The organism is Streptomyces sp. MH60 (assembly GCF_002939385.1).
Taxonomy (GTDB): domain Bacteria; phylum Actinomycetota; class Actinomycetes; order Streptomycetales; family Streptomycetaceae; genus Streptomyces.
In genome coordinates this window covers 115,343-171,471 of record NZ_MULI01000006.1, presented here as the reverse complement: position 1 = coordinate 171,471, position 56,129 = coordinate 115,343, and the positions used below count along the sequence as shown (strand labels likewise).

Annotated in this window: 51 protein-coding genes, 1 pseudogene and 1 riboswitch (1 of these 53 cut by a window edge); of the genes and pseudogenes, 27 read left to right on the top strand and 25 right to left on the bottom strand. The window is 72.6% G+C overall.

What is annotated here, in order from left to right; translation table 11 throughout:
- The 6 genes from argH to BZZ08_RS07115 all read right to left on the bottom strand — a co-directional run.
- Positions 1-156, bottom strand: the start of a protein-coding gene (gene argH, locus BZZ08_RS07140) for an argininosuccinate lyase (RefSeq protein ID WP_104631273.1). 1,317 nt of this gene lie to the left of the window's left edge; 156 of the gene's 1,473 nt are visible here — the first part of the coding sequence; the start codon lies at positions 154-156; its stop codon lies off the left edge, out of view.
- Positions 153-1,226 (bottom strand): cysteine synthase family protein, encoded by a 1,074-nt coding sequence (locus tag BZZ08_RS07135; protein ID WP_104631272.1) that lies wholly within the window; start codon positions 1,224-1,226, stop codon positions 153-155. Before BZZ08_RS07135 ends, argH begins: the two co-directional genes overlap by 4 nt.
- A 224-nt stretch (positions 1,227-1,450) precedes the next feature.
- Positions 1,451-2,404, bottom strand: coding sequence for an ATP-binding cassette domain-containing protein (locus BZZ08_RS07130; protein ID WP_104631271.1), 954 nt, complete (start codon positions 2,402-2,404; stop codon positions 1,451-1,453).
- A 151-nt stretch (positions 2,405-2,555) separates the two neighbouring features.
- Positions 2,556-3,302 (bottom strand): helix-turn-helix transcriptional regulator, encoded by a 747-nt coding sequence (locus BZZ08_RS07125; RefSeq protein ID WP_104631270.1) that lies wholly within the window; start codon positions 3,300-3,302, stop codon positions 2,556-2,558.
- A gap of 559 nt (positions 3,303-3,861) precedes the next feature.
- The gene (locus tag BZZ08_RS07120) at positions 3,862-4,503 is read right to left on the bottom strand and encodes an HAD family acid phosphatase (protein WP_104631269.1); all 642 of its coding nucleotides are present in this window, start codon (positions 4,501-4,503) and stop codon (positions 3,862-3,864) included.
- A 261-nt stretch (positions 4,504-4,764) separates the two neighbouring features.
- Positions 4,765-6,210 (bottom strand): endo-1,4-beta-xylanase, encoded by a 1,446-nt coding sequence (locus BZZ08_RS07115; protein ID WP_104631268.1) that lies wholly within the window; start codon positions 6,208-6,210, stop codon positions 4,765-4,767.
- A 362-nt stretch (positions 6,211-6,572) separates the two neighbouring features.
- Between BZZ08_RS07115 and BZZ08_RS07110 the strand changes: the two genes are divergently transcribed.
- The 5 genes from BZZ08_RS07110 (at position 6,573) to BZZ08_RS07090 (ending at position 12,346) form a co-directional block, all read left to right on the top strand.
- Complete coding sequence (locus BZZ08_RS07110; protein WP_104631267.1) at positions 6,573-7,997, top strand: non-reducing end alpha-L-arabinofuranosidase family hydrolase; 1,425 nt, start codon at positions 6,573-6,575, stop codon at positions 7,995-7,997.
- Positions 7,998-8,118: 121 nt separating this feature from the next.
- Entirely contained in the window at positions 8,119-8,763 is a 645-nt protein-coding gene (locus BZZ08_RS07105; protein WP_104631266.1) for an RNA polymerase sigma factor, read from the top strand.
- Positions 8,764-8,840: 77 nt separating this feature from the next.
- On the top strand, positions 8,841-9,644 hold the full coding sequence (locus tag BZZ08_RS07100; protein WP_198601332.1) for a hypothetical protein: 804 nt from the start codon (positions 8,841-8,843) through the stop codon (positions 9,642-9,644).
- A 174-nt stretch (positions 9,645-9,818) separates the two neighbouring features.
- Entirely contained in the window at positions 9,819-11,216 is a 1,398-nt protein-coding gene (locus tag BZZ08_RS07095; protein ID WP_104631264.1) for an MFS transporter, read from the top strand.
- Complete coding sequence (locus BZZ08_RS07090) at positions 11,213-12,346, top strand: FAD-dependent monooxygenase (protein WP_104631263.1); 1,134 nt, start codon at positions 11,213-11,215, stop codon at positions 12,344-12,346. The genes BZZ08_RS07095 and BZZ08_RS07090 overlap by 4 nt, the downstream gene beginning before the upstream one ends.
- Here the strand turns inward: BZZ08_RS07090 and BZZ08_RS07085 are convergent.
- Positions 12,333-12,527, bottom strand: a complete 195-nt coding sequence (locus BZZ08_RS07085) for a DUF397 domain-containing protein (protein WP_104631262.1) — start codon at positions 12,525-12,527, stop codon at positions 12,333-12,335. The genes BZZ08_RS07090 and BZZ08_RS07085 overlap by 14 nt on opposite strands.
- A complete protein-coding gene (locus tag BZZ08_RS07080) occupies positions 12,524-13,342 on the bottom strand; it encodes a helix-turn-helix domain-containing protein (protein ID WP_104631261.1) in 819 nt (272 codons plus the stop codon). Before BZZ08_RS07080 ends, BZZ08_RS07085 begins: the two co-directional genes overlap by 4 nt.
- A gap of 144 nt (positions 13,343-13,486) precedes the next feature.
- On the opposite strand from BZZ08_RS07080, the gene BZZ08_RS07075 reads away from it, so the two are divergent.
- Positions 13,487-13,942, top strand: coding sequence for an ATP-binding protein (locus BZZ08_RS07075; protein WP_241965394.1), 456 nt, complete (start codon positions 13,487-13,489; stop codon positions 13,940-13,942).
- Here the strand turns inward: BZZ08_RS07075 and BZZ08_RS07070 are convergent.
- Entirely contained in the window at positions 13,939-15,408 is a 1,470-nt protein-coding gene (locus BZZ08_RS07070) for an MFS transporter (RefSeq protein ID WP_104631259.1), read from the bottom strand. The two genes, BZZ08_RS07075 and BZZ08_RS07070, sit on opposite strands and share 4 nt — an antisense overlap.
- A 134-nt stretch (positions 15,409-15,542) precedes the next feature.
- On the opposite strand from BZZ08_RS07070, the gene BZZ08_RS07065 reads away from it, so the two are divergent.
- Entirely contained in the window at positions 15,543-16,154 is a 612-nt protein-coding gene (locus BZZ08_RS07065; protein ID WP_104631258.1) for a TetR/AcrR family transcriptional regulator, read from the top strand.
- A 73-nt stretch (positions 16,155-16,227) separates the two neighbouring features.
- Positions 16,228-17,583 carry an APC family permease gene (locus BZZ08_RS07060; protein ID WP_104631257.1) on the top strand — a complete coding sequence of 452 codons (1,356 nt, stop codon included), beginning with the start codon at positions 16,228-16,230 and terminating at the stop codon, positions 17,581-17,583.
- Between the two features lie 30 nt (positions 17,584-17,613).
- On the opposite strand, the gene BZZ08_RS07055 is transcribed toward BZZ08_RS07060, so the two are convergent.
- Positions 17,614-18,048: a hypothetical protein gene (locus BZZ08_RS07055; protein WP_104631292.1), complete on the bottom strand. Its 435-nt coding sequence runs from the start codon at positions 18,046-18,048 to the stop codon at positions 17,614-17,616.
- A 137-nt stretch (positions 18,049-18,185) separates the two neighbouring features.
- On the opposite strand from BZZ08_RS07055, the gene BZZ08_RS07050 reads away from it, so the two are divergent.
- The gene (locus BZZ08_RS07050) at positions 18,186-18,833 is read left to right on the top strand and encodes a TetR/AcrR family transcriptional regulator (protein WP_198601331.1); all 648 of its coding nucleotides are present in this window, start codon (positions 18,186-18,188) and stop codon (positions 18,831-18,833) included.
- Between the two features lie 138 nt (positions 18,834-18,971).
- Positions 18,972-20,603 carry an MFS transporter gene (locus BZZ08_RS07045; protein WP_104631256.1) on the top strand — a complete coding sequence of 544 codons (1,632 nt, stop codon included), beginning with the start codon at positions 18,972-18,974 and terminating at the stop codon, positions 20,601-20,603.
- 70 nt (positions 20,604-20,673) lie between these two features.
- On the opposite strand, the gene BZZ08_RS07040 is transcribed toward BZZ08_RS07045, so the two are convergent.
- The 6 genes from BZZ08_RS07040 to BZZ08_RS07015 all read right to left on the bottom strand — a co-directional run bounded on the left by BZZ08_RS07040 (position 20,674) and on the right by BZZ08_RS07015 (position 25,541).
- Positions 20,674-21,522 carry an ATP-binding cassette domain-containing protein gene (locus tag BZZ08_RS07040; RefSeq protein ID WP_104631255.1) on the bottom strand — a complete coding sequence of 283 codons (849 nt, stop codon included), beginning with the start codon at positions 21,520-21,522 and terminating at the stop codon, positions 20,674-20,676.
- The gene (gene cbiQ / locus BZZ08_RS07035; RefSeq protein WP_104631254.1) at positions 21,519-22,268 is read right to left on the bottom strand and encodes a cobalt ECF transporter T component CbiQ; all 750 of its coding nucleotides are present in this window, start codon (positions 22,266-22,268) and stop codon (positions 21,519-21,521) included. Before cbiQ ends, BZZ08_RS07040 begins: the two co-directional genes overlap by 4 nt.
- Complete coding sequence (locus BZZ08_RS07030; RefSeq protein WP_104631253.1) at positions 22,269-22,625, bottom strand: energy-coupling factor ABC transporter substrate-binding protein; 357 nt, start codon at positions 22,623-22,625, stop codon at positions 22,269-22,271.
- Complete coding sequence (locus tag BZZ08_RS07025; RefSeq protein WP_104631252.1) at positions 22,622-23,320, bottom strand: energy-coupling factor ABC transporter permease; 699 nt, start codon at positions 23,318-23,320, stop codon at positions 22,622-22,624. The genes BZZ08_RS07030 and BZZ08_RS07025 overlap by 4 nt, the downstream gene beginning before the upstream one ends.
- A gap of 30 nt (positions 23,321-23,350) precedes the next feature.
- Positions 23,351-23,536, bottom strand: a riboswitch (cobalamin riboswitch).
- Between the two features lie 104 nt (positions 23,537-23,640).
- On the bottom strand, positions 23,641-24,198 hold the full coding sequence (locus tag BZZ08_RS07020; RefSeq protein ID WP_104631251.1) for a potassium channel family protein: 558 nt from the start codon (positions 24,196-24,198) through the stop codon (positions 23,641-23,643).
- Positions 24,195-25,541 (bottom strand): chloride channel protein, encoded by a 1,347-nt coding sequence (locus tag BZZ08_RS07015; protein WP_104631250.1) that lies wholly within the window; start codon positions 25,539-25,541, stop codon positions 24,195-24,197. The genes BZZ08_RS07020 and BZZ08_RS07015 overlap by 4 nt, the downstream gene beginning before the upstream one ends.
- A gap of 281 nt (positions 25,542-25,822) precedes the next feature.
- On the opposite strand from BZZ08_RS07015, the gene BZZ08_RS07010 reads away from it, so the two are divergent.
- Entirely contained in the window at positions 25,823-26,287 is a 465-nt protein-coding gene (locus BZZ08_RS07010) for a DUF7144 family membrane protein (protein WP_104631249.1), read from the top strand.
- 116 nt (positions 26,288-26,403) lie between these two features.
- Here the strand turns inward: BZZ08_RS07010 and BZZ08_RS07005 are convergent, their stop codons facing one another.
- Entirely contained in the window at positions 26,404-26,937 is a 534-nt protein-coding gene (locus BZZ08_RS07005; RefSeq protein WP_104631248.1) for a GNAT family N-acetyltransferase, read from the bottom strand.
- 173 nt (positions 26,938-27,110) lie between these two features.
- On the bottom strand, positions 27,111-30,251 hold the full coding sequence (locus BZZ08_RS07000) for an FAD-binding and (Fe-S)-binding domain-containing protein (protein ID WP_104631247.1): 3,141 nt from the start codon (positions 30,249-30,251) through the stop codon (positions 27,111-27,113).
- A 208-nt stretch (positions 30,252-30,459) separates the two neighbouring features.
- Between BZZ08_RS07000 and BZZ08_RS06995 the strand changes: the two genes are divergently transcribed.
- The 7 genes from BZZ08_RS06995 to BZZ08_RS06965 all read left to right on the top strand — a co-directional run bounded on the left by BZZ08_RS06995 (position 30,460) and on the right by BZZ08_RS06965 (position 38,425).
- The gene (locus BZZ08_RS06995; RefSeq protein WP_198601330.1) at positions 30,460-30,852 is read left to right on the top strand and encodes a cell division protein SepF; all 393 of its coding nucleotides are present in this window, start codon (positions 30,460-30,462) and stop codon (positions 30,850-30,852) included.
- Positions 30,853-30,946: 94 nt separating this feature from the next.
- A complete protein-coding gene (locus BZZ08_RS06990; protein ID WP_104631245.1) occupies positions 30,947-32,164 on the top strand; it encodes an ATP-binding protein in 1,218 nt (405 codons plus the stop codon).
- Positions 32,161-32,505 carry a nucleotide pyrophosphohydrolase gene (locus tag BZZ08_RS06985; RefSeq protein WP_059298140.1) on the top strand — a complete coding sequence of 115 codons (345 nt, stop codon included), beginning with the start codon at positions 32,161-32,163 and terminating at the stop codon, positions 32,503-32,505. Before BZZ08_RS06990 ends, BZZ08_RS06985 begins: the two co-directional genes overlap by 4 nt.
- A 183-nt stretch (positions 32,506-32,688) precedes the next feature.
- Entirely contained in the window at positions 32,689-33,159 is a 471-nt protein-coding gene (locus BZZ08_RS06980; protein ID WP_104631244.1) for a DUF6099 family protein, read from the top strand.
- A 72-nt stretch (positions 33,160-33,231) separates the two neighbouring features.
- Positions 33,232-34,155, top strand: coding sequence for an LLM class F420-dependent oxidoreductase (locus BZZ08_RS06975; protein WP_104631243.1), 924 nt, complete (start codon positions 33,232-33,234; stop codon positions 34,153-34,155).
- Positions 34,156-34,322: 167 nt separating this feature from the next.
- Positions 34,323-35,822, top strand: coding sequence for a 3' terminal RNA ribose 2'-O-methyltransferase Hen1 (locus BZZ08_RS06970; protein WP_104631242.1), 1,500 nt, complete (start codon positions 34,323-34,325; stop codon positions 35,820-35,822).
- Complete coding sequence (locus BZZ08_RS06965) at positions 35,819-38,425, top strand: polynucleotide kinase-phosphatase (RefSeq protein ID WP_198601329.1); 2,607 nt, start codon at positions 35,819-35,821, stop codon at positions 38,423-38,425. The genes BZZ08_RS06970 and BZZ08_RS06965 overlap by 4 nt, the downstream gene beginning before the upstream one ends.
- A gap of 3 nt (positions 38,426-38,428) precedes the next feature.
- On the opposite strand, the gene BZZ08_RS06960 is transcribed toward BZZ08_RS06965, so the two are convergent.
- Entirely contained in the window at positions 38,429-39,754 is a 1,326-nt protein-coding gene (locus BZZ08_RS06960; protein WP_104631241.1) for a cation:proton antiporter, read from the bottom strand.
- A 294-nt stretch (positions 39,755-40,048) separates the two neighbouring features.
- Here BZZ08_RS06960 and BZZ08_RS06955 point away from each other — a divergent pair, with 294 nt between their 5' ends.
- The 3 genes and pseudogenes from BZZ08_RS06955 (at position 40,049) to BZZ08_RS06945 (ending at position 43,904) form a co-directional block, all read left to right on the top strand.
- Complete coding sequence (locus tag BZZ08_RS06955; protein ID WP_198601328.1) at positions 40,049-41,272, top strand: arginine deiminase; 1,224 nt, start codon at positions 40,049-40,051, stop codon at positions 41,270-41,272.
- 67 nt (positions 41,273-41,339) lie between these two features.
- A complete protein-coding gene (argF, locus tag BZZ08_RS06950; RefSeq protein WP_104631239.1) occupies positions 41,340-42,347 on the top strand; it encodes an ornithine carbamoyltransferase in 1,008 nt (335 codons plus the stop codon).
- Positions 42,348-42,450: 103 nt separating this feature from the next.
- Positions 42,451-43,904, top strand: a pseudogene (locus BZZ08_RS06945) (amino acid permease).
- On the opposite strand, the gene BZZ08_RS06940 reads toward BZZ08_RS06945, so the two are convergent.
- Positions 43,861-44,304 carry an ATP-binding protein gene (locus tag BZZ08_RS06940; RefSeq protein ID WP_104631238.1) on the bottom strand — a complete coding sequence of 148 codons (444 nt, stop codon included), beginning with the start codon at positions 44,302-44,304 and terminating at the stop codon, positions 43,861-43,863. The pseudogene BZZ08_RS06945 and the gene BZZ08_RS06940 overlap by 44 nt on opposite strands.
- A 173-nt stretch (positions 44,305-44,477) precedes the next feature.
- Here BZZ08_RS06940 and BZZ08_RS06935 point away from each other — a divergent pair, with 173 nt between their 5' ends.
- Positions 44,478-45,305: an enoyl-CoA hydratase family protein gene (locus BZZ08_RS06935; RefSeq protein ID WP_104631237.1), complete on the top strand. Its 828-nt coding sequence runs from the start codon at positions 44,478-44,480 to the stop codon at positions 45,303-45,305.
- A gap of 4 nt (positions 45,306-45,309) precedes the next feature.
- Complete coding sequence (locus BZZ08_RS06930) at positions 45,310-47,742, top strand: bifunctional salicylyl-CoA 5-hydroxylase/oxidoreductase (RefSeq protein ID WP_198601327.1); 2,433 nt, start codon at positions 45,310-45,312, stop codon at positions 47,740-47,742.
- Here the strand turns inward: BZZ08_RS06930 and BZZ08_RS06925 are convergent.
- The 3 genes from BZZ08_RS06925 to BZZ08_RS06915 form a co-directional block, all read right to left on the bottom strand.
- On the bottom strand, positions 47,730-48,641 hold the full coding sequence (locus tag BZZ08_RS06925; RefSeq protein WP_104631236.1) for a sulfotransferase family protein: 912 nt from the start codon (positions 48,639-48,641) through the stop codon (positions 47,730-47,732). The two genes, BZZ08_RS06930 and BZZ08_RS06925, sit on opposite strands and share 13 nt — an antisense overlap.
- Positions 48,642-48,724: 83 nt before the next feature.
- Complete coding sequence (locus BZZ08_RS06920; RefSeq protein WP_104631235.1) at positions 48,725-49,570, bottom strand: PaaX family transcriptional regulator; 846 nt, start codon at positions 49,568-49,570, stop codon at positions 48,725-48,727.
- Positions 49,571-49,585: 15 nt separating this feature from the next.
- Positions 49,586-51,268: an AMP-binding protein gene (locus BZZ08_RS06915; RefSeq protein ID WP_104631234.1), complete on the bottom strand. Its 1,683-nt coding sequence runs from the start codon at positions 51,266-51,268 to the stop codon at positions 49,586-49,588.
- 163 nt (positions 51,269-51,431) lie between these two features.
- Between BZZ08_RS06915 and BZZ08_RS06910 the strand changes: the two genes are divergently transcribed.
- From BZZ08_RS06910 to BZZ08_RS06900, 3 genes are read left to right on the top strand one after another with little or no spacing between them, the layout of a single operon-like run.
- Positions 51,432-52,730, top strand: a complete 1,299-nt coding sequence (locus tag BZZ08_RS06910; protein WP_104631233.1) for an acyl-CoA dehydrogenase family protein — start codon at positions 51,432-51,434, stop codon at positions 52,728-52,730.
- The gene (locus BZZ08_RS06905; RefSeq protein WP_104631232.1) at positions 52,727-53,125 is read left to right on the top strand and encodes a RidA family protein; all 399 of its coding nucleotides are present in this window, start codon (positions 52,727-52,729) and stop codon (positions 53,123-53,125) included. The genes BZZ08_RS06910 and BZZ08_RS06905 overlap by 4 nt, the downstream gene beginning before the upstream one ends.
- A 27-nt stretch (positions 53,126-53,152) precedes the next feature.
- Positions 53,153-53,980: an alpha/beta fold hydrolase gene (locus BZZ08_RS06900; protein ID WP_104631231.1), complete on the top strand. Its 828-nt coding sequence runs from the start codon at positions 53,153-53,155 to the stop codon at positions 53,978-53,980.
- 65 nt (positions 53,981-54,045) lie between these two features.
- On the opposite strand, the gene BZZ08_RS06895 is transcribed toward BZZ08_RS06900, so the two are convergent.
- Entirely contained in the window at positions 54,046-54,255 is a 210-nt protein-coding gene (locus BZZ08_RS06895; protein WP_104631230.1) for a DUF5999 family protein, read from the bottom strand.
- A gap of 239 nt (positions 54,256-54,494) precedes the next feature.
- Here BZZ08_RS06895 and BZZ08_RS06890 point away from each other — a divergent pair, with 239 nt between their 5' ends.
- A complete protein-coding gene (locus BZZ08_RS06890) occupies positions 54,495-54,938 on the top strand; it encodes a DUF6299 family protein (RefSeq protein WP_104631229.1) in 444 nt (147 codons plus the stop codon).
- A gap of 142 nt (positions 54,939-55,080) precedes the next feature.
- Here the strand turns inward: BZZ08_RS06890 and BZZ08_RS06885 are convergent, their stop codons facing one another.
- Positions 55,081-55,926, bottom strand: a complete 846-nt coding sequence (locus BZZ08_RS06885) for a DUF2637 domain-containing protein (RefSeq protein ID WP_104631289.1) — start codon at positions 55,924-55,926, stop codon at positions 55,081-55,083.
- Positions 55,927-56,129 lie beyond the last annotated feature (203 nt).

Below are 56,129 nucleotides of genomic sequence, written 5' to 3'. Positions count from 1 at the left end.
CAGCAGCCCGCACTCGGTGAGCATCACCACGTGCGCGAGGTCGATGACCGAGGTGTGGCCGAGTTCCCGGCGGATGTCGTCCGGGCCCGGTTCGCCGTAGACGACGCGGGCGGTGCGGGCTCCGAGCGTGCGGGTGAGCCGGCCCGTGCCGCTCATGAAAGCACCGGGTCGGGCAGGGACCCGCCGGAGCGCGGCACGGTGCCGTTCACGTCCTCGTACGTGCGACGGCCCCAGAGCATCCGGGTCCAGCCGTCGCCGGCGTCGGCCGGCGAGTCGACCAGGGCCGGCTCCGCGGGAGGGTGGGGCAGCAGGTGGCCGTTCTCGGCGAGCCAGGCGTCGTTGTACACCGTCGCCTGGTAACGGTAGCCCTCGTCGGGGAGCATCACGACGCACAGTCCGTCGGGGTTGCGGTCGGCCCACCACTTGGCGGCCAGGTAGGCGGCACCGCTGGTCGGCCCCTGGAACAGCGCGTGGGTGGCGTGCAGTCGCCTGGTGAAGGCGTACGCCTCCGGCGCCGAGCACCAGTGCACCTCGTCGAAGGTGGAGTGGTCGAGGTTGGCCGGCCACAGGCTGTTGCCGAGGCCGCGCAGGGAGCGGGGGCCGTCGGGCTGGCCGAAGAGCACGCTGCGGTGGCTGTCCACGCCGATGGCCTGTGTGTGCGGGGTCAGTTCGCGCAGCCCGCCGGCGGTGCCGCACATCGATCCCCCCGAACCGACCGGCCCGACCAGGCAGTCGACGGTGCCGAGCGAACGCGCGATCTGCTCGGCGACCACCCCGTAGGAGCGCGGGTTGTCGGGGTTGCTGTACTGCTCGGGGCAGAAGGTGGAGGGCAGTTCCGCGCGGATCTCGGCGAGTCTGCGCAGCCGTGCCTCCTGGTAGCCGCCGACCGGCGCGGGCTCCTGGCAGATCTCGATGGTGGCGCCGAGATCGGTCAGTCTTCGGTACAGGTTGGCGTCGATCGCCGGGTCACTGACGAGGATCAGCTCCCGCTCCATGAGGGCGGACTGCATCGCCAGCGCCAGGCCGAACGTCCCCGACGTGGTCTCCACGATCACCGTGCCGGTGTCCAGGTCGCCCCGGGAGTGCGCGCGCTTGAGGATGTACCGCGCGGGAAGCAGCTTCATGAGGGAGAAGACCGCGCCGTACAGGTTGGGGCCGAGCCGGACGAGACGCGGCATCATCGTCGCCTCGGTGATCGAGTGGTACGTGGGCGTGGTCGCCGTCATGAAGGGCTCCTGGGGGGTCGAGGCCGTCGATGATCGTGGGGAGTGAAGTCGCCGCGGGTGCCGCGCCGTCCGCGGAACCACCCCCGTACCCGCACGCTCCACGGCGTGGCGGTCCGGGGTGCTCCCGGCGGAGTGGCGGGGTGCGGACGGACGTCGGTCAGCCTGCTGAGGGTCCACAGATTCACGGGCGCGGCTCGGATTCGAGGTGGGGGAGGCGCGGGGCCTCAGGAAGGGACCGGAACGCCGGCGCGCTCTTCGGCGAGGGCCAGATATACCTCGTCCAGCGTCGGTTCGGACAGCGAGATGCCGGTGATCTCCACTGCGGCGGCGTCGAAGGCCCGGACCGCGGCGGCCAGTCCGATGGATCCCGCCACGGGGGCGGTGACCGTGCCCGCGGGTTCGCCCGGACAGGGGTCGAGGCCCGCCGCGCGCAGGGCGTTCAACGCGGCCGGCAGGCGGCCGGGGTCGGCGAGGGTGGCCCGGACGGTGCTGCCGCCCAGACGCTCCTTGAGCTGGGCGACCGAGCCGTCCGCGACGCTCCGGCCGCGAGCGAGCACCATGACGCGGTCCGCCAGCTGTTCGGCCTCCTCCAGGTACTGGGTGGTCAGCAGCACGGTGGTGCCGGTGCCCACCACCTCGCGGACCAGGTCCCACAGGGCGTTGCGGCTGACCGGGTCGAGCCCGGTGGTCGGTTCGTCCAGGAAGAGCACCTGGGGGTGGCCGACGAAGCTGCTGGCCAGGTCGAGGCGCCGGCGCATGCCTCCCGAGTACGTGCCCGCGGCCCGGTCGGCCGCCTCGGTCAGCGCGAACATGTCCAGCAACTGCTCGGCCCGTGCCGCGGCCTCCCGCTTGCCGGCTCCGAGGAGCCGGGCCACCAGCAACAGGTTGGCGCGTCCGGTGAGGCTCTCGTCCACCGCCGCGAACTGGCCGGTCAGTCCGATGCGGCGGCGTACGTCCCGGGCCTCTCGCACCACGTCGAATCCGGAGACCCGAGCTGTGCCTTTCGTGGGCGGCAGCAGAGTGGCGAGAATACTCACCAGCGTGCTTTTCCCCGCTCCGTTATGACCGAGCAGGCAGAGCACACGCCCTTTTTCCATCTGAAAGCTGATGCCGTCGAGTGCCGGGGTGGCACCGAACGTCCTGCCCAGCTCCATTGCTTCGATCATCACGTCACTCATCGATGCCGTTCCTCGCAGATAGCGGCCGAGACGCCTTTTGGGGAGGCAGGATGATCCTGCAATCCCGACCGTCCGCACCACAAGGAGAACTACAACAAGCTGCCAGCGACCTGAGGTTTTCCGCATTGTCAAAGCTCAGCCTGACAAGTTCTTACCCCGCCAACTGGCCGGTAGCCGCGGGCAGGAGATCGCCCGAGGGTGAAAGGAGGCCGAGTTCCACGGCGCGTGCACCCGCCTGAAATCTTGAGGTCGCCCCCAGTTCACGGGTAATTTCCGCGACGTTGCGCCGGTACGTGCGCACCGAAACGCCCAGCTCACGGGCGGCGGCCTCGTCGGTCCGCCCCGAGCTGAGGGCCTGGAGGATGCGCCGGCCGACCGCGCTGCGTGAGCGGTCGCTCAGGCGCCGGTGGTCCGCGAGGGCGGCGCTGCCGGACCAGGAGACGGCGAACAGGGTGCGCAGAGTGCGCAGGACGGCCGGGGCCCGGACGACCACCGCCTCACGGACGGCGACTCCGTTGCGGATCCACACGGCGCCGACAACGCTGTCAGCAAGGACAACCTCCTGCAACGGAGCTTTGGCCAGGCGGGTTTCGACTCCGGGCGCGTACTTGTCGAGGTGCTCGAGGAAGCGGCGGTCGCGCAGCAGGCCGACCCGGCCGAGCAGCTTGACGCCGACGCCGCGTGCGGTCGCCCGGCCCAGCTGGTCGATCAGCTGGTAGGTCTCGTCCTGGCCCTCTCCGGTGAGGACGACGGCCAGGTGGTGACGGGCGGTGGCGATCATCTGCTCGGTGGCGACCCCGACGGAATTGTCGTTCGGTTCGAGCGAGGCGACCAGTCGCTCGACGTTGCGATGGCGGTCGACGGCGATTTCGACGAGTTTCCGGGCCTGTAGCAGCACGCCCTCTATTTCGTCACTCGACGGCCGCGATTGCCGTGATTCCGTGAATTCCGCAATGGATTCGGAATCGTTGGCTATCTCGAAATTGACTGAGTTACTTGGCACAGCTCCCCCTGAAGCTTGACCAATAGGAGTTCCCGCCTGCCCTGCTCCGGCGCCTTCGTGGGGCGCGGGGATCCAGGCGCGGGGTCATACCCGTGCAAACAGCCAGAGAGATAACCTAGCGAGACGCCGTACTGGGCCCATGAAGGGCCGTACGGCCTGCAGATACAACACGGCAGACATCCCGCATTTCGAGCTCCATTCCCCCGCTAGGCAGACACAGGCGGCAAACTGGACATCCATCCGAAGGATGGTCAACAGTTGCCTGTGTCGCTCCCGTTAGTTCGAAGGTACCCAGGACAGCTTCGTAACGTCAAATACCCCTGACTGAAACGATTACGGAAAACCGCATTGTGCGGCGAGGGCATCCTTTGCATGCCGACGCGACCTCGCGTGAACGCCTCCGGCCCGCCGGGTACGGCAGGGGCCGGAGGCGCCTGGGGTCGGAGCGTCCCGGTCAGTCCAGGGCCCCGTCGTAGTCGGGCAGCTTGAAGGTCCGCTCCGCGTGGCCCCCTACCAGATCCGACGTGTTGTTCCCGATGTTGGCGACGATCGTGTACCCGTCGGCCTCGATCTGCGCCCGCTTCGATGTCTTGAACTCGGCCGTGTCGCGGAAGAGGTCACCGATGTTCCGCTGGTACAGACCGGTGATCGGGTACCCGACCGCCTCCAGGTTCGCCTCCGTGACCCACGAGATCAGGTCGGGTCGAGCGGTGACGAAGAATATGGCCGCGCCCTTGCTGTGAGCGTACTGGGCGAGTTCGAGCGTCGGCTTGACGGCCGGCGTCGGCGGAAGCACCTGGAAGTGCGTCTCCAGCGAGGTGTTGTCGATGTCGAGGACGATCGCCGGCTTCTCGCCCGCGCTGTCGGCCAGCCGCTGCTCGACGTAGGGGCGGGCCTCGTCGATCACCTCGCGCACATCGCTCTGCCAGGTGTCGTAGTCCACCTCCGCCGCCGCCGCGGCCCGGGCCTGTACGGCCGTCGTCGACCGGCTCTCGTCCGCCGGAGCGGCCACCGCCTGGGTCGCCCCAGTGGCTCCCAGAACGAGCGCGGCCGCGACGGTCGCCGCCGCGCGTCCTCGGAACGCAATCCTGGCCATTCGTCCTCCCTGGTCTTCGCTGCGCGAGGGCCGTCCGGACCCCGCCAAGCTGAACCTAAAGGCCGATTCGACCGGTTTGACGTGGGCGTGACCGCAACCGGAAGAGGAGTTCCGCACGACCGCTCCCGTGCTCACCGGCACCTGCGACATCGCGCCAAGCAGGCCGAATCGGTGGCAGGTTGCTGCCAGTCCACCACCCTCGCGAAGTCGCCCGGGTCGCCGTCGGCGCGGCGGCGACCCGGGCTCGATGGGGCTGTTCCGTCAGGTGCGGGTCCAGCGTTGGTTGCTGCCGTTGGAGCAGGTGTAGAGCTGGATCAGGGTGCCGTTGGCCGTGCCGGTCCCGACGGCGTCGAGGCAGAGGCCGGACTGGACACCGACGACGGAGCCGTCGGAGTTCAGCCGCCACTTCTGATTGTCGCCGCCCCAGCAGCTGTAGATCTGGACCTTGGCGCCGTTTCCGGTGCCGGCGGCGTCCAGGCACTTGTCGCCGTAGACCCTCAGCTCGCCGGCGTCGGTCTGCGTCCACTGCTGGTTGGTGCGGCCGTTGCAGTCGTACAGCTGGACCTGCGTGCCGTCGGTCGTGCTCGCGTTGGGCACGTCCAGGCAGCGGCCCGAGCCGACGCCCTTCAGCGCGGTGCCGTCGCCGGGCTCCTCCGGGTCCGGGCCGCCGCCGTCACCGCCGTTGAGGGCGTTCAGCACGGCGGTGTACGCCGCCTTCTTGCTGCCGTCGTTGTTGAACAGCAGCGGGGTGTCGCCCGAACGCCACGAGTCGCTGTCCCGCACGCCCCAGACGGTGATGCCGAGGCAGCGCGAGACCGCCAGGCAGTCGTTGGTCACGGCCGCGTACGTCGTCGGGGACGCGCCCTGGATGTCGAGTTCCGTGATGGCCACGTCGACCCCGAGGGCGGCGAAGTTCTGCAGGGTGGTGCGGAAGTTGCTGTTGTACGGGCTGCCGCTGTTGAAGTGCGACTGGAAGCCGACGCAGTCGATCGGCACGCCGCGCGACTTGAAGTCCTTCACCATGTTGTACATGGCCTGGGTCTTGGCCCACGTCCAGTTCTCGACGTTGTAGTCGTTGTAGCAGAGCTTGGCGGAGGGGTCGGCGGCGCGCGCGGTGCGGAAGGCGACCTCGATCCAGTCGTTGCCGGTGCGCTGGAGGTTGGAGTCCCGCCGGGCACCCGAACTGCCGTCGGCGAACGCCTCGTTCACCACGTCCCACTGAGCGATCTTGCCCTTGTAGTGGGTCATCACGCCGTTGATGTGGTTGACCATCGCCTGGCGCAGGGTGCTGCCGCTGAGGCTCTGCATCCAGCCGGGCTGCTGGGAGTGCCAGGCCAGGGTGTGGCCGCGCACCTGCTTGCCGTTCTGCACCGCCCAGTTGTAGACGCGGTCGGCGGAGGAGAAGTTGAACTGACCGCGCTGCGGTTCGGTGGCGTCGATCTTCATCTCGTTCTCGGCCGTCACCATGTTGAACTCACGGGACGCGATCGACGTGTACGCCGAGTCGCCGAGCTTGCCCGAGGCGATGGCGGTGCCGAAGTAGCGGCCGCTCTGCGCCGCCGCGGCGCCGAGCGTGCTCTCGGCGGCGTGGGCGGGTGGCGGCGCGACCAGCGCGGCGGCCGTCGCGAGGACGCCGACGACCAGCGCCGGCAGCAGGCTGCGCGCCTTCCGGCGGACATCGGGTCTGGGGAGGGCGTATGAGCCCATGGCTGTGCCTCCAAGGTGTTCGGCATATCGATCTGCGGCCGGTTTCCCAGACAGGGATGATTGAGGGTTGACGATGCCCGGTCAACAGTTTCTCCAAGAAAAGTTTCTGTCGCGCTTCGAATGTTTCGAAGCGCTCCACGGTATGGGCGGCGTCGTCTGGGGCCGCGCTACGCGTTGAGGGGGCGCGCTAGTCGCGAGGGGTGCCTGGGGCAGAGTTCGGCCAAAAGTTTCGGATCGCCGAGCGATCCGTGCGAGAGGTATTGACGGCGTTCACCGGGTCCCTAGGATGCGGACCGCTCGACACTCCGACCGATGTTCGACATGGCGAACATACGGTGCCGCTCCATTGCAAGGGAGTTCCCATGCACAGAGGAAGTCTCCGCCGCAGGCATACGTCCGCGGTGCTCGCCGCCGTCGTCGCGGCGCTGGCCGCGTTGGCGGCGATGCTCGTTGCCGCCCCGGCTCAGGCAGCGTCCAGTGGCGCCCTGCGCGGTGCCGGTTCGAACCGGTGTCTCGACGTGATCGGCGGCAGTCAGGCCGACGGCGCGCTCCTGCAGATGTACGACTGCTGGGGCGGGACCAACCAGCAGTGGACGTCGACCGACACCCGTCAGCTCACCGTGTACGGCAACAAGTGCCTGGACGTTCCGGGGCACGCCACCACGCCCGGTACACGGGTGCAGATCTGGTCCTGCTCCGGCGGCGCGAACCAGCAGTGGCGGGTGAACTCCGACGGCACGGTCGTCGGGGCGGAGTCCGGACTGTGCCTGGAGGCCGCGGGCGCCGGTACGGCCAACGGCACGGCGGTGCAGGTCGGAACGTGCAACGGCGGCAGCAACCAGAAGTGGTCCGGACTGACCGGGACGCCGCCGACGGACGGACCGTGCTCCCTTCCGTCGTCGTACCGGTGGACGTCGTCGGGCGTGCTCGCGCAGCCGGCGAACGGGTGGGCCGCGGTGAAGGACTTCACCACCGTCACGCACAACGGCAAGCACCTGGTCTACGCCTCTAACGTGTCGGGATCGTCCTACGGCTCGATGATGTTCAGCCCCTTCACGAACTGGTCGGACATGGCGTCGGCGGGCCAGACCGGGATGAGCCAGGCCGCGGTGGCCCCCACGCTGTTCTACTTCGCGCCCAAGAACATCTGGGTGCTGGCCTACCAGTGGGGTGCGTGGCCCTTCATCTACCGCACGTCCAGCGACCCCACCAACCCCAACGGCTGGTCCGCTCCGCAGCCGCTGTTCACCGGGAGCATCTCCGGTTCCGACACCGGACCGATCGACCAGACCCTGATCGCCGACGGCCAGAACATGTACCTGTTCTTCGCCGGTGACAACGGCAAGATCTACCGGGCGAGCATGCCGATCGGGAACTTCCCGGGCAACTTCGGCACGTCGTACACGACGGTCATGAGCGACACGAAGGCCAACCTGTTCGAGGGCGTACAGGTCTACAAGGTCCAGGGCCAGAACCAGTACCTCATGATCGTCGAGGCGATGGGCGCGAACGGGCGCTACTTCCGCTCCTTCACGGCCTCCAGCCTGAGCGGCTCGTGGACCCCGCAGGCCGCGAGCGAGGGCAACCCCTTCGCGGGCAAGGCCAACAGCGGTGCCACCTGGACCAACGACATCAGCCACGGTGACCTGGTCCGCGACAACCCCGACCAGACCATGACCGTCGACCCCTGCAACCTGCAGTTCCTGTACCAGGGCAAGTCCCCCACGGCGGGCGGCCCCTACGACCAGCTGCCGTGGCGGCCGGGCGTTCTCACCCTGCGGCGCTGACCCCCCGCGGGACGCGGATTCCTGGAGCGTCGTCTCCTCGCGGTCGCCTTCGCTGGGCCCGGTGCGTCGTTCGACTCGATCCCGTGGGAACCTTCGGCCGGGTGCCGGACACGGATGGGACATGGAACTGAACGACGCTGGTCCCGACGGACCGGTCGGCGGGACGTCCGACCGGGAGCTGTGGGCGAGGGCCGTCGACGGTGATCGCGAGGCGTTCGGCCGGATCTTCGACCGGCACGGGAAGGCCGTCTACAACCACCTGTTCCGGCGGACGGCCGACTGGTCCGAGGCCGAGGACCTCACGTCGACGGTCTTCCTGCACGCCTGGCGACGGCGAGCGGAGACGGTGCTCGACCGCGACTCGGCTCTGCCGTGGCTGCTGGGCATCGCCAACGGCCAGTTGTCGAACACCAGGCGGCGGCTGCGGCGGGCCGAGGCGTTGCTGCACCGGCTCGTCTCGCACGAGGAGTCGGTGGGCGACCACGCGGACCGTGTCGCCGGCCTGGTCGACGACGAGCGCCGTATGTCGGAGATCCACCGGGCGCTGGCCCGGCTGCCGCGGCACGAACGCGAGGTCGTCGAGCTCTGCGTCTGGTCGGGCCTGGACCAGCAGGCGGCCGCCGCGGTGCTGAAGGTGGCGGTCGGGACCGTGAAGTCCCGGCTGCACCGGGCGCGGCGGAGGCTGGGGGCCGACCTCGGCGGAGCCGCGGCTCCGCCGCCGTTCAGTTCCAGGAATCCCGTCAACGCGAAGGAGGTCGCACGATGAATGACACGCAGGGCGTTCCCGCGGCTCCTTCCGATCGTGATCTGCCGGACCACCGGCGGACCCGAGAGGAACTACTGATGAAGATCGGTCCGCAGAACAACGGGGCTTCGCTGCGGAGCAGGTGGGGAGTGCCGCTCGGCGTCGCCACCGGTGTGACGGCGGTGAGCCTCGCGGCCGTGGTCGTCCTGGGCGGGACGGGGGACGCCGGGCCGAGTGCCGCCGACCCCGCGCACGCCGGCCGAGGGCCGGTCGCCGCCGCCACGGCGGTACCGAGTCCCAGCGCACCGTCCTCGCCCGGCGGGGCCTCGGCCGAGGGCGGCTTCACCATCACCGACGCGACGACGACCCCGATCGACGCCGCGACCGTCACCAGGATCCTCTCCTCCTGCCTGGGGCCGGACGCGTCGCGGTACCAGCCCGTCGTCGCGGTCCGTACGCCGCTGGCCTCGGCGGACTCGGACGGTGTGGTCGTCGCCGTGAACTCCGCCGACCAGTACGTGCAGTGCCAGTCGAAGGGCGACAAGGGCACCAGCCCGGACTCCCCGCCCACCTTCATCAACGACCGCCTGTGGGGCACCGGCCGGGTCATCGAGTACTTCGACTCCATGATGGAGCCCGCCGGCGAGGGGAAGTACCTCATGCTGGGCGCCGGGCACTACTCGTCCGAGGTCGCCAAGATCACCATCAGCTACGGCGACGACCCGAAGCAGTATCCGGCCCGCATGGCGGGCGGCGCGTTCGTCTACGGGGCCGCGCTCTCCCCGGACACGCCTCCCGGCCCGCGCTACATGGGCCCGAGCCCCTACGTCCACGCCTTCGACGCGGCGGGCAAGGAGATCTACAACCAGGCCGAGGACCCGAAGTTCACCGACGACCAGTAGTCCGACGGTGGTCCGGGCCGGGCGCCCCACCCCCTACCGCGGTATCACCGCACGTTGGCTCCCGGGTATGACGTCCGGCCCATGACCGTTCCCTCACTCTGCACTTCGCCGCCAGGCACCACCGAAACCGCGTCGGTGCCTTTCCACGGGCGGCCCATGAAGTGAGGGACGTTCATGACCACAACCCTGGCCCCCTCGGTCCCCGTCGGGAAGGCCGCTGTCGGGGCGCTGGGCTTACTGGCGCTGTCCACCGGTGCCCTGGAGTCGGTGGTGTCACCGACGATCCCGCTCCTGGAACGCGAACTGGACATGAGCCAGTCGGAAGGGGCGCTGCTCAGTATCGTCCTGCTCATCACCGGCGCGCTCATCACCCCGCTGGCGGGCAAGTTCGGCGACCGCTACGGCGGGAAGAAGGTCCTGATCCGCCTGATGGCGGTGGTCTCGGTCGGTGGCACGGTGTCCGCCCTGGCCCCGAACCTGCCCGTGCTGCTGCTCGGTCAGGTGTTGCAGGGCGCGATGATCGGCGCGCTGCCCCTGTCGTTCATCGTGGTCCGCAGACACCTGCCACCCGGAGAGTCCAAGGTGGCCATCGGCGTGGTCAGCGGGCTCTTCGTCGGCGGGTCGATGGTCGGCATGCTGTCGGCCGGTCCGGTGGCGGAACAGCTCTCCCGCCACTGGATGTTCGCGCTGCCGACGATCGCGGTCGCCGGGTCCACCCTGCTCGTGAACAGGCTGATGCCGGAAGATCCGCCCGGCCGGACGGACGGCGCCGGGATCGACTGGCCCGGCCTGCTGCTCCTGAGCGGGATGCTGACCACCCTCATGCTCGTCCTCGCGCTGGCGCCCGAGGCGGGCTCGCAGCCGCTCGCACTCCTCGCCCTCGTCGTCCTGCTGGCCGCGTGCGGCACGGCATGGGTGAGGGTCGAACGGCGCGCGGCCGCACCGATGATCGACCTGCGCATGCTGGCCCGGCCCGCGATCTGGAAGGCGTGCGTGCTGACCTTCGTGATCTGCCTCGGCGCCACGACGGCGGTCTACCTCGTGCCGCAACTGCTCGACGAGCGCGGCGACGGCTACGGCTTCGGCGCCAGCGCCACCGAGATCGGCTTCTACCTGCTGCCCGGCGCCCTCGCCGCCACGCTGGCCGGGCCGCTCGGCGGGATCGGGGACCGCCGGTTCGGCTCGCGTGCCGTGGTCAACACCGGCGTCGTCATGATGACCGTCGGCCTGCTCGCCGTGGCCGCCGTCCACAGCGAGATCTGGCACCTCGTCGTCGGCAAGGTGCTGATCGCGCTGGCCAACGGCCTGTGCGTCACGGCCATGATGACCAGCACCGCCACCGCCGTCGACCAGAACGACACCGGCATCGCCACCAGCCTGATCCTGGTCAGCCGCGTACTCGGCTCCGCCGTCGGCGGGCAGCTCGGCGGCGCGCTCCTCACCGCCGGTACCCCCTCGGGATCGGAGGTCGCGGCCGAATCGGCCTACGTCACCGGTTTCGTGATCGCCGGCGTCGTCGTGTCGCTGGCCCTGTTCGTCACCCGCACCATGAGCAAGGGAGTCCACGCATGACCCGCACCGTACCGAGGCGCACCGTCCTGATCTCCGGGGCCAGCATCGCCGGTCCCGCCCTGGCCTTCTGGCTCAACCGCCACGGATACGAGGTCACCGTGGTGGAGAAGGCCGACACCCTCCGCAGCGGCGGCTACCCCGTCGACGTACGCGGCACCGCGCTCGACGTCGTCGAGCAGATGGGGCTCCTGCCGCGACTGCGGGACGCGCACATCGACCTGCGCCGCCTCACCTTCCTGCACGGGGACGGCAGCGAGGTCACCTCGCTCCACCCGCACGCCGTCACCGGCGGTGCCACGGGACGGGACCTGGAGATACGGCGCGGCGACCTGACCGACGCGCTGTACACGGCCGTCCGGGACGACGTGGAATTCCTCTTCAACGATTCCGTCGACACCCTCGACCAGTCCGGGGACGGTGTCGACGTCACCTTCCGCGGCGGCGGCAGCCGTACCTTCGACCTGGTCTTCGGCGCGGACGGCATGCACTCGCGCACCCGGGAGATGGTGTTCGGGCCCGAGGAGCGGTTCCACCGCTATCTCGGATACTGCTTCGCCGTGTTCCCCATGCGCAACACCCTCGGCCTCTCCCACGAGACGGTCATGTGGAACACCCCCGGCAGGGCCGCCGCCCTCTACGCCGTGGGGGACGAGGACGAGGTGCACGCCTTCCTCAACTTCGCCCAGCCCGACCCGCCCTTCGACGCGTTCGGCAGTCCGCAGGCCCAACGGGATCTGATCACCAAGGTCTTCGCCGACGCGGGGTGGGAGGTTCCCGGTATCCTGGCCGCCCTCCACGACGCGGACGACGTGTTCTTCGACGCGGTCAGCCAGATCCGCATGCCCCGCTGGTCCCAGGGCAGGGTCGCGCTGCTCGGCGACGCCGCGCACGCGCCCTCGTTCCTCACCGGCCAGGGCACCAGCCTCGCCCTCATCGGCGCGTACCACCTCGCCGATGCCCTGGCCGACCGGGGCCACGCCGAGGGCTTCGCCGCCTACGAGCGCGGCACGCGGGACTTCGTGACCCTGACCCAGGACCGGATCGGCGAGGGCGGCGGCACCCTCTTCCCGACCACGGCCGTGGCCCTGGAACAGCGCAACGAACGGCTACGGAGCCTCAGCGCCCGATGAACCCCGCCCACGCCTCGCGCGACACGCGGATGACGGGGCCGGTCACGGCCTTGGAGTCCCGGACGAGCACGGCGTGTGTGCCGGCGGCTATCTCGACGCAGTCGCCGCCTTCGGTTCCGCTGTAGCTGCTCTTGAACCAGATGAGGTCGGACACGACGGCCGAGGACTCAGCGGTGTTCATAGCTCTCCCAGCAACCTCTCGATGAACTCCAGTGACTCTCGCGGAGTGAGAGCCTGTGATCGGATGATCCCATAACGGGCGGCGGCCAGTGCCGCCTGTTCTGGGTCGGTCTGAAGGGTGCTGGTCGACTGCGCCTCGATGTATACGAACTTCTTGCCGTCCTTGCGTGTGACGATCGTGAACGGTCCGTTCACACCGGCGTTGTCCTCACAGTCTGTCGGCATCACTTGGATCTCGACGTTGCGCTTCTGACCCATGAGGAGCAGGTGTTCCAACTGCCCTTGCAGCGCGCCCTTGCCGCCGTATCGGTGCCGGAGCACCGACTCGTCCATGACGAAGCTCAGTAGTGGTGAGGGACGTCGGTCGAAGATGTCCTGCCGGGCCAACCGGGCGGCCACGCGTTGTTCGATCGTCTCGTGGTCCAGGACTGGGCGCCGCATGGCCAGCAGCGCTCGCATGTACTCCTCGGTCTGAAGCAAACCCTTGACCACGAGGGCGTCGTACGCGAGCAGTTCGATGGCCTCCTTCTCCAACGTCGCCATCCCCTGGAAGAACACCGGGTACTGCGCCCGCTCCACCTGCTCCTTCCACACCGTCAGCAAGCCGCCCGCGTCCAGGACCTCGTCCGCCCGCTCGATGGTCCTGGGCGACGGGACGCGCCGTCCCTGCTCGTACGACGCGACCGTGGCCGCCGAGTAGTCGATCCGTCGGCCGAACTCCTCGCGCTCCAAGCCCGCCCGGATCCGCAGCGTCTTCATGGTCTGGCCGAACGCGACGACCACCGTCTGCCCGGACGTGTCCGCAGCCTCGCTCATCCCCACCGCCTCCCTGCCCCAACGCCGCCCCCGCGGACCCGTCACGCCGCGCGGCTCGTACCCGTACCGCCACGGTGCGTACAGCGGGCCGCGTCGGTGCGTCACCACTGGTCACGCTACGCGACCGGCGCCACCGTTGTCGGCATGACGAACCAACCCGTCCTGGCCGACGGCACCTTGACGCGCACGTTCGAGATGCGCTTCACCTCCACCCCGCGCGGTGCCCGCCTCGCCCGCCGACTGGCCGCGCACCGGCTGGACGCCTGGGGCATCCCGTACGGCACCCGCCCGCACGACGAGACCGTGCTGGTGCTCGGCGAGCTGACCGCCAACGCCGTGCGGCACGGCCACGTCCCCGGCCGGGACTTCCACCTGCTCCTGCACGTGACCGCGCCCTGCGGCACCGTGCGGATCGAGGTCGCCGACAGCCGTGGCGAACGCACGCCCCCGGAGCCGGAGGAACTGCGTGCGCCCGACGGCGAGGACACCGGTGGCCGGGGACTCCTTCTGGTCGCCGCCCTCGCCGAGCGCTGGGGCTGGCACCCGCGGCCCGGAGGGCCGGGCAAGACGGTATGGGCGGAGTGCCCGTCCGTCGGCTAGGGCCTGTCGGAGCGCGTTCGCAGGAAGAGCGCGGCGACGACGACTCCGACGAGCACCAGGGCCGCGTTGACCGCGATGGCCGTGGTGACCCCCTGGTGGACGGCGGAGGCGGTCGTCGCGCCCGCGGTACCGGCGGTGACGACGGCGGACATGATGGGCGTACCCAGGGTGATGCCGACCTGCTGGGACATCGAGGCCAGGCCGGTCGCCAGTCCCTGCTCTGCATCCGGCAGCCCGCTCGTGGCCGTGACCATGAAGCCGACGATGACGAGCATGTTGCCGACCCCGCCGAAGAAGGTGGCGGGCAGCAGCAGGGCGAGGGAGGCCCCGGTCGTCGTCCCGAGGAAGAGCAGGGCCGCGGTGAAGACGGCCTGGACGACGCCGCCGACGACGAGCACGGTCGTCGTGGACGTCCTGGCGAGCAGGCGGGGGGCGAGCAGGCCGCCGACGACGGTGCCCGCGCCGAGGACGCCGAAGGTGACGCCGGCCGCGAGGGGCGAGAAGCCGAGGGTCTTCTGGAGGTACAGGGTGAGCAGGTAGACCAGCGAGGTCTCGGTGACGAAGGCGAGCAGGCCCAGCAGGTTGCCCCAGGCCACGTTGCGGCGTCCGAGTGTGGCGAGCGGTACCAGCGGCGCGGCCACGGTGCGCTCGATCAGGACGAACGCGGCCAGGAGGAGCACGCCTCCGGCCAGCCCGCCCAGTGCGTGCGGGTGGGTCCAGCCGTGTTCTCCGGCCTGGGTCATGCCGTAGACGAGACCGAGCAGACCGAGGGTGACGGTGAGCGCGCCGGGCAGGTCGAGGCTGCGGCGGGTGGCGGGCCGGGACTCCTTGATGACGGCCGGGCCGACGAGCACGACGGCGAGCGCGACGGGCACGTTGACGAAGAACGCCCAGCGCCAGGAGAGCAGGTCGGCCAGGACGCCGCCGAGGATCGCGCCGGTCGTGAAACCGGCCGACATCAGCGCACCGTTGATGCCGAGCGCCTTCTGCCGCAGGGGGCCTTCGGGGAACGAGGTCGTCAGCAGGGACAGCCCTGCCGGGGTGGCGGCGGCGGTGGCCAGGCCCTGGGCGACCCGGGCGGCGAGCAGGGCCTCGGGGCTGGTGGCGAGTCCGCCGAGCAGGGAGGCCAGACCCAGCAGGGCGAGACTGCCGATGAAGATCTTCTTGCGGCCGATCAGGTCGCCGATGCGGCCGAAGAAGAGGGTGAAGCCCGCGGCCGACAGGGCGAACGAGGTGGCCACCCACTGCAGGTCGGCGAGGGAGAAGCCGAGTCCGTCGCCGATCGCGGGCAGCGCGACGTTCAGGATCGAGAAGTCGACGGCCAGCATGAACTGGGCGACCAGCAGGACCGTGAGGATCAGTTTCGAACGGCCGGTCAGCCGCTGCGGATCGGTCTCGGCGGTGGGCGGGCCGGAGGCCGGGCCCGGACGTGCGGTCGACCGCGGCGCGTCTTCGGTGACGGACATGGCATTCCCCTCGGAGTCACTAATGGGTCTGTAGTTCCGTTACGGCTCGGAAGGTAGCACGGTGGAGGCGGTAAGGGAACTGCGGTTCCGATAAGGTGGGTCTCTGCTGTCGTGACAGACAAGAGGGAGCCGTCATGCCGGACACAGCCGCCCCCGGGACCCAGCGCCCCGGAGGTCGCACCGCCCGTATCCGCGAGGCCGTCCTCCGCGTGGCGGGCGACACGCTCGCCGCCGACGGCTTCGACGCGCTGGACCTGGGGGAGGTCGCGCGCCGCGCGGGTGTCGGCAAGACGACGGTCTACCGCCGCTGGGGGAGTCCCGGGGGCCTCGCCGCCGACCTCCTGGCCGACATGGCGGACCAGTCGCTGCCTCGTGCCGACACCGGCACCCTGGAGGAGGACCTCCGGGCGAACGCGCGCCTCGTCGTCAAGACGCTCACCGACCCGCGGCAAGGGCGCCTCTTCAAGGCGCTGATCGCGGCCTCCCTCTGCAACGAGCAGGCCGCCGAAGCCCTGCACCGCTTCTATGCCGTACGCGTCGACGAGTGGGCCGGCTGCGTGCGGGACGCCGTCGCGCGCGGCGAAGTCCCGGGCGGCACCGATCCGCACGGGGTGGTGGCGGCCGTCTCCGCCCCGCTCTACTACGCGCTGCTCAACACCGGTCGGCCCCTCACCGAGGCCGACGCCGACCGGGCGGCACGCGCGGTGGGCGCCGCCGCGCGCGCGGGCGTGTGGGTGGCGGGGTGACCGACGAGCCCCCTGTGCGCGTGGAGGCCGAGGCCGGGGCGTGATTTCCGCCCGGCGGGAAACCTGAGGCCACATGGCGAGACTCGGAACACCACGGTCGGCGGACACCCAGGACACCCAGGACACCCCAGCGCTCAAGCGGGCGCTGACCACCCCGCTGCTGTACTTCTTCATCCTGGGCGACGTGCTCGGCGCGGGCGTCTACGTGCTGGTCGGGCAGGTGGCCGCCGACGCCGGGGGAGCGGTGTGGGTGCCGCTGGCCGTCGCGCTGCTGCTGGCGATGCTGACCGCCGCCTCCTACGCCGAGCTGGCCACGAAGTACCCCCGGGCGGGCGGCGCCTCCCACTACGCCACCCGCGCCTTCGGACCGTTCGCCGGGTTCGTCGCCGGTTTCTGCATGCTCGCCGCCGGCATCGTCTCCGTGGCCGCGCTGGCCCGCGGTTTCGGGGGCGACTACCTGTCCGCCTTCGTGACGCTGCCGGTCGGGCTCGTCGCCGTGCTGTTCCTCGCCCTGCTCGCCCTGGTCAACGCCCGGGGCATCAAGGAGTCGACCCGTGCCAACGTCGTCGCCACCGTCGTGGAGGTCGGCGGCCTCCTCGTCATCGTCGTCCTCGGCGCCTGGCTGCTGCTGCGCGGCGACGGCGACCTGGGCCGGCTCGGGCAGCTCGGCACGCCGGAGAAGGGCGCGGCGGCGGCCGTACTGAGCGGCTCCGTACTGGCGTACTACTCCTTCGTCGGCTTCGAGACGTCGGTGAACGTCGCCGAGGAGACCCGCGACCCGCGGCGCTCCTACCCGCGCGCCCTGTTCGGCGCCCTCGTCACCGCGGGCGCCGTGTACGTGCTGGTGGGCCTCGCCGCGTCCGCCGCGGTACCGACGGAGCGGCTGGCGGAGTCGAGCGGGCCGCTCCTCGAGGTCGTCGAGGAGGCCGGGGGCGTCCCGACCCGGCTGTTCAGCGCGATCGCCCTCGTCGCCGTGGCGAACGGGGCGCTGCTCACCGGCATCATGTCCTCCCGCCTGGCCTACGGGATGGCCCGGGACGGGCTGCTGCCCGCCGCGCTGACCAGGGTGCTGCCCGGCCGCCGTACCCCGTGGCTCGCGATCGCCGTCACGACCCTGCTGGCGATGCTCCTCGCGCTCACCGGCAGTGTCGCCACCCTGGCGTCCACCCTGGTCCTGCTGCTGCTCGTCGTCTTCCTCATGGTCAACACGGCCGTACTCGTCCTGCGTCGCGACGCGGGCGAGGCGGACCACTTCCGCGCCCCGACCGTGCTCCCCGTGCTGGGCGCCGCGTCCTGTGTCGCGCTCGCCACGCAGATCGAGGCCCAGGTGTGGCTGCGCGGCCCGCTGACCGTGGCCGTGGGGATGGTCCTGGCCGCGGTCGCCGCCGTTCGGCGGAGCAGGGCCGCGAACCCGTCCGGGCGGGCCTAGAAATCCTCTGCCCCGGCGGTCCCGGCACCGTCACCCGGCCAGGGCGGCGCAGCCCAGCGCGAGCAGGGCGAGGACCTTCACGATCTCCAGGGCGACGTAGTACAGGTGTGCGCCCGAGCGGTGCTCCGCCGGGTCCTCGCCCGCGAGCACCGCGTCGGACCGGCGGTTCAGCCGGGGTCGTACGACGCCGAGCTGCACGGCGAGCACGGCCACCGCGACGGCGGTGGCCGTCACGACCGCCGCGGAGGGGCCACCGGCGGCGACCGCGACGATCACGGCGACGGCGAGGACGGCCTCGGCGAGGTTCAGCGCGCGGAAGACCAGCCGGCCGATGCCGAGACCGACGGGGATCGTCACCCCGGGGGCCCGGAATTTCAGCGGCGCCTCCAGGAAGGAGATCGCCAGCACCATGCCGAGCCACAGGAAGGTGACGGCACCCGCCACGGCCGCCGACGTCGTGTCCATCGCGCAGACCTCGTCCTTCTCGTCGCTCTTCCGTCGACGTTCTCGTTGTCCTGCTCGTCGCGCCCCCGTGCCAGAATGGACGACCACGTTCAGGCCGCCCTCCCCGCCCCCCCCGCATCGTCCCGCCCGAGGTTGCCGTGACCAAGCCCGTCGCCCGTGAGCCGCAGCGCCGCAACGCGCGGTCGAACCGGGCGCGCATCCTGGCCACCGCCCGCCGGGAGCTGGGGCGGAACCCGGACACCACCCTGGAGGAGCTGGCCCGCGCCGCCGGTGTCGTACGGCGTACCCTTTTCGGCCACTTCCCGGGGCGCGCGGCGCTCCTGGAGGCCCTCGCCGAGGAGGCGTCCGAGGTGCTGCGGGCCGCGATCGCCGAGGCGGCCGGACCGGACGAACCGGCCGACCGGGCGCTCGCGCACTTCACGCTGCTGATGTGGCCGGTGGGCGACCGCTACCGGATGCTGCTGGCGCTGGCCCGGCACGATCTGGGCGTGGAGCGCGTGGCCGAGATCCTGGCCCCGGCCCGCGCCGAGGTCACCGCCATCCTGGAGCGCGGCCGGCGGGACGGGGTCTTCCCCGCCCACCTGCCCCCCGCCGTGCTGAGCGCGGGACTCGAAGCGATGGTCGTGGCGCTCCTCGAGCAGGTCAACACCGGTGCCCTGGAGGACGACGGCACCCGTGCCGCCATCGCCATTCTCATCGCCGCCGGGGTGCCGGAGCGGTCCGCGCGGACCGTGGTCGGGAGCGTGGGTCCCGCGGCGCTCGCGCAATCCGTCCCGGCCGAGTAGGCCACCCCCTCCTTTCAGCAGGCGCCCTTCCGGTTGGTGGGCGCCTTATTTGCACGCACGTGTGCAACAAACTACGCTTCTCTTGTCTGCTCATCTATGGGCAATTAACTCGCCCTCGTTTGTCTCCGGGAGCCCACCATGCCCCTACTGGCCACCACCCCCGTCGAGAAGATGCCCGGGCCCTACGCCCGGCGCTGGTGGGCTCTCCTGGTGCTCTGCCTGAGCCTGCTGATCGTCGTGATGGCCAACACGTCCCTGATCGTGGCCGCCCCGGACATGACGGCCGACCTGGGCCTGAGCAGCAGCGACCTGCAGTGGGTCATCGACGGCTACACCGTCCCGTACGCCGCGCTGATGCTGGTGCTCGGCGCGATCGGCGACAAGTACAGCCGTCGCGGCGCCCTGGTCACCGGTCTGGTGATCTTCGCGGGCGGTTCGGTGATGGGCAGCCTGGTCCACGAGACGGGGCTGGTCATCGCGGCCCGGGCGGTCATGGGCGTCGGCGCCGCCGTCGTCATGCCGGCCACGCTCTCCCTGCTGGTCGCGGTCTTCCCGAAGGGGGAGCGGGCCCGCGCCATCACGGCCTGGACCGCCACCTCCGGGCTCGCCATCGCGGTCGGGCCGCTGGTCGCCGGGTGGCTCCTGGAGGACCACGCCTGGGGCTCGACCTTCCTGGTCAACGTCCCCGTCGCGGTCCTCGCCGTGGTCGGCGCGCTGGTCCTCGTACCGCCGTCCAGGGCGGCCGGCATGGGCCGCGTCGACTACGTCGGCGGGCTGCTCTCCATCGTCTCCGTCGGCAGCCTGGTCTACGCGAGCATCGAGGGCCCGCACTTCGGCTGGGGCGCGGGACCGGTCGCCGCGGCCGTCGTCGCCGGGGCCGGCCTGATCGCCTTCGTGGCCTGGGAGCTGCGCCACCCGCATCCCATGCTGGACGTGCGCAGGTTCCTGCTGCGGCCGTTCAGCGGCTCGATGCTGGCGGTGCTGTTCTTCTTCTTCGGCACCTACGGCGCCATCTACTACGCCACGCAGTTCCTGCAGTTCGTGCTCGGCTACGGCGCGCTGGAGACCGGCGTACGGCTGCTGCCGCTGGCCGGTGCCGTGTTCGTCGGCGCGGCGGTGACCGGGCGGCTCACCCCGAAGCTGGGCGTGAAGGCGATGGTCGGCTCCGGCATGGCGATCGGCACCGTCGGGGTGTTCCTGCTGGTCCGGATCGACCAGGGCTCCACCTACGCCGACTTCCTCGCCCCCATGCTGCTGCTCGGCCTCGCCATCGGCCTCAGCGTGTCCCCGGCCACCGACACCATCATGGGCTCCTTCCCGGAGAGCGAACTGGGCGTCGGCGGCGGCGCCAACGACACCGCGCTGGAACTCGGCGGCTCCCTCGGCATCGCCGTCCTGGGCTCCCTGCTGGGCACCGCCTACCGGGACGAACTGGCCGGACTGGTGGGCGACCGGCTCCCGGCCGCCGCGCTGGACACCGCCCAGGACTCGGTGGGCGGCGGACTGGCCGTCGCCGAGCGCCTCGCCACCAACCCGTCCGCCGGACCCGAACAGGCGCAGGCCCTCGCCGACGCCGTGAACAAGGCCTTCGCCCACGGTGTCTCGACGACCAGCCTCGTCGGCGGCATCATCATGGCGGCCGGCACCCTGATCGTCCTCGCCGTCCTGCCCGGCCGCCGCGCCCGGCAGGCGGCCGAGAACACCGGGGACGGCAGCGCGGAGAGCGCGGCGCAGGACCGGGACACCGAGCTGAGCCGCTCCCAGGGCTGAGCCGTTCCCAGGGCTGGGCCGCGTCCAGGGCTGAGCCGTTCCCGGGGTTGAACCGCCCGCCCACGCCCCGTCAGTCGGCCAGTGCCGCCAGCTCCTCCGCCGTACGCGGACCGGTGGCGGAGTCGGGCAACAGCCCCCGCGCCCGCAGCAGTCCGGCCGCCGCGACACCCCACGGGAGCCGCAGCCCGGCCCGCCGCAGCAGGTCGGTGCGGGCCAGCGTCGGGGCGGTCGGGCCGGTGCGCACACCGTCCGGAGTGAGCAGGGCGGCGTCGTCGGACCAGCGCAGGGCGAGGTCGACGTCGTGGGTGGCCATCACCACGGTGGTGCCGCCCGCGCGCAGCCCGTCCAGGGTGGCGAGCAGCCGCTCCTGCCCGTCCGGGTCGAGACCCGCGGTCGGCTCGTCGAGGATCAGCACCCGGGGCCGCATCGCGACCGCCCCGGCGATCGCGGTGCGCTTGCGCTGCCCGTACGACAGCAGGTGCGTGGGCCGGTCGGCCAGCGCCGCGATGTCCAGCGCGGCGAGCGCCTCCCCGACCCGGGACCTGACCTCCGCGTCGGACAGCCCCAGGTTCAGCGGACCGAAGGACACGTCCTGGCCGACCGAGGCCGCGAAGAGCTGGTCGTCCGGGTCCTGCACCACCAACTGCACCGTGGTCCGCAGCCGGGTCAGCCCCTTGCGGTCGTAGGACACCGGCTCCCCGCCGAGCGTCAACGCCCCCGTGCGCGGCCGCAGTCCGCCGCTGAGCAGCCGCATCAGCGTCGTCTTGCCACTGCCGTTGCGGCCGAGCAGTGCCAGCGCCCGCCCCTCGCGCACCGCGAAGTCCAGGCCCACCAGCACGTCCGGGCCCTCCTCGTACCCGAACGACGCGCCCCGCAGGGCGACCAGGGCCGGTTCCGGTGACTGCGCCGGTCCGTTCACGACAGGGGTCCTTCCAGTACGAGGGTGAGGCCGGCCAGCGCCGCCAGCAGCGCGACGCTCGCCGCCGTGAACGGCACCGAGACGCGGGCCTCGGGCACCAGCACACGCAGGGTGCCGTCGTAACCGCGCCCGGCGAGCCCCGACTGGAGCCGCGCCGCCCGGTCGAAGGCCCGCACGAACGCGGTGGCGCCGAGCCCGCCGAGCGAACGCCAGGCCGCCGCCCGGGTGGTGTGGCCGAGCCGCGCGGCCTGCGCTTCCCGGATGCGGCGCACGGAGTCCAGCAGCAGGAAGCTCATCCGGTACGTCACCAGCGCCACGTCCACGACCGGCGCGGGCACCCCGGCCCGCACCAGGCGCGGCAACAGGTCGGACATCGGCGTGGTGAACGCGAACAGCAGCACCCCCAGCGAGGCCGCCGAGGTGCGCAGCAGCAGCCCGCCGGCGCGCGCCGCACCGCCGTCGGCCGCCGACAGGAACCCGTCCGGGCCGCCGACCCGCACGAGCAGCGGCAGCGCCCCCGTCACGCAGAAACCCAGCGGCACCCGGTACGCCCGCCACAGCCGGCGCCCGGGCACGCCCGCCGGGCCGAGCAGCACCGTGAGCGCCGCCGCCAGCACCAGCGCCGCACCCGGCCAGGGCGGCAGCGAGATCGCAAGCACGGTCAGGCCGAGACCGAGCACCGCCTTGTCCACGGGATGGCGGCGCCGCCAGCGACTGGCGTGCGCCGCCGCGTCGATCGGCAGCACTCAGTCCCCTTCGGGGGTGTCTCGCGGCACCGCCGTTGCCTCGGAAGCCGCCGGTGCCCGCTCCTCGCCCTGCCGCCGGCCCCGGCGCAGCCCGAAGTAGTACGCCAGCACGCCCGCGCCGAGCGCGGCCTGGAGGGCGAACAGCGCCGACTCGATCTCCCCGGACGGCGGTTCGTACAGCGGGGAGAACCACGGCTCGTAGTCCGGTTCGATCTCGGTGATCGCCGTCTCCGCCTCCGCGTCGGCCCCGGCGAACGGCTCCTTCTTGTGGTCGCCGAGCCCCAGCACCAGCGGCAGCACCGCCAGCGCGGCCACGGCGAGCAGCAGCAGGGTGTTGATCTTCGCGTTGCGGCTCATCGGGCCACCGCCTCCTGCTTCCGCTCCCCGGACCGGGTCAGCAGCACGCCCAGCCGGGTCAGTTCGCCCTTGCTGGACTGCACAAGGAGCCGCATCACGATCACCGTGAGCAGGCCCTCGCTCACCGCCAGCGGGATCTGCGTCACGGCGAAGATGGACCCGAACTTGCCGAGCGCGCCCAGGAATCCGCTGCTCGGGTCGGGAAAGGCCAGCGCCAGCTGCACGCTGGTGACGCAGTACGTGGACAGGTCGGCGACGAACGCGCCGAAGAACACGGTGACCATCAGCGGCACGTCAAAGCGGCGCAGCAGCCGGTAGCCGCCGTACCCGGCCCAGGGGCCGACGATCGCCATCGAGAAGACGTTGGCGCCGAGCGTGGTCAGCCCGCCGTGGGCGAGCAGCAGCGCCTGGAAGAGCAGGGTGATGGTGCCCAGGACCGCCATGATCGGCGGCCGGAACAGGATCGCGCCCAGGCCGGTGCCGGTCGGGTGCGAGCAACTTCCGGTGACGGACGGCAGTTTCAGGGCCGACAGGACGAACGTGAAGGCACCGGAGGCGCCGAGGAGCAGCGTGCTCTCCGGGTGCTCCCTGACCTCACGGGTGAGTGACCGGACTCCGTGGACGACGAACGGCGCGGACGCGACACCCCAGGCGATCGCGTGCACCGGTGGCAGAAAGCCCTCGGCTATGTGCATGGCTCAGCAGACCCTCTCCAGCACCTCGTGGATGGACGACGCGCCTTGGCCGGTCTCCTGGCTTACGGGTACCACCGCCCGTGCTCCGCCTTCCCGGATCGCAAGCGATCCAGTGGCTGCCCGCGAGGGCCGGAGCCGGACTTCCCGATTCACAGTGGCGAGGGCCGCACCGGCATCACACCGGATTTCCCGTTCACCAAGGCGTGGCGACAGTAGTGCTCCCACGGGGGCGCGCACAAGCGGGCCTCGGCTCCGGCGGCCGTCCCGCAGGACCGCCGGACAGGCCCCGGGGCTGCGGAAACGCCCGGGGCCGGCCGCCGTCAGCGGGAGCGGCCCCGTTCGGTCCGCCGGACCACCATGTCCCGCATGCGGGTGGTCAGCGCGGTGGCGGCGGCGGTGAGGAAGACGAAGCTGTACGTGATCTGCAGGATGGTCACCACCCGCGCGGCCTGGCCCCGGGGGGTGATGTCCCCGTACCCGACCGTGGCGAGCGTCACCACAGTGAAGTACAGCGCGTCGATCCGGGTGTGCAGTCCGCTGAACTCGCCCGGCGACTTGGCCAGGGTGTAGTACGTGGCCGAGAAGACGTGCACGGACAGGACGATCAGCAGCGAGATGACCACTCCGGGCCTGCTGTCCGGATGGTCGAGCAGGACGTGCCGGATCTGCCGCAGCAGCAGCACGGCCACGACGGTCAGCAGCAGCGCGAACAGCACCCAGCTCAGCACCGGCCGCTGCGGCCCCAGATGGTCGAGGGGGAGCAGGAAGTACGCCGCGACCACGGCGGCCGCGATCCCGACCCGGACGAGCCAGGGCCGCAGGGCGTCCCAGCCGGTACGGGTGCGGGGGCGCGGGGGCGCGGTCCGGCGGTCCTTCACCGTGCCGCTCCGGTCGCCGGCGCCTGGCCCGCCTCCGGCTCCGTCCGCCGCACCAGCTGGGCGACGATGAACGCGACGACCGACGCCATGACGATCAGCGGGGTCTGGTCGTGGGCGTCCCGGCCCATCAGCAGCACCGCCAGGACCGAGCTGGCCAGCGGCAGTCCCGTCACCGCGGCCGCGGCGGCGGCGATGCCGAGGGCGAGGGCCGGGGTCGCGCCGAAGCCGGGCAGCCCGGAGCAGGCCAACGCGGTCGCCGCGCCCAGCAGAACCGACGGGAAGATCGGGCCGCCGCGCAGTGCGCCCAGCGCGATGCCCCAGGCCAGCCCCTTGCACACGACCAGCGCGACCAGCGCCCCCACCGACCAGGCGTGCGGGTGCGCGGCGAGCTGGGCGAGGGTGGCCTGGCCGGACAGCGCCGCCTCGGCCGGGGAGCGGCCGGTGATGAGCGCGTAGGCGGCGACACAGACGCCGACCGCGGTGGCGCAGACGACGGTGCGCGCGGCCGTGCGGTCCCGCGTCCAGGTGACGGTGCGGCGGCCCAGCGCGCGGGCCACCGTGACCAGTACGGCGATCAGGGCGGCGGTGGGCAGGCCCCACAGGAAGTCGCCCGCGTCGGGACCGGCCTGGGGCGGCAGGTCGGGCAGGGCCAGCGCGCCGATCTCGAGCCCCGTCCACTGGCCGAAGCCGGTGAAGACCAGCGCACCCGTCGCGCTGGCCAGCAGACAGGGCAGCAGCAGCGCGACCAGCCGGGTGCCGGCCAGTCCCGCCCCCTCGATGAGCAGGACCGCCGCCGCCACCGGACCGCCGAGGATGGTGGAGATCGCGGCGGTGGAGCCGGCCGTGGCGAGGATCGCGCTCGCCCGCTGGTCACCGCCCGCGCCCGCCCGCCGCACCGCCAGCAGGGCGAGCCCGCTGCCGACGGCCATGAGCGGGGCCTCGGGACCCAGCACCACGCCGAGCGGCAGCGTGGCCAGCGCGGCCAGCACCGCGCCGGGCAGCGCGCGCGGGCCGACGGGCGCCCCGCCCAGGCCGTTCACCGGGAGGTGGCCGCCACCGCCCGGCAGCCGGGTGACGATCGGGGCCAGGATCAGCCCGGCGAGGAGCAGCGCGGGCAGCGGCCACCACCAGGGCGGGGTGTGGTAGCCGACCGCCTCGGGCAGCGAGGTCCACACCCAGTGCTGCAACTCGTGCTGGAGTCCGACGAAGAAGAAGCAGGCCAGCGCGATGGGCACGCCCAGCAGCACGCACAGCAGCAACAGCCGCCGGTAACCCGGGCTGAGCAGGGTCTGCCGCAGGGACTGCTCGGCCCGGCCCGGGGCGGCGTTCGCCGGCGCGGTCACGGAACCCGCCCCCGCGGTCCCCGCCGGGGCAGCGGCCGACTCGTCACACGCCCTCCTTCTTCCACCCCGCGGGCGCCGTCGGTCACCGGGGGACGCGGGTGCCGCTCAGTTAACGCGAGGCCGCGACCGCCCGCATGCGCACGCCCCGCGCGCGATTCACCCGTACGGCGGGCCCGCGTGGCCGGGGAGTCCGGCCGCCCGCAGGCTCTAAACGACCTGTCGGTGCCGTCGGCGCCGGCGGGCAGCTGCCCCGTACGGGGGACACAGAAAGGACTCCGCTCATGAGCCAGCACGCCGAACCCACTCCCGGCCGGCCGTCCCGCGGCGGCGACGCCTCCTGGGCCCAGCGCTCGGGCGACCGCACCAGCGGCTGGGTGACCGGCGGCGTCGTCTTCGCGGGTGTACTGCTGCTGCTGAACGGCGCGCTCGCCGTCCTCCAGGGGATCGCGGCCATCGCCGAGGACGACGTGTACGCCCGTATCGGCACCTACGTCTACGAGATGAGCCTGACCGGCTGGGGGATCGTCCACGTCATCCTGGGCGCCCTCGTGTTCGTCACCGGATTCGGACTGCTCAGGGACATGGCGTGGGCGCGGGTGGCGGGCATCGTCCTCGCCTCGCTGAGTCTGATCGCCCAGTTCCTGTTCCTGCCGTACTCGCCCGTCTGGTCCGTGATCATGATGGCGATCGACGTGTTCGTGATCTGGGCCCTGGCCAGCCGCCAGGACAACCCGTCCCGCGCCTGAGACCCCCGCCCCGAAGGACGGTCACCCCCGCGCCGCGGTGGTGACCGTCCTTCGTGCCGGGCCTTCGTGCCGGTGGTCGGCTGTCTTGTGGTGATCGACGGTCGGGCGGGTGCGGTTCATGCCTGGAACTCGGTGAGGTCGATGGCGTGGACGCTCAGGGGGTAGCCGTGTACCGGGTGGGTCGTCTCCCGCTCGGGGGCCATGCCGAGCTTGCGGATGACGTTCTCGGAGGCGTTGTCCCCCACCCGGCTGATGCTGATGACACGGTCCAGGCCGCGGTCCTGGAGGGCGAACTCCAGTGTGGCGTGCGCGGCTTCGGACGCGTATCCCTGGCCCCAGAACGGTGAGCCGAGCCGCCAGCTGATCGCCACCGCGGGCATCACCTCCGGCAGGAACTCGGGCACGGACAGTCCTGTGAAGCCGATCAGTTCGCCCGAGGCCAGCAGTTCGACGGCGAAGAGTCCGAAGCCTTCCTCGTCCCACTCCTCCTCCCACCGTTCGATGTCCTCGGCCGTGTGGTCCAGGTCGCGCACCGAGCCGTCCTCAGTCCAGCGCATGACCTGTGGGTCCGCGTTGATGTCCGCCATCGACGCGAGGTCGTCGTCGTGCCAGCTGCGGAGGAGAAGACGGGGTGTGCGGATCTCGGTCATGCGCCCATCCTGCCGAAGGCAAGCACCGCATCGGTAATCCGGCGCCGACCGCGCGCTGCCGCTTCGACAGCGCGGTCGAGAGGCCGGACCGACTCGGTGGCCGCCTGCCGCAGCACCGAGACCATTCACCGGATCGCGGCCAGCCCCCTTCGTGCCGGGCCTTCGTGCCGGGCTCAGCGGCGGCGCAGGCTCCGGGCGACCGCCGTAGCCGCCGCCGCGGTACCCACGGCGGCCGCCGCCGTGCCCGCCAGGGCCAGCGCCCGGGCCCGGGGGCCGGGAGCGGCCGGACGGGCGCCCGGCGCGGTGCCGTACGCGCTGCCCGGCGTCCCGGAACCGGCAGCGGGGTCCGGCAGGGCCGAGGCCAGCAGTTCCGCCAGGTGCACGCCCTCGTGGCCGCCGCTGTCGAACTCGTGGATCTGGGTGCGGCAGCTGAAGCCGTCGGCGAGGACGACGGTCGACTCGTCCTCCTCCCGAAGCCGCGGCAGCAGCACCCGCTCCGCGCATGCCTCGCTGACGTCCAGGTGACCGCGCTCGAAGCCGAAGTTGCCGGCCAGCCCGCAGCAGCCGGAGTCCAGGCGCTCCGCGTCCACCCCGGCCCGCCGCAGCAGCTCCTGGTCGGCCTCCCAGCCGAGCACCGCGTGCTGGTGGCAGTGCACCTGGGCCAGCGCACGCGCGGACCGCTCCGGGACCCGCGGCGGCTCGTAACCGGGGGAGTGCTCGGTGAGCAGCTCCGACAGCGTCACCGTCTGCTCGGCCAGCCGCAGCACGTCCTGGTCGCCGGGGAACAGCTCCGCCGCGTCGGCCCGGAACACGGCCGTGCAGCTCGGCTCCAGCGCCACGACCAGGCCGCCCGCCCGCACCTGGCCGGCCAGGGCGCGCACGGTGCGGGTGAGCACCTTCTCCGCGGTGCCCAGCTGCCCGGTGGAGATCCAGGTCAGCCCGCAGCACAGCGGCTCGTGCGGCAGCTCCACCCGCCACCCGGCGTGTTCCAGGACCCGAACCGCCGCCCGGCCGATGTGCGGGTGGAAGTGGTTGGTGAAGGTGTCCGGCCACAGCAGCACCGACCCGCGGTGCCCGTCGCCCTCCGGCTCGTGGTCCGCGAACCACTGCTCGAAGGTCCGCTCCGCGAACAGCGGCACCTCCCGGTCCGCCACGCCCGCCACCAGCACCGCGGCCTTCGACAGCAGCGGGGCGTGCGTGAGCGCGTTGACGACCGGCCCCAGCCGGGTGCGGCCCACCACCTGGGCGAGCGCCGGCAGCCAGCCCATCGACCAGTCCGAACGCGGCCTGCGCCACGGCCGGCCCTGGTAGTGGTGGGACAGGAACTCCGCCTTGTACGTGGCCATGTCCACGTCCGCCGGACAGTCCTTCTTGCAGCCCTTGCAGGCCAGGCACAGATCGAGGGCGTCCTTGACCGCCTCCGAACGCCAGCCGTCCCGGATCGCGCCGTCCCCGTGCCCGTCGAGCATCTCGAACAGCAGCCGGGCCCGGCCCCGCGTCGAGTGCTCCTCCTCGCGGGTCACCTGGTACGACGGGCACATCACCGTGCCGTCACTGGTGTGCTGCCGGCACTTGCCGACCCCGACGCAGCGGTTGGCCGCCTGCGCGAACGAACCCCCGTCGTGCGGGAAGCGGAAGCGCAGGTCGCGGGGTTCGAACGGGGCCCAGTCACCGCCGAGCCGCAGGTTCTCGTCCAGCCCGTACGGAGCGACGACCTTCCCCGGGTTCATCCGGTTCCGCGGGTCGAAGACCGCCTTCAGCCGCCCGAACGCCTCGACCAGCCGGTCCCCGAACATCCGGGACAGCAGCTCGCCCCGGCTCTGCCCGTCGCCGTGCTCGCCGGACAGCGAGCCGCCGAACTCGACGACGAGGTCGGCCGCCCGCTCCATGAACCTCCGGTACGTCGCCACCCCGTCCGCGGTGTACAGGTCGAACGGGATGCGGGTGTGCACGCACCCCTGCCCGAAGTGGCCGTACAGGCTCGGACCGGTGTCGCTCAGGTACCCGAACTCCTCGAAGAGCGCACGCAGCCGGCGCAGGTAGTCGCCCAGCCGTTCGGGCGACACCGCCGAGTCCTCCCAGCCCTCGAAGGTGTCGGGCTTGCCCGGGATGTGCGCGGTGGCGCCCAGCCCCGCCTCGCGCACCTGCCACAGGTCCTCCTCGTGCGACGGGTCGTCGAGGAACGCGCAGTCGGCGTCGTGCTCGGAACGGTGCACGGCCTCCAGCAACCGGTGCGCCCGCGCGTCGGCCTCCTCGGCGGTGTCCCCGCCGAACTGCACCATCAGATAGGCGTTGCCCTCCGGCATCTGGGCCAGCGCCTCGGGGTTCAGGTGCTTGATCCGCTCGTCGCGGACCAGCCGGGCGTCGACGCCCTCCAGCGCGATCGGGTCGTGCGGCAGGATGTCGGGCACCGCGTCGGCGGCCTTGTCGATGCTGTCGAACCCCAGCACGAGCAGGGTCCGTTCCTTCACCACCGGGACCAGTTCCAGCTCCGCCCGCAGTACGGTGACCAGCGTCGACTCGCTGCCCACCAGCAGACCGGCCACGTCGAAGCCGTGCTCCGGCAGCAGGGAGTCCAGGTTGTAGCCGGAGACCCGGCGCGGGATGTCCGGGAACCGGCGGCGGATCTCGTCCCCGTAGGTGTCGCGCAGCGCGCGCAGCCGCCGGTAGACGGTCGCCCGCAGATCGCCCTGCCGCTCGATCTCGGCGTACTCCTCGTCGTCCGTCTCCCCGCACCAGAAGCGGGTGCCGTCGTAGAGCAGCACCTCAAGGCGGGCGATGTTGTCCACCACCTTGCCGTGCGCCTGCGCGGTGGCGCCGCAGGAGTTGTTGCCGATCATGCCGCCGAGGGTGCAGTTGGCGTGGGTGGCGGGCTCGGGACCGTAGCGCAGCCCGTACGGTGCGAGTTGCCGGTTCAGGTCGTCGAGCACGATCCCGGGCTGGACGACGCAGGTGCGGGCGTCGGCGTCCACCGACTCGATCCGGGTGCAGTACTTCGACCAGTCGAGGACCACGCCCGCGTTGGTGCACTGCCCGGCCAGGCTCGTCCCGCCGCCGCGCGACAGCACGGGCGCGCCGAACTCCCGCGCCACGGCCACCGCCTCCGCCCCGGCCTCCGGGGTGCGCGGGACGACCACGCCGAGAGGGGTCTGGCGGAAGTTCGACGCGTCCGTGGAGTAGGCGGCCCGGCTCCCGGCGTCGAACCTGACCTCACCGTCGACCCGCTCGCTCAGCGCGGCCCGGAGCGAGGCGGTGTCGACCGGCGGCGGTGCCCCTTCGCGCGTGACGGGCTCGGGCAGATCCAGCGCACCCATGGGCACTCCTTCGAGGGTCGGCGTACGTCCGTCGGCGCGACAGCGGCGTCCGCGAGGGCGCGACGGCCGTCGCTGAGTACCCGTCCCGGTGCCGGACAATCACCGGACACGGAGTGTCGCCAACCGTGTCGCTGTTGGGCCGAACGGGTGACTTGGCGTAAGAATTGGCTGGTGCAGGCAATGAAGGCGAGTGAAATCGGGGGAGCCGGTGAACAGCCACGACGTCACCGATGAACAGTGGGAAGGGCTCGCCCAGGTCGTGCCGCTGCGTGGGCGCGACGCCTGGCCGTCGGCGGTCGGTCACCGGGCGATGCCGGAGGCGGAGACGGAGCGCCGCCGCCGTTTCGTCGTCCTCAGGGTCAATGTGTTCGCGGACGCCCGCGAGGTCGCCGAGACCCTGATGGCGGGGATCCCGGTGCTGCTGGACCTCACCAGCGCCGAGGGCGAGGTCGCCAAGCGGGTCCTGGACTTCAGCACCGGCGTCGTCTTCGGCCTGGCCAACGGGATGCACCGGGTGGACCGCAACGTCTTCCTGCTGACCCCGGCGGGCACCGAGGTGAACGGGCTGATGGAGAGCGCGGTGGGAGTCCCGGGCGAGTGACGGTCCCGCCGGTCCTGACCGGCCGGTCCCCCGATCGTAGGAAAGCGGTCCGGGCAAAACGGTTCACCGTCCGGCGCGGTCCTACGGTCCGCATATGGCAGCGTCACCTGCGTCCTCCGCGTCACCCGCGTCGTCCGGCCCACCCGTGTCGCCCGCGTCCGCCCCGCCGCTCCCCGGCCGCCCCCGCATCACCCGGCTGCGGCTGTCCGCCTTCGCCGGGCACCGGCGCGCCGTGCTCCGGCTCGGGCCGCTCACCGTGCTCGCCGGGGCCAGCGGCAGCGGCAAGACCAGTGCGCTCAGGGCGTACGACGCCCTGGCCCGGCTCGGCGGCGGCGCGGAACTCGGCGCGGTGTTCCCGGACCCGGCCGCCTGCGTGCCCGAACGGGCCAGGCCCGACGCCCAGCACCGCCGGGGCTTCCGCATCGGCTGCACGGCCGACGGGGCCGAGGGGCCGGTGCACCTGGACGTCGCCGTGCAGGCCGAGCCCGAGCTGCGCATCGTGGGGGAGCGGCTGACGGCGGACGGCGTCGTGCTCCTCGAGACGGCGCTGCGCGACCCCGGCCGCCGTGCCGTGCAGGCGGCCTGGCACACGGCCGGGTCGGCGCCCGTGACCCGCGCCCCGCTGCCGGACGACCGGCTCGGCACCCCGCTGCTGCCGCTGCGGGTGGCCGGCAAGACGGACGGACAGCGCAGGGTGCTCGCGGCGGCCGAGCAGATGGTGGTCGCCCTGCGCTCCGTCTTCGCCTGCGATCCGCGGCCGGGCCGGATGCGGGAACCCGTGCCCACCGGCTCCGGACGCCTCCTCGGCGGCTGCGACAACCTGGCCGACGTGCTGTGGCGCACCCGCGCCGAGTGCGGCCGGCGGCACGCGCAGTTCGTCGCCGCGGTACGCACCGGATGCGCGGGCCCCGTCGAGGACGTCCTGGCCGAACCGGTCCTCGGCGGTGTGGTCCGCGCGCTCCTCGACCGGGGCGACGGCGTCCGTACCGGCCTCGCCCGCCTGGGCTACGGCGAGCTGCGCTATCTCGCCCTCGCCCTCGTGCTGTTCACCGGTCCCGGGGTACTGGAGGTCGACCCGGCCGGCGAGGTGCCCGCCGCGCTGCAGACGCTCACCGTCCTCGCCGACGGTTTCGACCGCGGCCTCGACGCGCGCCAGCGTGCCGAACTGCTCCGGCTGGCGGCGCGGATGTGCGAGCGGGGGCACATCCGCTTCGTCGGCGCGGTCGCCGACGCGTCGTGGGTGGCGGGGGCGGCCGGGGAGGCGGGGGCCGACGGGGCGGGCGGCGTCACGGTGGTACACCTGAACCCGTGACCGATCATCCCCGTGACCTCGCGGCACTGCGGCGCAGGCTGGCCGAGTTCGCCGCCGCGCGCGACTGGCAGCCGTACCACACCCCCAAGAACCTGGCCGCCGCGCTGAGCGTGGAGGCCTCCGAACTCCTCGAGATCTTCCAGTGGTTGACACCCGAGCAGTCGGCCCGCGTCATGACCGACCCGGACACCGCCCACCGGGTGCGGGACGAGGTCGCCGACGTGCTGGCGTACCTCCTCCAGTTCTGCGAGGTGCTCGGCGTCGATCCGCTGGCCGCGCTGGAGGCGAAGATCGAGCGCAACGAGTCCCGGTTCCCCGTGGCGGGCGCGCCGGAGGACTGAACCGGGGGAGTCAACCGCTCCGTTATCACTCTCCGCAGTCAAAATCCGGCCAGAAATCAATAATGTGTCCGAAGATTTCCGCCTTCCTCTGGCTTTTTGTCCCACACGCCTTCACTCTGGGTAGTGGACAGCGGAGTTCGGGCGGACGCGCCGCGAGCGCGTCGGAACAGACGGGGGCAGCGCATGGACGCTGTGCGGCTCATCGTGACGAGTGGGCGTGCCCTGGCCGCCGGTGGCGAGGTGCCGGTCGTCCTGACGGAGGTGTGGCAGGTGCAGGCCCTGGCCCAGGCGATCGGCAGCCGGCTGGCGGTCCACGGCCCGCCCGAACTGCGCGGCGAGGCCATCGGCTTGACCGAGCTGGCGGGCCGCGGCTGCGGGGTGCTGGGCACTCCCGAGCTGGCCCCGGGTGAGCTGCGCGCCGCCCAGCTCACCGAACTGGGCGACGCCCGGCAGGCCCTGATGCGCCTGGGCACCCTGCTCGGCGAGACCGGCATCGCGCTCGTGGGCGTGGCCTGCGCCGCGGACGACGAGGCGACGTACTGGCAGTGCATGGAGGCCATCGACGCGGCCGACGAGTCGCGGGACCGGGTCCTGGAAATGCTGCGCAAACTGGCGGACCGCGACGCGCACTTACCCGAGCGGGAGGCAGGCTAGGACGCCCGCGCGCCGCGCGCCGCGACCCGCGCCTGTGCCGGACACCCGCGCCGAGCAGGCAGGATGGGAGACATGGATCTCCGTATCTTCACCGAGCCCCAGCAGGGGGCCACCTACGACACCTTGCTCACCGTGGCCAAGGCCACCGAGGACCTCGGCTTCGACGCCTTCTTCCGCAGCGACCACTACCTCCGCATGGGCGCCGTGGACGGCCTCCCCGGCCCCACCGACGCCTGGATCACCCTGGCCGGCCTCGCCCGGGAGACGAAGCGCATCCGGCTCGGCACCCTCATGACCGCGGGCACCTTCCGGCTGCCCGGCGTCCTCGCCATCCAGGTCGCCCAGGTCGACCAGATGTCGGGCGGCCGTATCGAGCTGGGCCTGGGCGCCGGCTGGTTCGAGGAGGAGCACAAGGCGTACGGCATCCCCTTCCCGAAGGAGAAGATCGGCCGCCTGGAGGAGCAGCTGGCGATCGTCACCGGCCTGTGGGCCACCGAGACGGGCAAGACCTTCGACTTCCACGGCAGGTTCTACGACCTCACCGACTCGCCCGCGCTGCCCAAGCCCGCGCAGGCCAAGGTGCCCGTGCTCATCGGCGGCCACGGCGCCACCCGCACCCCGCGGCTGGCCGGCCAGTACGCCGACGAGTTCAACATGCCGTTCGCCTCGATCGAGGACACCGAGCGCCAGTTCGGCCGGGTACGGGCCGCCGCCGAGGCGGCCGGCCGCGGCGCGGACGCCCTCACCTACTCCAACGCCCTCGTCGCCTGCGTCGGCAAGGACGACGCCGAGGTCGCCCGGCGCGCCGCCGTCATCGGCCGCCAGGTCGACGAGCTGAAGGCCAACGGCCTCGCGGGCTCCCCGGCCGAGGTCGTCGAGAAGATCGGCCGCTACGCCGAGGCCGGCGCCCAGCGGATCTACCTCCAGATCCTCGACCTCGACGACCTGGACCACCTGGAGCTGATCTCCTCCCAGGTCCAGTCGCAACTGGCCTGAAACCGCGCGCCCGTCGAACAGCCGAATAACCGAAGGCGCCGGTCACCCGCCCTGTGCGATCGTGTGACCGTCGTCCTGCCGGAGCCCTCGGGATACCGCCCCGGGGGCTCCCGCACGTACGGCGCCAGCAGTCGTCCCCCGCACCGCCGACCCGGCCGGAGAGGCCCATGTTCCTGACCGTCACCACCACCGGTACCCCCGAGCACCCCGCGACCGACCTCGGTTTCCTGCTGCACAAGCATCCGGACAAGGCGCAGGCGTTCTCCACCTCCTTCGGCACGGCCCACGTGTTCTACCCGGAGGCGGCGGAACAGCGCTGCACGGCGGCGCTGCTGCTGGAGGTCGACGCGGTGACGCTGGTCCGGCGCGGCAAGGGCAAGGGCCGCGGCGGCGCCCCCGACGCGGCACTCGCGCAGTACGTCAACGACCGTCCGTACGCGGCCTCGTCCCTCCTCGCCGTCGCGCTGAGCAACGTCTTCTCCAGCGCGCTGCGCGGCGTGTGCAGGACCCGCCCCGAACGCGCCGCCCGGCCGCTGCCGCTGCGCGTCGAGATCCCGGCGCTGCCCGCCCGCGGCGGCCCCGGCCTGGTACGGCGCCTGTTCGAGCCGCTCGGCTGGGCGGTCGCCGTCGAGGCCGTGCCGCTGGACACCCGGTTCCCCGAGTGGGGCGACTCGCGCTACGTCCGGCTCGTGCTGGAGTCGCAGACCCTCACCCTCTCGAACGCCCTGCGCCACCTGTACGTCCTGCTCCCGGTGCTCGACGACGCCAAGCACTACTGGGTGTCCCCGGACGAGGTCGACAAGCTGATGCGGTCCGGCGAGGGCTGGCTGCCCCGCCACCCGGAGCAGAAGCTGATCACCAGCCGCTATCTGTCCCGCCGCTGGTCCCTGACCCGCGAGGCGATGGACCGGCTGGAGCTGATCCGGCTGGCCGAGGCCGACGACAGCGAGGTCGAGGAGATCGACAACGCCGTCGAGGCGGACGCCGAGCAGGAGCCCAGGCCGACCCCGCTCGCCGTGCACCGCCGCGAGGCGATCCTCACCGCCCTGCGCGAGAACGCCGCCGCCCGCGTCCTCGACCTCGGCTGCGGCGAGGGGCACCTGGTGCGCGAGCTGCTCAAGGAGCCGCGCTTCACCGAGATCGTCGGCGTGGACGTGTCGGTGCGCGCGCTCACCATCGCCTCCCGGCGGCTCAAGCTGGACCGCATGGGCGAGCGGCAGGCCGCGCGCGTCCGGCTCTTCCAGGGCTCCCTCGCCTACACCGACAAGCGGCTCAAGGGCTACGACGCCGCCGTGCTCAGCGAGGTGATCGAGCACCTCGACCTGCCGAGGCTGCCCGCCCTGGAGTACGCCGTCTTCGGCTCGGCACGCCCCCGCACCGTCGTCGTGACCACGCCCAACGTCGAGTACAACGTGCGCTGGGAGAGCCTGCCCGCCGGTCACGTCCGCCACCGCGACCACCGCTTCGAGTGGACCCGCGAGGAGTTCCGCACCTGGGCCGGGACGGTCGCCGAACGGCACGGCTACGGCGTGGAGTTCCGTCCCGTCGGCCCCGACGACCCCGAGGTGGGCCCGCCCACCCAGCTGGCCCTGTTCACCCTCGGGACCACCAACGAGACCCCGACCGCGACCCCGACCGCGACCGAGAAGGAGGCGAAGGCCGCATGAGCACCGCGGACACCACCGGCACCACCGAAGGCACCACCGTGCGGGCCCGCGCCCTGCCCGTCACCGACCTCTCCCTCGTCGTGCTGGTCGGCGCCTCCGGCTCCGGCAAGTCCACCTTCGCCCGGCGCCACTTCAAGCCGACCGAGGTCATCTCCTCCGACTTCTGCCGGGGCCTGGTCGCCGACGACGAGAACGACCAGAGCGCCAGCCGCGACGCCTTCGACGTCCTGCACTACATCGCGGGCAAGCGGCTCGCCGCCGGCCGCCGCACCGTCGTCGACGCGACCAACGTGCAGCAGGACGCCCGGCGTCAGCTGATCGACCTGGCCAGGAAGCACGACGTGCTGCCCATCGCCATCGTCCTCGACGTGCCCGAGCAGGTCTGCGCCGAGCGCAACGCCACCCGCGCCGACCGCGCCGACATGCCCCGCCGGGTCATCCAGCGCCACACCCGCGAACTCCGCCGCTCCCTGCGCCACCTGGAGCGCGAGGGCTTCCGCAAGGTGCACGTCCTGCGTGGCGTGGCGGAGGCCGAGCACGCCACCGTCGTCACCGAGAAGCGCTTCAACGACCTCACCCACCTCACCGGGCCCTTCGACATCGTCGGCGACATCCACGGCTGCGCCGCCGAGCTGGAGACCCTGCTCGCCAAGCTCGGCTACACCGACGGCGTCCACCCCGAGGGCCGCACCGCCGTGTTCGTGGGCGACCTCGTCGACCGCGGCCCGGACAGCCCCGGCGTGCTGCGCCGCGTGATGTCCATGGTCAGGTCGGGCAACGCGCTGTGCGTGCCGGGCAACCACGAGAACAAGTACGGCCGCTTCCTGAAGGGCCGCAACGTCCAGCAGACCCACGGGCTCGCCGAGACCGTCGCGCAGATGGACGGCGAGAGCGAGGAGTTCCGCGCCGAGGTACGGGAGTTCATCGACGGCCTGGTCAGCCACTACGTCCTCGACGGCGGCCGGCTCGTGGTCTGCCACGCAGGGCTGCCCGAGAAGTACCACGGCCGCACCTCCGGCCGGGTCCGCAGCCACGCCCTGTACGGCGACACCACCGGCGAGACCGACGAGTTCGGCCTGCCCGTGCGCTACCCGTGGGCCGAGGACTACCGGGGCCGCGCGGCGGTGGTCTACGGCCACACCCCCGTCCCGGAGGCCACCTGGCTGAACAACACCGTCTGCCTGGACACCGGCGCCGTCTTCGGCGGCAAGCTCACCGCGCTGCGCTGGCCGGAGCGCGAGCTGGTCGACGTACCCGCCGAGCGGGTCTGGTACGAGCCGGCCAAGCCGCTGCGGACCGAGGCGCCCGGCGGACACGACGGCCGTCCGCTGGACCTGGCGGACGTCCAGGGCCGCCGGACGGTGGAGACCCGGCACGCCGGGCGGATCACCGTGCGCGAGGAGAACGGGGCGGCGGCCCTGGAGGTCATGAGCCGCTTCGCCACCGACCCCCGCCTGCTGCCGTACCTCCCGCCGACCATGGCACCGACCGCCACCTCCGGGGTGGACGGCTACCTGGAGCACCCGAAGGAGGCCTTCGCGCAGTACGCGGCCGACGGCGTCGCGCGGGTGGTGTGCGAGGAGAAGCACATGGGCTCGCGGGCGGTGGTCCTGGTCTGCCGCGACGCGGACGCGGCCCGCGCCCGCTTCGGGGTCGGGGGCACCTCCCGTTCGGGCGCGGCCGAGAGCGGGGGAGGCCCCACCGGGTCCCTCTACACCCGTACCGGCCGCCCCTTCCTCGACGACGCCGCCGTCACCGAGGAGATCCTCGGCCGGCTGCGCACCGCGATCGGCGAGGCCGGCCTGTGGGACGAGCTGGCCACCGACTGGCTGCTCCTCGACGCCGAGCTGATGCCCTGGTCGCTCAAGGCCTCCGGCCTGCTGCGCTCCCAGTACGCCGCGGTGGGCGCCGCCTCCGGCGCGGTGTTCCCGGGCGCGCTGGCCGCGCTGGAGGGGGCCGCGGCGCGCGGGGTCGAGGTAGGGGACCTCCTCGGCCGCCAGCGCGACCGGTCCGCCGACGCGGCCGCCTTCACCGACGCCTACCGCCGCTACTGCTGGCCCACCGACGGCCTGGACGGCGTCCGCCTGGCCCCGTTCCAGATCCTCGCCGTCCAGGGCCGCAGCCTGGCCGCGCTGCCGCACGACGAGCAGCTCGCCCTCATCGACCGGCTCGTCGAGCACGACGGCAGCGGCCTGCTGCAGACCACCCGCCGCCTGTACGTCGACACCGGCGACCCCGAGTCGGTGGCGGCCGGGACCGACTGGTGGCTGGAGATGACCGGCCGCGGCGGCGAGGGCATGGTGGTCAAGCCCGTCGGCGCGCTGGTACGGGACGACAAGGGCCGTCTGGTGCAGCCCGGCATCAAGTGCCGCGGCCGCGAGTACCTGCGGATCGTCTACGGCCCCGAGTACACCCGCCCGGACCACCTCGCCCGGCTCAGGCACCGGTTCCTGAACCACAAGCGGTCCCTGGCGATCCGCGAGTACGCCCTCGGCCTGGAGGCCCTGGACCGCCTCGCCGACGGCGAGCCGCTGTGGCGGGTGCACGAGGCGGTGTTCGGCGTGCTGGCCCTGGAGTCGGAGCCGGTGGACCCGCGGCTGTGACCCTCACTCGCCTCGTCCCGGTCCCTCGGCACCGCCCTCGGCGGCCGCGTACGGCTGCACCGCGGTGGCGCCGGGGGCCGGTGCCGCGGGGCGGTCGCGTGCCGCCAGGTGGCGGGTCAGCACGAGGAGCGGCTGGGTCAGCAGGGTCGTGGTGAGCGCCATGAACACCAGGACCGTGTAGAGCGGCGCGCTGACCAGCCCCGCCTCCAGGCCGGCGTTGAGCGCGATCAGCTCGGTCAGGCCCCGGGCGCTGAGCAGCACCCCGACGGTGCGGGCGTCGTGCCGGTCGAGACCGCCGAGCCGGGCCGCCACCAGCCCGCTGCCGACCTTGGTGGTGACCGCGAGCACCGTCACCGCCAGCAGCACCGTCCAGCCGGTGCCGGTCATGCTGTTCAGGGCCACGGACTGCCCCGAGAGCACGAAGAAGAACGGCAGCAGCAGGGAGCTGATCTCGTGCAGCGGGCGCAGCAGATCCGGATCGAGGGTGCCGCCCTCCTCCCGCGGAGTCACCAGACCGGCCAGCAGCGCCCCGAAGATCACGTGCAGCCCCAGCCAGTGCGTCACCCAGGCCGACCCGAGGGCGAAGCCGATCAGCAGCGCCAGCCGCAGCGAGGGCTCCAGGCGCGTCCGCCACAGCAGTCTGCGCAGCACCGGCCGGGCCGCGAGCGCCATCACGGTGACGAAGCCGACGGCGAGCGCCGCCCGCCACGGCCAGTCCAGTGCCGCCTCGCCCGCCCCGCCGTCGAGCATCGCGCCCGCCAGCACCGTCCAGCACACCGCGTCCAGGACCCCGGCCGCCGAGACCGCCACCACCCCGGGCACGGTGCGGGTGAGGCCGTTCTCCCGCACGATCGCGGTCAGCACGGGCACCGCCGTTATCGACAGGGCGACGCCCGCGAACACCACCGCGGCGGTCGACGGTTCCCGCCCGCCGCCGAGGTCGCGCAGCGTGTCCCGGAACAGCAGGGCGGCGCCGCACCCCACGGCCATCGGCACCACGAACGAGGCCAGGGCCACGGTCACCGAGACCCGCGCCCGGTCGCCGAGGATCTTCAGGTCCAGCTCGTATCCCACCGCGAACAGGAACACCACCAGGGAGAACTGGGAGAACCCGGTCAGCGCCGGGCCGATGGCCGCCGGGAAGAGGTCGTCGTACGCCTGTGGGGCGAGGCTGCCGAGGAGGGAGGGGCCGAGGGCGATGCCCGCCGCCAGCTGGCCCACGATGTAGGGCTGCCCGAGCCGCCGGGCCAGCCCGCCGCCCGCATGCGCGGCGACCAGGATCAGAGCCGATGCGCCCACCAGGTGGGCGATCAACGCGTCAGGACTCAAAGTGTCTCCGCACGCTCCGGTGTCCGATGCCGGCCTCGTCGGGAGCCGGCCGGCACTGCCAACCAACCTCCACAGGATGGGCGCGGCCCGGCGTCGCATCGCAGGTCGTACACCGGCCCCCGCCCGGAGCACGGGAAGCACGGAAGGCGGCCGTCCTCATACGGTGCACCGGTGTTCGCGCGGCGGGCTTCGCTGCGCCCGAGGGGCGCGTCCCGTCCCGCGCGTAAAGGACCCGAGCGCACGGGTCCGCGGAAGCGGGGGGTGAACAGGCGCCCGAGTGGTCAGGATGGAGGCATGGGATTCCAAGTCGACTCCGAAGCCGGGCGGCTCACCCGCGTCATCCTGCACCGGCCGGATCTCGAGCTCAAAAGGCTCACCCCCAGCAACAAGGACGCCCTTCTCTTCGACGACGTGCTGTGGGTGCGCCGGGCGCGCGCCGAGCACGACGGGTTCGCCGACGTGCTCCGCGACCGCGGGGTGGCGGTGCACCTCTTCGGCGACCTGCTCACCGAGACCCTGGACGTCCCGGCCGCCCGGCGGCTCGTCCTGGACCGGGTCTTCGACGAGAAGGAGTACGGAGTGCTGGCCACGGACCACCTCCGGGCCGCCTTCGAGACGCTGCCGGCCCACGAGCTGGCCGAGTGGCTGGTCGGCGGCATGACCAAGCGGGAGTTCCTGGACGCGCACCCGGAGCCGACCTCCGTGCGCTTCCACGCCATGGAGCTGGACGACTTCCTGCTCGGCCCGCTGCCCAACCACCTCTTCACCCGGGACACCTCGGCCTGGATCTACGACGGCGTCTCCATCAACGCGATGCGCTGGCCCGCCCGGCAGCGCGAGACGGTCCACTTCGAGGCGATCTACCGGCACCACCCGCTGTTCCGCGACGAGACCTTCCACCTCTGGTCCGAGGGGCAGGCCGACTACCCCTCCACCATCGAGGGCGGCGACGTCCTGGTCATCGGCAACGGCGCCGTGCTCATCGGCATGAGCGAGCGCACCACGCCCCAGGCCGTCGAGATGCTCGCCCACAAGCTGTTCGCCGCCGGGTCCGCCCGGACCATCGTCGCCCTCGACATGCCCAAGCGGCGCGCCTTCATGCACCTGGACACGGTGATGACGATGGTCGACGGCGACACCTTCACCCAGTACGCCGGGCTCGGCATGCTTCGCTCCTACACCATCGAGCCGGGTGCCGGGGAGAAGGACCTGAAGGTCACCGACCACCCGCCGGAGCACATGCACCGCGCGATGGCCGCCGCCCTCGGCCTCGGCGAGATCCGGGTCCTCACCGCGACCCAGGACGTGCACGCGGCCGAGCGCGAGCAGTGGGACGACGGCTGCAACGTCCTGGCCGTCGAGCCGGGCGTCGTCGTCGCCTACGAACGCAACTCCACCACCAACACCCACCTGCGCAAGCAGGGCATCGAGGTGATCGAGATCCCGGGCAGCGAACTGGGCCGGGGCAGGGGCGGGCCGCGCTGCATGAGCTGCCCGGTCGAACGCGCTGCCGTATAAGAATTCGGGATGTCGTATATAGTTCCAGAAGTTCCCCGTTCTCGTCCCGTACCTCTGGAGCGCCCTCATGGCGACAGTCCCGACCGCCCTCGCCGGCCGCCACTTCCTCAAGGAGCTGGATTTCACCGCGGAGGAGTTCCGCGGCCTGGTCGAGCTGGCCGCCGAACTGAAGGCCGCCAAGCGGGCCGGGACCGAGACGCGGTACCTCACCGGCCGGAACATCGCGCTGATCTTCGAGAAGACCTCGACCCGCACCCGCTGCGCGTTCGAGGTCGCCGCCGCCGACCAGGGCGCCTCGACCACGTACCTCGACCCGGCCGGCTCCCAGATCGGCCACAAGGAGTCCGTGAAGGACACCGCGCGGGTGCTGGGCCGGATGTTCGACGGCATCGAGTACCGCGGTGACAGCCAGGCCAAGGTCGAGGAGCTGGCGGCCTTCGCGGGCGTCCCCGTCTACAACGGCCTCACCGACGACTGGCACCCCACCCAGATGCTCGCCGACGTGCTCACCATGACCGAGCACAGCGACCGCCCCCTGCGGGAGATCACCTTCGCCTACCTCGGCGACGCCCGCTTCAACATGGGCAACTCCTACCTGGTCACCGGCGCCCTGCTCGGCATGGACGTGCGCATCGTCGCCCCGAAGGCCTACTGGCCCGCCCAGGAGGTCGTCGACCGGGCGCACCGGCTCGCCGGGGCCGGCGGGGCACGCATCACCCTCACCGAGGACGTGGCCGAGGGGGTGCGCGGCGCCGACTTCGTGGTCACCGACGTCTGGGTCTCCATGGGCGAGCCCAAGGAGGTCTGGGCGGAGCGGATCAAGGCCCTCGCGCCCTACGCCGTGACCATGGACGTCCTGCGCGCCACCGGCAACCCCGACGTCAAGTTCCTGCACTGCCTGCCCGCCTTCCACGACCTGGGCACCAAGGTCGGCCAGGAGATCTTCGAGGCCCACGGGCTCGACTCCCTGGAGGTCACGGACGAGGTCTTCGAGTCGGAGCACTCGGTCGTCTTCGACGAGGCGGAGAACCGCCTGCACACCATCAAGGCCGTCCTCGTGGCCACGCTGGCCTGACCAGGACCGTTATCCTGACCGGCGGCTCCGGAGCCACCCCTTCCGGCGCCGCCCGCGCGACCACCGTCGCGCCCCGCACCACCAGAAACGAGCACCACCCGCCATGCCCGCTTCCCGCGTCAAGTCCCCCCACCTGCTCGTCGCCGAATCCGGCGCCGACCGCGAAGGCCACGGCCTGAAGCGCACGATGGGCCTGTTCCAGCTCGTCTGCTTCGGCGTCGGCGCGATCGTCGGCACCGGCATCTTCGTCGGCCTGTCCGACTCCGTCGCCGAGGCCGGCCCGGCCGTCGTCGTCTCCTTCGTCCTCGCCGCGATCACCTGCGTGTTCACCGCGTTCGCCTTCGCCGAGCTGGGCGGCGCGATCCCGGTCTCCGGCTCCTCGTACTCCTTCGCCTACGCCGGGCTCGGCGAGCGGACCGCGTTCCTCGTCGGCTGGTGCCTGCTCCTGGAGTACGGCGTGTCGGTCTCGGCGGTCGCGGTCGGCTGGAGCCAGTACGTCAACGAACTGCTCGACAGCGTCCTCGGCGTCCAGCTCCCGCACGCCCTGTCCGCGAGGGACCCGGCGACGGCGGCGCCGTCAACCTGCCCGCGGTGATCGTCATCGCCCTGGCCTGCGTGCTCTTGGTGCGCGGGGTACGGGAGAGCGCCCGCGCCACGGCCGCCATGGCCGTCCTGAAGCTGGCCGTCCTGCTCGCCTTCTGCGCCATCGGCTTCTCCGCCTTCCAGGACGGCAACCTCACCCCGTTCTCCCCGGCCGGCCTCGGCGGCATCGGCGCCGGAACCACCGCCGCCTTCTTCTCGTACATCGGTTTCGACGCCATCACCACCGCCGGTGAGGAGGCCAAGAACCCGCGCCGGGACATCCCCGTCGCGATCCTGGTCTGCATCGGCCTGGTCACCCTGCTGTACTGCGCGGTCGCCGTCGCCGCGATCGGCGCCGTCGGCGGCGACCAGGTCGGCGGCCGGCCCGCCGCGCTCTCCTACGTCGTCGACCGGGTCACCGGCTCGGCGATCGGCGGCGGTGTGGTCGCCTTCGGCGCGGTCGTCGCCATCGCCTCGGTGGTGCTCGCCGTGATGTACGGCCAGACCCGCATCCTGCTGTCGATGTCCCGGGACGGACTGATCCCCCGGGTCTTCGAGAAGGTCTCCCCGCGCACCGCGACGCCCGTCGCCGGCACCCTGATCGTCGGCGCGGTCTTCGCCCTCCCGGCCGCCTTCGCCCCGCTCGACGCGGTGGTCAACCTGTGCACCATCGGCACCCTCGCCACGATGGCCGCCGTCAACGTCTCGGTGATCACCCTGCGCCGCCGCGAACCGGGCCTCGCCCGCACCTTCCGCGTCCCGCTGTACCCGGCGACCCCGCTGCTCGGGGTCGGCTTCTGCCTGTACCTGATGTACGAGACGGGCGGCGCCACCTGGCTCCAGTTCGCGGTGTTCCTCGCGGTGGGCCTGCTGGTGTACACGGCCTACGGGCGCCGGCACTCCCGCCTGGCCGGGGCCGAGGGCGCGCCCGTCACGCCGGAGGGCGACGCTGAGCGGGTACCGCAGGAAGCCTGAACCAGACCGCCTTGCCCGCCCCGGTGGGCCGGTGGCCGCAGGACGAGCTGAGGGCGCGGATCAGGAGCAGGCCGCGCCCGCCCTCACGCCACGGGTCGGGCGGCTCCATGTCCGGCCGGGTGAGGTCGGCCGGCGGCGACGGGTCCGGGTCGTGCACCTCGACCTGGCAGCCGGTCGGCCGCAGCTCCACCACCAGCTCGATCGGCGTCGGGCCGACCGGCGTGTGCTCCACCGCGTTGGCGACCAGCTCGGCCGTGAGCAGCTCCGCGGTGTCGCCGTCGGCCGTGTGCTCCAGCTCGGCCAGGGCGTTGCGCACCAGGGCACGCGCCACCGGCACGGCCGCGGCGGAGTGCGGCAGCGCGATGCGCCAGGAGGCGGGTGCGGGGGAGTGATCGTGCACGGCAGTCCGTTTCGTGGAGCAGGGGTGTCCTGTCCTGCTTTCAACCTTATGAATGGTACGGCGCCGCCCGGCAGAGCCGTTCGACGGGCGCCCCCGGGACCTTCGGCCCGAGCCGCCGAGCCTTATCGCGTACCCGTGACGACAGTCACAGATGAGTGATAACTTCGAGTGTCATGAGTCCCTTCACCGGCTCCGCCGCTCCCACCCCCGACTGGCGGCACCTGCGTGTCGAGATCACCGACGGCGTCGCCACCGTCACCCTCGCCCGCCCCGACAAGCTCAACGCGCTCACCTTCGAGGCCTACGCCGACCTGCGCGACCTGCTCGCCGAGCTGTCCCGCAGGCGGTCCGTACGGGCGCTGGTGCTGGCAGGTGAGGGGCGCGGCTTCTGCTCCGGCGGCGACGTGGACGAGATCATCGGTGCGACCCTGTCCATGGACACCGCCCGGCTGCTGGACTTCAACCGGATGACGGGCCAGGTGGTGCGGGCGGTACGGGAGTGCCCGTTCCCGGTGATCGCCGCGCTGCACGGGGTCGCCGCAGGCGCGGGTGCGGTCCTCGCCCTGGCCGCCGACTTCCGGGTCGCCGACCCGTCCGCCCGCTTCGCCTTCCTCTTCACCCGGGTCGGCCTCTCCGGCGGTGACATGGGTGCCGCCTACCTGCTGCCCCGCGTCGTCGGCCTCGGCCACGCCACCCGCCTGCTGATGCTCGGCGACACGGTCCGCGCACCCGAGGCCGAGCGCATCGGCCTGATCAGCGAGCTGACCGAGGAGGGCCGCGCCGACGAGGCCGCCCACGCCCTGGCCCGCCGCCTGGCCGACGGCCCCGCCCTGGCCCACGCCCAGACCAAGGCCCTCCTGACGGCCGAGCTGGACATGCCGCTGGCGGCAGCGGTGGAACTGGACGCGTCCACCCAGGCCCTGTTGATGACGGGCGAGGACTACGCGGAATTCCACGCGGCCTTCACGGAGAAGCGCCCCCCGAAGTGGCAAGGGAGGTAGGGAGATGCTGTCAACGCGGGGCGGTGTGCCAACCTCAGGGGCGCGGGGAACCGCGCGAGCAACCACGACGAACCCGCACCCGTCGGACGACCGCAGCCACCCTCACCGCATCGCCGTCGTCGGCGGCGGCCCCGGCGGCCTCTACACCGCCGCCCTCCTCAAACGCCTCGCCCCCGACCGCGAGATCACCGTCTACGAACGCAACGCCCCCGACGACACCTTCGGCTTCGGCGTAGTCCTCTCCGACGAGACCCTCGGCGGCATCGAACACGCCGACCCGGTCGTCTACGAGGCCCTCACTGCACACTTCGTCCGCTGGGACGACATCGACATCGTCCACCGGGGCACCCGTCAGACCTCCGGAGGACACCGCTTCGCCGCCCTCGGCCGCCGCCGCCTCCTGGAGATCCTGCACGAGCGCTGCCGCGACCTCGGCGTGGAGCTCCGCTTCCGTACCGAGGCACCGCCCCCGGACCGCCTCGCACGGACCCACGACCTCGTCGTCGCCGCCGACGGAGTGCACAGTGCCACCCGCGAGGCGTACCGCGACGTCTTCCGGCCGCACCTCACCTCCCACCGCTGCCGCTACATCTGGCTCGCCGCCGACTTCGCCTTCGACGCCTTCCGCTTCGAGATCGCCGAGACCGAGCACGGCGTGATGCAGCTGCACGGCTACCCCTACTCCCGCCCGTCGCCCGGCCACCACCCCTCAACGAGGCCCTGCGGGCGGCAGGATGAAGCCGCCTCGACCGTCATCGTCGAGATGCGCGAGGAGGTCTGGCGGGCGGCCGGTTTCGACGCACTGGACGAGACCGAGTCCACCGCCCGCTGCGCCAAGATCTTCGCCGACGCGCTCGGCGGCCGGCCGCTGCGTTCCAACAAGTCGGCGTGGACCACCTTCCGCACGGTCGTCAACGACCGCTGGTCGCACGGCAACGTCGTCCTGCTCGGCGACGCCGCCCACACCGCCCACTTCTCCATCGGCTCCGGCACCAAACTCGCCGTGGAGGACGCCCTCGCGCTCGCCGCCTGCCTGGAGGAGCAGCCCACCCTCCAGGCGGCCCTCGGCGCGTACGAGGAGGAGCGGCGTCCCGTCGTCGCCTCCACCCAGCGGGCGGCCAAGGCCAGCCTGGAGTGGTTCGAGGACCTGGACCGGTACCTCGGCCAGCCGCCCCGCCAGTTCGCCTTCAACCTGCTCACCCGCAGCCGCCGGGTCACCCACGAGAACCTGCGGCTGCGCGACGCCGGCTTCACCGGCGCGGTGGAGCGCGAGTTCGGCTGCCCGCCCGGCACGCCCCCGATGTTCACCCCGTTCCGGCTGCGCGGCCTGACCCTGCGCAACCGCGTCGTCGTCTCCCCGATGGACATGTACTCCGCCACCGACGGCGTCCCCGGCGACTTCCACCTGGTCCACCTCGGCGCCCGGGCCCTGGGCGGCGCCGCACTGGTGATGACCGAGATGGTGTGCGTCAGCGCGGAGGGCCGCATCACCCCCGGCTGTGCGGGCCTCTACACCGGCCGGCAGAGCGAGGCGTGGCGGCGGATCACCGACTTCGTGCACACCGGCGCGCCCGGCACCGCGATCGGCGTGCAGCTGGGCCACAGCGGCCGCAAGGGCTCGACCCGGCTGATGTGGGAGGGCATGGACCAACCGCTGCCCGACGGCAACTGGCCCCTGGTGGCGCCCTCCCCGCTGCCGTACCGCCCCGGCAGCCAGGTCCCGCGCGAGCTGTCCCGGGCGCACCTGACGGACGTGCGCGAGCAGTTCAGGTCCGCCGCCGTACGGGCCGCCGGGGCCGGCTTCGACCTGCTCGAACTGCACTGCGCCCACGGCTACCTGCTCTCCGGCTTCCTCTCCCCGCTCACCAACCACCGCACCGATGCCTACGGCGGCTCACTGGAGAAGCGGCTGCGCTTCCCGCTGGAGGTCTTCGACGCCGTACGCGAGGTGTGGCCCGGTGAGCGGCCCATGACCGTACGGATCTCCGCCACCGACTGGGCCGAGGGCGGCACGAGTGCCGAGGAGGCGGTGGAGACCGCGCGTGCCTTCGCCGCGCACGGGGCCGACGCCATCGACGTGTCCACGGGCCAGGTCGTCGCCGGTGAACGGCCCGAGTTCGGGCGGTCGTACCAGACGCCGTACGCGGACCGCGTCCGGCACGAGGCGGGCGTCCCGGTGATCGCCGTCGGCGCGATCTCCTCCTGGGACGACGTCAACTCGCTGATCCTGGCCGGCCGCGCCGACCTGTGCGCCCTCGCCCGCCCCCACCTCTACGACCCGCACTGGACCCTGCACGCCGCCGCCGAGCAGGGCTACGAGGGTCCGGGCGCCCCGTGGCCGGCGCCGTACCGGGCGGGCAGCCGCCCACCGCGCACCGGGCGCACCGACGCCCCCAAGCCGAGGCTCACGCTGCACGGCCCGCGTCAGGACGTGTAGCCCCAGGCCGCGCACAGCGGACGCAGCCGCTCGGGGATCTCGTCCTCCCCGGGCAGCGCGCGCCCCGGCTGCACGGTGCCGGTGCGGATGTTCTCGCGCCAGTCGCCCAGTCCCCGGACCAGCTCGGCGCTGCTCTTCCGGCCGTAGTCCAGCATGGCCGGCGCGTAGTCGACGCCGAGGTACGCGCACAGCCGGCGCATCTCGCGCTCGGGGTCGTCGGTGATGTCCTCGTAGCGCACGGTGAAACCGTCGGCGTCCGCCGTACGGGCCTCCTCGACGGCCGTCATGTAGCGCAGTACGTCCGTGACGGCCGTGTCGAGGGGCCGCTTGACGGGGTCGGTCTCGTGCCAGGAACGGGCTGTCGACGCGGGATGGCGCAGCAGGAAGACGAAGCGCGCGTCGGGCCAGCAGTCCTTGAGGCGCCGGTACAGGTACACGTTGGCCGGTGTCTTCTCGACCACGAAGTCCTTGCCCGACCTGGCGAGTTCGCGGTGCAGGACGCGGTCCCACAGCAGGTGCTCCAGGTCGCCGCGCCGCAGGCCGAGGGCGCCCATCGCGCGTTCGGAGAACCAGTTGGCGCAGGTGACCTCCAGCCGGCCGATGTGCAGCTCGTGCGGGGCGTGCAGCCGCGGGTGGGCGCCCAGCACCATGCGCAGCAGGGTGGAGCCGGACCGGATGGACGAGATGATGAAGACGGGTCGTCGCAGCAGCCGTTCGACCGGCAGCTCCTCGGCCGGCGGACATCGGTAGGCGGCCTCCTGCCGCGCCGGGGGTCGCGCGGCGGCGGACTTCTTGCCCTGCTTCCCCTTCGGGCTCCCCTTCGCCGCCTGGGGTGCTCTCCGTACCTGGAGGCCGGTGGTCACGGTGAGGGCCCGGTTCAAGTTGCGTGCGAGACTCATGCGTCCGCACGGTAGGGGCGAAACCTGAGAAGAGGGTCTGAGGAGGCTGAGGGTTCACTGATCCCGGGAGAAGGTGACGTGGTTCACTTCTCGGCGGATGTGGCCGGTCCCATCGCCGCGTAGCGTGCTCCCGCGTCCCGCAGCCGTTCGTGCAGCGCCCGGAAGACGGTCGCCGAGCGCGTGCCGGGCCAGTTCTCGGGCAGCAGCCGGGCGGGCAGTCCGGGGTCCGTGTAGGGCAGATGGCGCCAGGAGTCCAGGGCGAGGAGGTAGTCGCGGTAGGCCTCCTCGGGAGGCGTGTCCGACCGGCGCTCCCAGGCGTGCAGCACGCGCGCGTGGCGGTCGAGGAACGCCTCGTGCTCCTTGGCGATCGCGGCCAGGTCCCACCAGCGGGCCACCGCCTCGGCGGTCGGCGTGAAGCCCAGGTGCTCGCCGCGGAAGAAGTCCACGTAGCCGTCCAGGCCGAGGCGGCCCAGGATGTGCCGGGTCTCCGCGTACAGGCGGGCCGGGGCGATCCACACCCCGGGGGCCGCGGTGCCGAAGCCGAGACCGGCCAGGCGCGAGCGCAGAACGTGCCGCTTCTGGCGCTCCGACTCGGGCACGGAGAACACCGCGAGCACCCAGCCCTCGTCCCCGTGGGGTGCGGTGGCGTAGACGCGCCGGTCCCCGTCGTCCAGCAACTGACGGGCCTCGGCGGAGAGTTCGTAACCGGCCGCGCCCTCAGTCGTACGGGCCGGCAGCAGCAGTCCGCGCCGCTTCAGCCGGGACACCGACGAGCGCACGGAGGGCGCGTCCACCCCCACGGCCGACAGCAGCCGGATCAGCTCGGCGACGGGCACCGGGCCCGGCGCGAAACGGCCGTACGCGCCGTAGAGCGTGACGATGAGGGACCTCGGAGCGTGCTGTACGTGCTGGTCGGACACGTTGATCATCTTATGTCGTCGGCGTCACGCCCGGCCGCCCAGGGGATCCGGACGAGCACCGGGACCGGTGGCGGGGGCGGGGTCCGGACCGGGCGGGTCGAGGAGGCGGTAGCGCTGGAGCTTGCCGGTCGCCGTGCGCGGCAGCGCCTCCAGGAAGACGATCTCCCGCGGGCACTTGTACGGCGCCAGCTCCGCCCGCAGGAACTCGCGCAGCGCGTCCGCGTCCCGCGCGGCCCCCGCCCGCAGCACCGCGTGCGCCACCACGACCTGCCCCCGGCGCTGGTCGGGACGGCCCACCACCGCCGCCTCCACCACGTCGGGGTGCCGCAGCAGCGCGTCCTCCACCTCGGGCCCGGCGATGTTGTACCCGGCGGAGATGATCATGTCGTCGGCGCGTGCCACGTACCGGAAGTACCCGTCGGGCTCGCGGACGTAGGTGTCCCCGGTGACGTTCCAGCCGTCGCGCACGTACTCCCGCTGGCGCGGATCGGCCAGGTACCGGCAGCCCACCGGCCCGCGCACCGCCAGCAGTCCGGGCTCCCCGTCGGGGACGGGTGTGCCGTTCTCGTCCTGCACGCGCGCGTGCCACCCCGGCACCGGAACGCCCGTCGTGCCGGGCCTGATGGCGTCGTCCGCCGCGGAGACGAAGATGTGCAGCAACTCGGTGGCGCCGATGCCGTTGATGATCCGCAGTCCGGTGCGCTCGTGCCAGGCCCGCCAGGTGGCCGCGGGCAGGTTCTCGCCCGCCGAGACGCAGCGCCTGAGGCTGCTCACGTCGTACCCGTCCAGCTCGTCGAGCATCGCGCGGTACGCCGTCGGCGCGGTGAACAGCACCGACACCCGGTGCTCGGCGACGGCCGGCAACAGCTGCCTGGGACCCGCCTGTTCCAGCAGCAGCGTGCTCGCCCCGGCCCGCATCGGGAAGACCACGAGACCGCCGAGCCCGAAGGTGAAGCCGAGCGGCGGGCTGCCCGCGAAGACGTCGTCCGGGCGTGGCGCCAGCACGTGCGCGGAGAAGGTGTCGGCGATCGCCAGCACATCGCGGTGGAAGTGCATGCAGCCCTTGGGCCGCCCGGTGGTGCCGGAGGTGAACGCGATCAGCGCCACGTCGTCCGCGGCGGTGTCGACGGCCCGGTACGGCGTCCCGGGCACCCCACCGGACGACGTACGGCGTCGCAGGTCGTCCGGCGCGTCCCCGCCGTACGTGGTGATGGCCAGACCGGCGATCTCCGCCTTGGCGAGGTCGTCGACGGCCCGGACGTCGCACAGCGCGTGCCGCACCCGCGCGATCTCGCAGATCGCCCGCAGTTCGTGCGGACGCTGTTGGGCCAGCACCGTGACCGCCACCGCGCCCGCCTTCAGCACCGCCAGCCAGCACGCGGCCAGCCACGGGGTGGTGGGGCCGCGCAGCAGCACCCGGTTGCCCGGGACGACACCGAGGTCCCCGGTGAGCACGTGGGCGATCCGGTCGACGCGGTCCCGCAGCCCGCCGTACGTCCAGGTGTCCCCGGACGCGGTGCGGAAGACCGGGCGGTCGTCGGGCGGGCCGGTGAGCAGCTCGGCCGCGCAGTTCAGCCGCGCCGGGTAGCGCAGCTCGGGCAGCTCGAAGAGGAGCTCCGGCCACTGCTCGGGGGGCGGCAGGTGGTCGCGCGCGAAGGTGTCGACGTGGGCGGAGCGGTGCGGGTCCGCGTGGCGCGGATCGGCCATGGCGGTTCGCCCCCTTTGTCGTGGTGGGCTCGCGCAACGAGCGTATCGTGTTGGTGACGGCAGTCAACGGGGCGCGATAACCTCGGTCGTGGCCCGGCGGCCCGTCAGGTGGCCCGTCAGGTGGCCCGTCAGGTGGGCAGGGCGGCAGGGGAAGGAACCGGCGATGACCGCATTCTCGCTCGAACCGGCACAACTCACCTGGTGCGACGAGCTGCGCTCGCTGGCCGCCGAGCGGCTGCGCCCGCTCGCGGAGAAGGGCGAGCCGGGACGCGTCAACCGCGCCCTGGTCGCCGAACTGGGCGCCCTCGGCCTGCTGCCCCGCCTGTTCACCTCGGGCGCGCTCGACCTGTGCCTGATGCGCGAGTCCCTCGCCCACGCCTGCACGGAGGCCGAGACCGCCCTCGCCCTCCAGGGCCTGGGCGCCCACCCCGTGCACGCCCACGGCACTGAGGCCCAGCGCGCCCGCTGGCTCCCCCGGGTGAGCGACGGCACCGCGGTGGCCGCCTTCGCCCTCAGCGAGCCCGACGCGGGCTCCGACGCGGCGGCGCTCTCCCTCCGGGCGGAACCGGAGCACGCGGAACCGGAGGCGGGCGGCGAACCGGAGGCCGGGCGGCCCGCCGCCGAGCAGGCCGAGGACTCCGATGACGCGGTACCGCGCGCCGGGGCGGCCCCCGCCCCCCTGGCCGCCGATGCCGACGGACCCTCCGCCTGGCGGCTCACCGGCGAGAAGTGCTGGATCTCCAACGCCCCCGAGGCCGACTTCTACACCGTGTTCGCCCGCACCACCCCCGGCGCCGGAGCCCGCGGCGTCACCGCCTTCCTCGTGCCCGCCGACCGCCCAGGACTCAGCGGCACCCCGCTCGACATGCTCTCGCCGCACCCCATCGGCGCCCTCGCCTTCGACGCCGTGCCCGTCACCGCGGACGACGTGCTCGGCGCACCGGACCGCGGCTTCCGGGTGGCCATGGACACCCTCAACCTGTTCCGCCCCAGCGTCGGCGCCTTCGCCGTCGGCATGGCACAGGCCGCCCTGGACGCCACCCTCGCGCACACCGCCGCCCGCGACGCCTTCGGCGGCAAGCTGCGCGACCTCCAGGCCGTCTCCCACCAGGTCGCCGAGATGGCCCTGCGCACCGAGGCGGCCCGGCTGATGGTGTACGCGGCGGCGACGGCGTACGACGCGGGCGCGCCGGACGTCCCGCAGCGCGCCGCGATGGCGAAACTCCTCGCCACCGAGACCGCCCAGTACGTCGTCGACAAGGCCGTCCAGTTGCACGGCGCCCGCGCCCTGCGCCGCGGACACCTCCTCGAACACCTCTACCGCGAGGTGCGCGCCCCCCGCATCTACGAGGGCGCGAGCGAGGTGCAGCGCGGCATCGTCGCCAAGGAGCTGTACCGGACGCACCGGACCCACCCGACGCACCGTCCGCAGGACGACAGGACCGAGGAGGCCGGAGCATGACCGCCGAACGGGTCAACCCACCCGAACTGTCCCCGCCCACCGGCTTCTCCCACGCCGTCGTCGCCACCGGCACCCGCGTCGTGTTCCTCGCCGGGCAGACCGCCCTCGACCCCGACGGCAAGGTCACCGGCGACACCCTCCCCGCCCAGTTCGAGCGGGCCCTCACCAACCTCCTCACCGCCCTGGGCGCCGCCGGCGGCACCCCCGCCGACCTTGCCCGCGTCACCGTCTACGCCACCGACGTCGCCGCCTACCGCACCCACGCCGCCGAACTGGGCCGCACCTGGCGCGAGCTGGCCGGCCGCGACTACCCGGCGATGGCGGTCGTGGAGGTCGTACGGCTCTGGGACGAACGGGCCCTGGTGGAACTGGACGGGTTCGCCGTACTGCCGTAACCCGCCCGCGGCCCCTACCATTCCGGCATGCCGGACATCGAACTGAGCGCGGGAACCATCGAGTACGAGGACACCGGCGGCGACGGCCCGGTCGTCGTCCTCCTCCACGGTCTCGTCCACGACTCCACCGTGTGGCGCAAGGTCCTCGCCGACCTGCGCACCGACCACCGGGTGCTCGCGCCGACCCTGCCCTACGGCGCCCACCGGCGCCCGATGCGCCGGCCACCCACCCCCGACCTGGTCATCGAGCTGATCGCCGAGTTCCTCGACCGCCTCGACCTGACCGACGTCACCCTCGTCGAGAACGACTGCGGACGGGCCCAGACGGTGGCCGCGCGGCACCCGGAGCGGCTCGCGCGGCTGGCGCTCGTCGCGTGCGAGGCGTTCGACAACTACCCGCCGGGTCTGCCCGGGAAGCTGATCGGCATCGCCTGCCGGGCCCCCGGCGGCGTGTCCCTGCTGGTGCGCACCCTCGGCCTCAAGCCGCTGCGCCGTCTCCCGGTCGGCATCGGCGCCCTCACCAAGCGGCCCGTGCCGGACGCGGTCGTCGACGGCTGGCTGCGCCCGCTGCGCACCGACCCGGCGATCCGGCGCGACTTCCGCCACTACGGCACCCACGTCCGCCGCGACGAACTGCTCGAAGCCGCCCAGGGACTGCGGAGGTTCGACCGGCCCGCGCTCGTCGTCTGGGCGACCGAGGACCTGATGATGCCGCGCGCCCACGGTCGGCGCCTGGCCGAACTCCTCCCGCAGGGGCGGCTGGTGGAGGTCGAGGACACCCGGACGCTGATCCCCGAGGACCAGCCCGAGCTGCTCGCCTCCCTGCTGCGCGAGTTCGTCGCCGAGAAGCACTGACCCCGCCGACGCCGCCGACTCCGCCGACCCGCCGTACGCGGCCGCGCCCGGCGGCGCGGAAGCGGTCAGGCCGCCATCGCCAGGTGTGCGCCCGGCACCCGGTGCGGGGCGACGACCAGGCCGCCGGGCCGCAGCTCGCCGGTGTCGTCGAAGACGATCGTGCCGTCGCACAGCAGGTTCCACCCCTGCTCCGGATGGGCGGCGACGGTGTGCGCGGTGACGACGCGCGCCTCCAGGGAGTCGGCTGCGGGGCAGGAAGGCCGGTGGGTACACATGGCGCACCTCCACGTCGGGAGACCGTCCCGTCGTCGGGACCGTCGCATGTACAGACGGTGCGCCCGCCGGGAAGTCATCGCCAAGACCCGGGCGGCAAGCGTGACAACACCCGGACAAGTCGGCGACGGTTCCACGACGGCCGACGCGGACTCGCCACCGAAGGGGTGACGGTCACCGCCGTCGGCCCCACCGCCCGGTACCAGTGGAACCCCTCGTTCCGCAATACCGGGAGGTTCCCATGCCCGTACGGTCCACCGCACTCGCCACGGCCGCCGGCGCCGCCCTGCTCCTGCTCGCCGCGCCCGCCGCCACGGCCGCGCCCCACGACGCCCGCCTCGTCGCCGAGTCGGTCACGGTCGACCCGACCGGCCGCATCGCCGCCGACGGCACCGTCACCCTCTCCGGCACCTACCGCTGCACCGGCGGCACCGGCCCGGTCTACGTCAGCTCCACCGTGAGCCAGAGCGACCCGTCCGTCCGGTACGGCGTCGGCGGCACCCGCGCGGTCTGCGACGGCCTGGAGCACCGCTGGGTCAACACCGGCACGCCCGACACGGTCGTGTTCAAGCCCGGCGCGGCCCACGTCGAGGCCACCCTCATGGAGCTGCGCCCCATGGGCATCGTGCCGCTCCCGAGCTTCCACGCCCGGCAGGGACAGGACGTGACCCTGACGGCGGGCTGACCCCCGCGGCGGGCCTTCCGTATCTGTCCGGAGCTGTCCGAACCCGTCCCGGCGCGATCCCCGACGAATTCCGCATTCCCTTTTCCGCACATCCTCCGGAGGGAATGGAAGCCCGTTTCGGTCACCTTTTTTCCGCTCCGGGTCAGGTTCGTTTCCCAGGGCCCGTGCCGGGTCTTGGCGAACGGACGACATTTCGCCGCTGCTGCGGAAGCGACACCGGATCGACGGCCGTCTCGCCCGACGGGTCGTCACCCGGAGTGACCACGGCGCCTTGCCGGTGGCGCGGCACCGCACGCCGGGGCGGACGAGTGAGCGTGATCTGCCGGACGACCTGCTGGAAGCAGACCAGCGAGGCCAGGCCGGGCAGGGCGGCCGCCGCGGCGTCGCTGACGGTTCTGGGCGCCTCCGCGACGCACAGCAGCATCGCGATGGCCGAGAACAGCAGGACGACGGCCCAGGAGTGCACCGCGCGGCGCTGGTGCAGCGCCGACCGCAGCACCGCCAGCGAGGCCACCAGCCAGGGCCCGTAGACCAGCAGCGGCCACCAGGACACGACGCTGCCGCGGGTGCGGGTCACGGCGGCCAGGCGCAACGGTTCATAGGCCACCATGCCGCCGAACAGGGACACGGAGGCCGCGATGACCGCGGCGAGCGCGGCGACGAACAGGCTCGCGGCGCGCAGCCGGCTCACCTTTCTCCCTCTGCGGACCCTGCGGTGACTCGTCGGGGACTCCCTCAACGGGGGCAGCTCCGCCGTGATCTCCTGCAGATTGCTCAGCGGTGTGCCCGGGACGGGTGCGAGCGCCGAGGTGTCCGTCGCGGGGGGAACACCGACCCGGGGCTCCATCGCGTCCTGGAGCAGGAACGCGAGTTCCTCGGCCGGGTCCCAACCGGGTTCGGGCGGGACCAGGGTCTCCTGGAAGGCCGCTTCTGACGCGCGGTGCCGCCCGGTGCCCGTGGTGCGGAACGGACCTTCGCCGTACGGCATGTCGGGGTGAGCGTGTTCTTCGTACACGAGGTGCCGGTCACTCCGCCCGGGTGTACGTCAAGGAGCCCTGCGTACGGCCCCACCGCTCGGCGAGGCCGGTCTCCAACTCGGTCATGACGTCCAGGAAGCGCTGCAGGACGGGCTCGGTCACCCGGAGGGGGACGGGGAGCCCGCCTCTGGTCAGAGTCCCGTCACTCGGTGAC

Coding starts and splice junctions, on each gene's coding strand:
- BZZ08_RS07105 (WP_104631266.1), top strand. CDS start 8,119: ATGGAACTGAACGACGCTGGTCCCGACGGACCGGTCGGCGGGACGTCC.
- BZZ08_RS07000 (WP_104631247.1), bottom strand. CDS start 30,251: ATGGGTGCGCTGGATCTGCCCGAGCCCGTCACGCGCGAAGGGGCACCG.
- BZZ08_RS07120 (WP_104631269.1), bottom strand. CDS start 4,503: ATGGCCAGGATTGCGTTCCGAGGACGCGCGGCGGCGACCGTCGCGGCC.
- BZZ08_RS07070 (WP_104631259.1), bottom strand. CDS start 15,408: ATGTCCGTCACCGAAGACGCGCCGCGGTCGACCGCACGTCCGGGCCCG.
- BZZ08_RS07005 (WP_104631248.1), bottom strand. CDS start 26,937: ATGACCGAGATCCGCACACCCCGTCTTCTCCTCCGCAGCTGGCACGAC.
- BZZ08_RS06885 (WP_104631289.1), bottom strand. CDS start 55,926: ATGCCGTACGGCGAAGGTCCGTTCCGCACCACGGGCACCGGGCGGCAC.
- BZZ08_RS07055 (WP_104631292.1), bottom strand. CDS start 18,048: ATGGACACGACGTCGGCGGCCGTGGCGGGTGCCGTCACCTTCCTGTGG.
- BZZ08_RS07025 (WP_104631252.1), bottom strand. CDS start 23,320: ATGCACATAGCCGAGGGCTTTCTGCCACCGGTGCACGCGATCGCCTGG.
- BZZ08_RS06975 (WP_104631243.1), top strand. CDS start 33,232: ATGGATCTCCGTATCTTCACCGAGCCCCAGCAGGGGGCCACCTACGAC.
- BZZ08_RS06915 (WP_104631234.1), bottom strand. CDS start 51,268: ATGGCCGATCCGCGCCACGCGGACCCGCACCGCTCCGCCCACGTCGAC.
- BZZ08_RS06970 (WP_104631242.1), top strand. CDS start 34,323: ATGTTCCTGACCGTCACCACCACCGGTACCCCCGAGCACCCCGCGACC.
- BZZ08_RS07085 (WP_104631262.1), bottom strand. CDS start 12,527: ATGAACACCGCTGAGTCCTCGGCCGTCGTGTCCGACCTCATCTGGTTC.
- BZZ08_RS07065 (WP_104631258.1), top strand. CDS start 15,543: ATGCCGGACACAGCCGCCCCCGGGACCCAGCGCCCCGGAGGTCGCACC.
- BZZ08_RS07060 (WP_104631257.1), top strand. CDS start 16,228: ATGGCGAGACTCGGAACACCACGGTCGGCGGACACCCAGGACACCCAG.
- BZZ08_RS07030 (WP_104631253.1), bottom strand. CDS start 22,625: ATGAGCCGCAACGCGAAGATCAACACCCTGCTGCTGCTCGCCGTGGCC.
- BZZ08_RS07045 (WP_104631256.1), top strand. CDS start 18,972: ATGCCCCTACTGGCCACCACCCCCGTCGAGAAGATGCCCGGGCCCTAC.
- BZZ08_RS06905 (WP_104631232.1), top strand. CDS start 52,727: ATGACCGCCGAACGGGTCAACCCACCCGAACTGTCCCCGCCCACCGGC.
- BZZ08_RS06890 (WP_104631229.1), top strand. CDS start 54,495: ATGCCCGTACGGTCCACCGCACTCGCCACGGCCGCCGGCGCCGCCCTG.
- BZZ08_RS07135 (WP_104631272.1), bottom strand. CDS start 1,226: ATGACGGCGACCACGCCCACGTACCACTCGATCACCGAGGCGACGATG.
- BZZ08_RS06895 (WP_104631230.1), bottom strand. CDS start 54,255: ATGTGTACCCACCGGCCTTCCTGCCCCGCAGCCGACTCCCTGGAGGCG.
- BZZ08_RS07130 (WP_104631271.1), bottom strand. CDS start 2,404: ATGAGTGACGTGATGATCGAAGCAATGGAGCTGGGCAGGACGTTCGGT.
- BZZ08_RS06930 (WP_198601327.1), top strand. CDS start 45,310: ATGCTGTCAACGCGGGGCGGTGTGCCAACCTCAGGGGCGCGGGGAACC.
- BZZ08_RS07010 (WP_104631249.1), top strand. CDS start 25,823: ATGAGCCAGCACGCCGAACCCACTCCCGGCCGGCCGTCCCGCGGCGGC.
- BZZ08_RS07080 (WP_104631261.1), bottom strand. CDS start 13,342: ATGAGCGAGGCTGCGGACACGTCCGGGCAGACGGTGGTCGTCGCGTTC.
- BZZ08_RS07075 (WP_241965394.1), top strand. CDS start 13,487: ATGACGAACCAACCCGTCCTGGCCGACGGCACCTTGACGCGCACGTTC.
- BZZ08_RS07110 (WP_104631267.1), top strand. CDS start 6,573: ATGCACAGAGGAAGTCTCCGCCGCAGGCATACGTCCGCGGTGCTCGCC.
- BZZ08_RS06900 (WP_104631231.1), top strand. CDS start 53,153: ATGCCGGACATCGAACTGAGCGCGGGAACCATCGAGTACGAGGACACC.
- BZZ08_RS07100 (WP_198601332.1), top strand. CDS start 8,841: ATGAAGATCGGTCCGCAGAACAACGGGGCTTCGCTGCGGAGCAGGTGG.
- BZZ08_RS07095 (WP_104631264.1), top strand. CDS start 9,819: ATGACCACAACCCTGGCCCCCTCGGTCCCCGTCGGGAAGGCCGCTGTC.
- BZZ08_RS06990 (WP_104631245.1), top strand. CDS start 30,947: ATGGCAGCGTCACCTGCGTCCTCCGCGTCACCCGCGTCGTCCGGCCCA.
- BZZ08_RS06980 (WP_104631244.1), top strand. CDS start 32,689: ATGGACGCTGTGCGGCTCATCGTGACGAGTGGGCGTGCCCTGGCCGCC.
- BZZ08_RS06935 (WP_104631237.1), top strand. CDS start 44,478: ATGAGTCCCTTCACCGGCTCCGCCGCTCCCACCCCCGACTGGCGGCAC.
- argF (WP_104631239.1), top strand. CDS start 41,340: ATGGCGACAGTCCCGACCGCCCTCGCCGGCCGCCACTTCCTCAAGGAG.
- BZZ08_RS07115 (WP_104631268.1), bottom strand. CDS start 6,210: ATGGGCTCATACGCCCTCCCCAGACCCGATGTCCGCCGGAAGGCGCGC.
- BZZ08_RS06955 (WP_198601328.1), top strand. CDS start 40,049: ATGGGATTCCAAGTCGACTCCGAAGCCGGGCGGCTCACCCGCGTCATC.
- BZZ08_RS06910 (WP_104631233.1), top strand. CDS start 51,432: ATGACCGCATTCTCGCTCGAACCGGCACAACTCACCTGGTGCGACGAG.
- BZZ08_RS06920 (WP_104631235.1), bottom strand. CDS start 49,570: ATGATCAACGTGTCCGACCAGCACGTACAGCACGCTCCGAGGTCCCTC.
- BZZ08_RS07090 (WP_104631263.1), top strand. CDS start 11,213: ATGACCCGCACCGTACCGAGGCGCACCGTCCTGATCTCCGGGGCCAGC.
- BZZ08_RS06925 (WP_104631236.1), bottom strand. CDS start 48,641: ATGAGTCTCGCACGCAACTTGAACCGGGCCCTCACCGTGACCACCGGC.
- BZZ08_RS06965 (WP_198601329.1), top strand. CDS start 35,819: ATGAGCACCGCGGACACCACCGGCACCACCGAAGGCACCACCGTGCGG.